This is a genomic window from Mycobacterium sp. 852002-51163_SCH5372311 (assembly GCF_001667115.1).
Lineage (GTDB): Bacteria > Actinomycetota > Actinomycetes > Mycobacteriales > Mycobacteriaceae > Mycobacterium.
In genome coordinates this window covers 1-48,709 of record NZ_LZIJ01000110.1, presented here as the reverse complement: position 1 = coordinate 48,709, position 48,709 = coordinate 1, and the positions used below count along the sequence as shown (strand labels likewise).

50 protein-coding genes and 1 pseudogene are annotated in these 48,709 nt (G+C 67.0%); 23 read left to right on the top strand and 28 right to left on the bottom strand.

Going from position 1 to position 48,709, the window contains the following annotated elements:
* Positions 1-92: 92 nt before the first annotated feature.
* The 10 genes from A5791_RS14700 to A5791_RS14655 are packed head-to-tail and all read right to left on the bottom strand — an operon-like array spanning position 93 to position 7,655.
* A complete protein-coding gene (locus tag A5791_RS14700; RefSeq protein ID WP_067237896.1) occupies positions 93-614 on the bottom strand; it encodes a GNAT family N-acetyltransferase in 522 nt (173 codons plus the stop codon).
* Positions 611-1,228 carry a TetR/AcrR family transcriptional regulator gene (locus tag A5791_RS14695; protein WP_067237893.1) on the bottom strand — a complete coding sequence of 206 codons (618 nt, stop codon included), beginning with the start codon at positions 1,226-1,228 and terminating at the stop codon, positions 611-613. Before A5791_RS14695 ends, A5791_RS14700 begins: the two co-directional genes overlap by 4 nt.
* Entirely contained in the window at positions 1,228-1,590 is a 363-nt protein-coding gene (locus tag A5791_RS14690) for an alcohol dehydrogenase catalytic domain-containing protein (RefSeq protein WP_231995907.1), read from the bottom strand. The genes A5791_RS14695 and A5791_RS14690 overlap by 1 nt, the downstream gene beginning before the upstream one ends.
* Positions 1,591-1,600: 10 nt before the next feature.
* Complete coding sequence (locus A5791_RS14685; RefSeq protein WP_067237886.1) at positions 1,601-2,770, bottom strand: lipid-transfer protein; 1,170 nt, start codon at positions 2,768-2,770, stop codon at positions 1,601-1,603.
* Positions 2,767-3,216, bottom strand: coding sequence for a MaoC family dehydratase (locus A5791_RS14680; RefSeq protein ID WP_067237883.1), 450 nt, complete (start codon positions 3,214-3,216; stop codon positions 2,767-2,769). The genes A5791_RS14685 and A5791_RS14680 overlap by 4 nt, the downstream gene beginning before the upstream one ends.
* Positions 3,213-4,331 (bottom strand): acyl-CoA dehydrogenase family protein, encoded by a 1,119-nt coding sequence (locus tag A5791_RS14675; RefSeq protein WP_067237880.1) that lies wholly within the window; start codon positions 4,329-4,331, stop codon positions 3,213-3,215. Before A5791_RS14675 ends, A5791_RS14680 begins: the two co-directional genes overlap by 4 nt.
* 6 nt (positions 4,332-4,337) lie before the next feature.
* On the bottom strand, positions 4,338-4,739 hold the full coding sequence (locus A5791_RS14670; RefSeq protein ID WP_067237875.1) for a Zn-ribbon domain-containing OB-fold protein: 402 nt from the start codon (positions 4,737-4,739) through the stop codon (positions 4,338-4,340).
* Positions 4,739-5,284 (bottom strand): MaoC family dehydratase N-terminal domain-containing protein, encoded by a 546-nt coding sequence (locus tag A5791_RS14665; protein ID WP_067237872.1) that lies wholly within the window; start codon positions 5,282-5,284, stop codon positions 4,739-4,741. Before A5791_RS14665 ends, A5791_RS14670 begins: the two co-directional genes overlap by 1 nt.
* 22 nt (positions 5,285-5,306) lie before the next feature.
* On the bottom strand, positions 5,307-6,494 hold the full coding sequence (locus A5791_RS14660; RefSeq protein ID WP_067237869.1) for an acyl-CoA dehydrogenase family protein: 1,188 nt from the start codon (positions 6,492-6,494) through the stop codon (positions 5,307-5,309).
* 3 nt (positions 6,495-6,497) lie between these two features.
* The gene (locus A5791_RS14655) at positions 6,498-7,655 is read right to left on the bottom strand and encodes a cytochrome P450 (RefSeq protein ID WP_369828074.1); all 1,158 of its coding nucleotides are present in this window, start codon (positions 7,653-7,655) and stop codon (positions 6,498-6,500) included.
* A 213-nt stretch (positions 7,656-7,868) separates the two neighbouring features.
* On the opposite strand from A5791_RS14655, the gene A5791_RS14650 reads away from it, so the two are divergent.
* Together A5791_RS14650 and A5791_RS14645 are read left to right on the top strand one after the other, a co-directional pair.
* Positions 7,869-9,344: an aldehyde dehydrogenase family protein gene (locus A5791_RS14650; protein ID WP_067237863.1), complete on the top strand. Its 1,476-nt coding sequence runs from the start codon at positions 7,869-7,871 to the stop codon at positions 9,342-9,344.
* On the top strand, positions 9,341-11,632 hold the full coding sequence (locus A5791_RS14645) for a CaiB/BaiF CoA-transferase family protein (protein ID WP_067237859.1): 2,292 nt from the start codon (positions 9,341-9,343) through the stop codon (positions 11,630-11,632). The genes A5791_RS14650 and A5791_RS14645 overlap by 4 nt, the downstream gene beginning before the upstream one ends.
* 48 nt (positions 11,633-11,680) lie before the next feature.
* On the opposite strand, the gene A5791_RS14640 is transcribed toward A5791_RS14645, so the two are convergent.
* Positions 11,681-12,226 carry a carboxymuconolactone decarboxylase family protein gene (locus A5791_RS14640; RefSeq protein WP_067237857.1) on the bottom strand — a complete coding sequence of 182 codons (546 nt, stop codon included), beginning with the start codon at positions 12,224-12,226 and terminating at the stop codon, positions 11,681-11,683.
* Positions 12,227-12,353: 127 nt separating this feature from the next.
* On the opposite strand from A5791_RS14640, the gene sigI reads away from it, so the two are divergent.
* The 7 genes from sigI to A5791_RS14605 all read left to right on the top strand — a co-directional run bounded on the left by sigI (position 12,354) and on the right by A5791_RS14605 (position 19,572).
* On the top strand, positions 12,354-13,244 hold the full coding sequence (gene sigI / locus A5791_RS14635) for an RNA polymerase sigma factor SigI (protein WP_067237855.1): 891 nt from the start codon (positions 12,354-12,356) through the stop codon (positions 13,242-13,244).
* A gap of 16 nt (positions 13,245-13,260) precedes the next feature.
* Positions 13,261-13,728, top strand: coding sequence for a nitroreductase/quinone reductase family protein (locus A5791_RS14630; RefSeq protein ID WP_156661300.1), 468 nt, complete (start codon positions 13,261-13,263; stop codon positions 13,726-13,728).
* Positions 13,729-13,734: 6 nt separating this feature from the next.
* Entirely contained in the window at positions 13,735-14,613 is an 879-nt protein-coding gene (locus A5791_RS14625) for an alpha/beta fold hydrolase (RefSeq protein WP_067237849.1), read from the top strand.
* Between the two features lie 57 nt (positions 14,614-14,670).
* Complete coding sequence (locus A5791_RS14620) at positions 14,671-15,579, top strand: alpha/beta fold hydrolase (RefSeq protein ID WP_067237845.1); 909 nt, start codon at positions 14,671-14,673, stop codon at positions 15,577-15,579.
* Positions 15,580-15,622: 43 nt separating this feature from the next.
* The gene (locus tag A5791_RS14615) at positions 15,623-16,456 is read left to right on the top strand and encodes a triacylglycerol lipase (RefSeq protein ID WP_067237842.1); all 834 of its coding nucleotides are present in this window, start codon (positions 15,623-15,625) and stop codon (positions 16,454-16,456) included.
* A gap of 248 nt (positions 16,457-16,704) precedes the next feature.
* Positions 16,705-18,111: an acyl-CoA synthetase gene (locus A5791_RS14610; RefSeq protein WP_067237838.1), complete on the top strand. Its 1,407-nt coding sequence runs from the start codon at positions 16,705-16,707 to the stop codon at positions 18,109-18,111.
* A 195-nt stretch (positions 18,112-18,306) separates the two neighbouring features.
* Complete coding sequence (locus A5791_RS14605; protein ID WP_067237835.1) at positions 18,307-19,572, top strand: MFS transporter; 1,266 nt, start codon at positions 18,307-18,309, stop codon at positions 19,570-19,572.
* A 109-nt stretch (positions 19,573-19,681) separates the two neighbouring features.
* On the opposite strand, the gene dapD is transcribed toward A5791_RS14605, so the two are convergent.
* Entirely contained in the window at positions 19,682-20,644 is a 963-nt protein-coding gene (gene dapD, locus A5791_RS14600) for a 2,3,4,5-tetrahydropyridine-2,6-dicarboxylate N-succinyltransferase (protein ID WP_156661298.1), read from the bottom strand.
* A 91-nt stretch (positions 20,645-20,735) separates the two neighbouring features.
* Between dapD and dapE the strand changes: the two genes are divergently transcribed.
* Positions 20,736-21,800 carry a succinyl-diaminopimelate desuccinylase gene (gene dapE, locus A5791_RS14595; RefSeq protein WP_067237831.1) on the top strand — a complete coding sequence of 355 codons (1,065 nt, stop codon included), beginning with the start codon at positions 20,736-20,738 and terminating at the stop codon, positions 21,798-21,800.
* On the opposite strand, the gene A5791_RS14590 is transcribed toward dapE, so the two are convergent.
* Positions 21,790-23,952 carry an AAA family ATPase gene (locus A5791_RS14590; protein ID WP_067237827.1) on the bottom strand — a complete coding sequence of 721 codons (2,163 nt, stop codon included), beginning with the start codon at positions 23,950-23,952 and terminating at the stop codon, positions 21,790-21,792. The genes dapE and A5791_RS14590 overlap by 11 nt on opposite strands.
* Before the next feature lie 90 nt (positions 23,953-24,042).
* Between A5791_RS14590 and A5791_RS14585 the strand changes: the two genes are divergently transcribed.
* The 7 genes from A5791_RS14585 (at position 24,043) to A5791_RS14555 (ending at position 29,772) form a co-directional block, all read left to right on the top strand.
* On the top strand, positions 24,043-24,615 hold the full coding sequence (locus A5791_RS14585) for a TIGR00730 family Rossman fold protein (RefSeq protein WP_067237824.1): 573 nt from the start codon (positions 24,043-24,045) through the stop codon (positions 24,613-24,615).
* Positions 24,616-24,649: 34 nt separating this feature from the next.
* Entirely contained in the window at positions 24,650-26,434 is a 1,785-nt protein-coding gene (fadD6, locus tag A5791_RS14580) for a long-chain-acyl-CoA synthetase FadD6 (RefSeq protein ID WP_067237820.1), read from the top strand.
* A 197-nt stretch (positions 26,435-26,631) separates the two neighbouring features.
* On the top strand, positions 26,632-27,456 hold the full coding sequence (gene folP / locus A5791_RS14575; RefSeq protein ID WP_067237915.1) for a dihydropteroate synthase: 825 nt from the start codon (positions 26,632-26,634) through the stop codon (positions 27,454-27,456).
* On the top strand, positions 27,453-28,460 hold the full coding sequence (locus A5791_RS14570; protein WP_067237817.1) for a glucosyl-3-phosphoglycerate synthase: 1,008 nt from the start codon (positions 27,453-27,455) through the stop codon (positions 28,458-28,460). The genes folP and A5791_RS14570 overlap by 4 nt, the downstream gene beginning before the upstream one ends.
* 37 nt (positions 28,461-28,497) lie before the next feature.
* On the top strand, positions 28,498-28,851 hold the full coding sequence (locus tag A5791_RS14565; RefSeq protein ID WP_067237814.1) for a DivIVA domain-containing protein: 354 nt from the start codon (positions 28,498-28,500) through the stop codon (positions 28,849-28,851).
* Positions 28,852-28,856: 5 nt separating this feature from the next.
* Positions 28,857-29,438: a DNA-3-methyladenine glycosylase I gene (locus A5791_RS14560; protein WP_067237912.1), complete on the top strand. Its 582-nt coding sequence runs from the start codon at positions 28,857-28,859 to the stop codon at positions 29,436-29,438.
* 166 nt (positions 29,439-29,604) lie between these two features.
* The gene (locus tag A5791_RS14555; protein WP_008714277.1) at positions 29,605-29,772 is read left to right on the top strand and encodes a DUF3117 domain-containing protein; all 168 of its coding nucleotides are present in this window, start codon (positions 29,605-29,607) and stop codon (positions 29,770-29,772) included.
* A 19-nt stretch (positions 29,773-29,791) separates the two neighbouring features.
* Here the strand turns inward: A5791_RS14555 and glgA are convergent, their stop codons facing one another.
* The gene (gene glgA, locus A5791_RS14550; RefSeq protein WP_067237812.1) at positions 29,792-30,955 is read right to left on the bottom strand and encodes a glycogen synthase; all 1,164 of its coding nucleotides are present in this window, start codon (positions 30,953-30,955) and stop codon (positions 29,792-29,794) included.
* 234 nt (positions 30,956-31,189) lie between these two features.
* On the opposite strand from glgA, the gene glgC reads away from it, so the two are divergent.
* Entirely contained in the window at positions 31,190-32,404 is a 1,215-nt protein-coding gene (gene glgC, locus A5791_RS14545; protein ID WP_067237809.1) for a glucose-1-phosphate adenylyltransferase, read from the top strand.
* Positions 32,405-32,435: 31 nt separating this feature from the next.
* Here glgC and A5791_RS14540 read toward each other — a convergent pair whose 3' ends face one another.
* Genes A5791_RS14540 through A5791_RS14520 form a run of 5 tightly spaced genes read right to left on the bottom strand, consistent with a single transcriptional unit; the run spans position 32,436 to position 37,021 of the window.
* Positions 32,436-33,116, bottom strand: a complete 681-nt coding sequence (locus tag A5791_RS14540) for an isoprenylcysteine carboxylmethyltransferase family protein (protein WP_067237909.1) — start codon at positions 33,114-33,116, stop codon at positions 32,436-32,438.
* Positions 33,117-33,133: 17 nt separating this feature from the next.
* A complete protein-coding gene (locus tag A5791_RS14535; RefSeq protein WP_067237805.1) occupies positions 33,134-33,808 on the bottom strand; it encodes an isoprenylcysteine carboxylmethyltransferase family protein in 675 nt (224 codons plus the stop codon).
* Between the two features lie 9 nt (positions 33,809-33,817).
* Positions 33,818-35,455: an ABC transporter permease gene (locus tag A5791_RS14530; RefSeq protein WP_156661297.1), complete on the bottom strand. Its 1,638-nt coding sequence runs from the start codon at positions 35,453-35,455 to the stop codon at positions 33,818-33,820.
* Positions 35,452-36,393 carry an ABC transporter ATP-binding protein gene (locus A5791_RS14525; RefSeq protein ID WP_067237802.1) on the bottom strand — a complete coding sequence of 314 codons (942 nt, stop codon included), beginning with the start codon at positions 36,391-36,393 and terminating at the stop codon, positions 35,452-35,454. Before A5791_RS14525 ends, A5791_RS14530 begins: the two co-directional genes overlap by 4 nt.
* A complete protein-coding gene (locus tag A5791_RS14520) occupies positions 36,383-37,021 on the bottom strand; it encodes a TetR/AcrR family transcriptional regulator (RefSeq protein WP_067237799.1) in 639 nt (212 codons plus the stop codon). The genes A5791_RS14525 and A5791_RS14520 overlap by 11 nt, the downstream gene beginning before the upstream one ends.
* 178 nt (positions 37,022-37,199) lie before the next feature.
* Here A5791_RS14520 and A5791_RS14515 point away from each other — a divergent pair, with 178 nt between their 5' ends.
* A complete protein-coding gene (locus A5791_RS14515) occupies positions 37,200-37,988 on the top strand; it encodes an alpha/beta hydrolase (protein WP_067237796.1) in 789 nt (262 codons plus the stop codon).
* Between the two features lie 106 nt (positions 37,989-38,094).
* Here A5791_RS14515 and A5791_RS14510 read toward each other — a convergent pair whose 3' ends face one another.
* From A5791_RS14510 to A5791_RS14495, 5 genes and pseudogenes are all read right to left on the bottom strand, one after another.
* A complete protein-coding gene (locus A5791_RS14510; protein ID WP_197504695.1) occupies positions 38,095-38,493 on the bottom strand; it encodes a type II toxin-antitoxin system VapC family toxin in 399 nt (132 codons plus the stop codon).
* Positions 38,490-38,750, bottom strand: a complete 261-nt coding sequence (locus A5791_RS14505; RefSeq protein WP_067237793.1) for a type II toxin-antitoxin system Phd/YefM family antitoxin — start codon at positions 38,748-38,750, stop codon at positions 38,490-38,492. Before A5791_RS14505 ends, A5791_RS14510 begins: the two co-directional genes overlap by 4 nt.
* Positions 38,751-38,789: 39 nt before the next feature.
* Positions 38,790-39,665, bottom strand: coding sequence for an N-acetylmuramic acid 6-phosphate etherase (locus A5791_RS27730; protein ID WP_067237899.1), 876 nt, complete (start codon positions 39,663-39,665; stop codon positions 38,790-38,792).
* 114 nt (positions 39,666-39,779) lie between these two features.
* A pseudogene (locus A5791_RS27725) lies at positions 39,780-40,511 on the bottom strand (BadF/BadG/BcrA/BcrD ATPase family protein); the annotation flags it as partial.
* 97 nt (positions 40,512-40,608) lie between these two features.
* A complete protein-coding gene (locus A5791_RS14495; RefSeq protein WP_067237790.1) occupies positions 40,609-41,274 on the bottom strand; it encodes an O-methyltransferase in 666 nt (221 codons plus the stop codon).
* 215 nt (positions 41,275-41,489) lie between these two features.
* Between A5791_RS14495 and sigE the strand changes: the two genes are divergently transcribed.
* From sigE to tatB, 4 genes are all read left to right on the top strand, one after another.
* Positions 41,490-42,287, top strand: coding sequence for an RNA polymerase sigma factor SigE (gene sigE / locus A5791_RS14490; protein WP_067237787.1), 798 nt, complete (start codon positions 41,490-41,492; stop codon positions 42,285-42,287).
* A 132-nt stretch (positions 42,288-42,419) separates the two neighbouring features.
* Positions 42,420-42,833 (top strand): anti-sigma E factor RseA, encoded by a 414-nt coding sequence (gene rseA, locus A5791_RS14485; RefSeq protein ID WP_067237783.1) that lies wholly within the window; start codon positions 42,420-42,422, stop codon positions 42,831-42,833.
* A gap of 186 nt (positions 42,834-43,019) precedes the next feature.
* Positions 43,020-44,531: a S1C family serine protease gene (locus tag A5791_RS14480; RefSeq protein WP_067237780.1), complete on the top strand. Its 1,512-nt coding sequence runs from the start codon at positions 43,020-43,022 to the stop codon at positions 44,529-44,531.
* Positions 44,532-44,930 (top strand): Sec-independent protein translocase protein TatB, encoded by a 399-nt coding sequence (gene tatB / locus A5791_RS14475; protein WP_067237777.1) that lies wholly within the window; start codon positions 44,532-44,534, stop codon positions 44,928-44,930.
* Between the two features lie 115 nt (positions 44,931-45,045).
* Here tatB and A5791_RS14470 read toward each other — a convergent pair whose 3' ends face one another.
* The 4 genes from A5791_RS14470 to A5791_RS14455 all read right to left on the bottom strand — a co-directional run.
* Positions 45,046-46,203 (bottom strand): Mrp/NBP35 family ATP-binding protein, encoded by a 1,158-nt coding sequence (locus A5791_RS14470; protein WP_156661295.1) that lies wholly within the window; start codon positions 46,201-46,203, stop codon positions 45,046-45,048.
* 56 nt (positions 46,204-46,259) lie between these two features.
* Positions 46,260-47,711: a lytic transglycosylase domain-containing protein gene (locus tag A5791_RS14465; protein ID WP_082966931.1), complete on the bottom strand. Its 1,452-nt coding sequence runs from the start codon at positions 47,709-47,711 to the stop codon at positions 46,260-46,262.
* Between the two features lie 136 nt (positions 47,712-47,847).
* The gene (locus A5791_RS14460) at positions 47,848-48,384 is read right to left on the bottom strand and encodes a DUF1003 domain-containing protein (RefSeq protein ID WP_067237766.1); all 537 of its coding nucleotides are present in this window, start codon (positions 48,382-48,384) and stop codon (positions 47,848-47,850) included.
* On the bottom strand, positions 48,381-48,709 hold a 329-nt coding region (locus A5791_RS14455; protein WP_156661293.1), incomplete at its 5' end, for a CBS domain-containing protein. The genes A5791_RS14460 and A5791_RS14455, both read right to left, overlap by 4 nt.

The window sequence follows — 48,709 nt, the reverse complement described above, 5'->3', positions numbered from 1 at the left end:
ACGACTGCTCGAACCCATGCCCAGAATCTTATGGAGACCCACTGACAAGAATTGCCGCGATGTGACCACTGAAGCTACAGTGACAGAAGGGACTACGCCGACCGATCACCTAACCCGCGTCGGTAGCGCACTTCGTCCATCTGCGCCCCCGCAATGGTTTTCGTCTGCCGACCGCGGTCGCGGCTCCATCCGTCGCGTCCGTAGAACCGTCGCGCACGCGCGTTGCCATCCAGCACCCACAGCGCGGCCTCGGTGAAACCGTGTCGGCGCAACTGCTCTCGGGTGGCGACGATCAACTTCCGCCCCACGCCAGTGTCCCAATGATCAGGGTCGACGTAGATCGCTAGCAGCTCAGCGCTATGCGGCAACTCTACGCCTCGATAGGGCCCGAACATGGCCAGGCCGCAGACAGTTTCGCCGGTCACCGCGACCAAGGTCGTCGGCGACTCTGGTCCGGTGCGGTGAAAAGCGTATTTGGCGGCCCAGACTTCGGGTTTGAGACTGTCCAGGTAGGCCTGTGCGATCAGTCCCCGGTAGGCCACCTGCCAGGCCCGCACGTGCACGCGGGCTACGGCCAGGGCATCCTCTGGAGCGGCCGGGCGGATCTCCGTCACCCTTGGCGCCTGGGCCGCGGGCGTTCGCTCGCGAAGCCGCGGACCACGTGCGCACGGACGAACTCGGCAACCACATCGGGATCGTCCATATCGCGTATCGGCGAAGCCGTACTGAACAGCGAGAACAGTATGCGCGCGAACCATTCTCCCGCAGACTCGACGTCGAGGTCCTTTCGAACTTCGCCGGTGAGTTTGGCGGCCGAAAGATACGGCGCGAAAAAGTCGACGCATTCGCGCAACAGCACCGCGGCGTCCTTGGTCAGCAGCAAGCTGATCGCGTCCTCGTCAAAGTACTCTTCCGAGGCGATCGCCCGTCGGGCCTGGGTCACGAATACCGCTGCATAAGAGAGCTTTTCCTCCAGGGAGCTGCCCCGGTCCATCGCTCTGGACATCTCACGGTAGAACTGCTCGGAAGCCTGCTCGGCACAGGCTTCCAGAATGGCGCCCTTGTCCCGGAAGTACTCGTAGATCGTGCTGCGGGATATGTTGGCTTCCTTGGCAATATCGACGATCGTTGTCTTCAGCAGGCCGTACTTGCGGAAGCAGGCGTACGCCGACTCGAGGATGAGTTCACGGGTCTCGGTCGCTTGGGTGAAGGCAGGCGATTGGGTCATCAGGGCACCAGAGCTCCTCGGGGCACCAAACCCGCATCGGCGGCGGCGAATGCGTCGTTGACCTCGGCCAAGTGGAATGGCTCGGGCATCAGAGTGACAACGCGGTCACCCACAGCGAGGGGCGTTCCGGTGGCGTCGTTGGTCAGTCCCTCGCCGAGTTCGGCTATCTCGCACACCATTTCGTGGCCCATGGCGAACGGACACGGCAGCGGCAGCTCTCCGCGGAAGATGTGCAAGTCGGATCCGCAGATGCCGGCCATGCGAAGTTTGAGCACTGCGGTTCCGGGAGCCGGTGTGGTGAGCGGAAACTCGGCCAGCTCGATCGGGCCGCCAGGTGCGGTCAACACAGCGATTTTGGGCACGTTGGTCTCCTCAGTCGGACCGAGCGAGGATCAGGCCGCTGGTCGGCACACCGGTGCCCGAAGTAACCAGTACGTGTTCGACATCGTCGACCTGGTTGTGCGACGTGCCCCGCACCTGACGCACGCCTTCGGTGATGCCGTTCATGCCGTGAATGTACGCCTCGCCGAGGAGTCCGCCGTTGGTGTTGATCGGCAGTGTGCCGCCCAGCGACAGGTTCTCGACGGTCGCGAAGTACTTGGCCTCTCCGCGCCCGCAGAAGCCGAGTTCCTCGAGTTGGGTGAACACGAACGGCGTGAAATGGTCGTAGATGAATGCGGTTTGAATGTCCTGAGGCTTGAGCCCCGAATCACGCCACAGTTGCCGGGCCACCACGCCCATCTCGGGGAGACCGGTGATGTCCTCGCGGTAATAGCTGGTCATCATCTCGCCGTTGGCGGCCGCGCCCTGAGCCGCCGCAGTGATCACCGCCGGCGGCTGCTTGAGGTCGCGGGCACGCTCGGCACTGGTGACGACGAGGGCGACGCCGCCGTCGCTCTCCTGGCAGCAATCCAGCAGCCGCAGCACGGGTTCGATGATCCAGCGCGAATTCTGATGGTCTTCCAAGGTGATGGGGCGTTGGTAGAACCACGCATCGGGGTTCTTTGCCGCATGCGCACGGTCGACGACGGCGATCCTGCCGAAGTCCTCGTTGGTGACGCCGTATGTCGACATGTAGCGCTGCGCGTGCAGCGCGACCCAGGCTGCGGGAGTGAGCAATCCGAACGGGGCGTAGTGCGCCATGAACAGCGGGGTCTCGGCGCTGGTGCGTCCGCTTCCGCCGAACCGGAAGCCGGAACGCTCGTTGAACGCGCGCCAGCACACCACCACGTCGGCGACACCGGTGGCGACGGCCATCGCCGCGTGCACGACGGTGCCGGCTGCGGCGCCGCCGCCGTGGTGGACGCGGCTGAAGAAACTGAGGTCTCCGATTCCGACGTTGCGGGCGATGTCGATCTCGTCGCTGGAGTCCATGGTGAACGTGACCATGCCGTCGACATCGGCGGGCGCCAGGCCGGCATCGTCCAAGGCTGCGCTGACCGCCTCGCACGCCAATTGCAGTTCGCTGCGGCCGGATTCTTTGGAAAACTCGGTCTGGCCGATGCCCACAATGGCGGTGGCGCCGGGCAGCGTGCTACTCATACGCCGGCTCCGTCAAGCAGGCTGAGGACCGCGGTGCCCGAAACGTGATTCCCCAGGCTGTTAGCGCCCTGGAATGTCACCTCGACGAAATTTTCTCCACCGTTTCCCTCGGTCTTGCTGGTGACGCTGCCGGTAAAACGCAGCGGGTCGTCCGGAAAGCACGGCACGCCAAGGCGAATCGACAAATTCTTGACCATCGCCTCCGGGCCGGCCCAGTCGGTGAGGAAGCGCACGCAATATCCGTTGGTGGTCAGGATGTTCATGAACAAGTTAGGCGAGCCCTGCTTGTTGGCGTAGTCGCGGTCATGGTGCACCGGCATGAAGTCGCGGGAAGCGATCGCTCCGGCGACGATCATCGTTGTGGTGATGGGGATTTCGAGCGCCGTCACGTCGTCGCCCACCGCTATGTCGGCCCACTTCAACGTGTCGTGCCTGGCAGTCGTCATGGGTGTCCTTCCGAATACGTTGCGCCGAGGCGGGCCAGCTGGGCAGTTGCCGGGCCGAGGGTGAGTTCGTTGTGTTTGGCCCACAGGAAGTAGCGGTGCAGGGGATAGCTGGTGTCGATCCCGATGCCGCCGTGCACTTGCTGGGTGGTGGCAGCGACGCGGGCGCCGGCCTCGGCGGCCCAGAATTTCGCAATCCGCGCGGCGCGGTCGGCGGGCCTTCCGTTCGCGATCAGCCAAGCCGCATGCCAGGTTGTCCAGCGGATCGCCTCGACGTCGATGAAAGCGTCGGCCATCCGCTGTTGCACCGCCTGGAAACTGCCGATCGGGCGGCCGAATTGCTCACGCTGCGTGGTGTACGCGGCGGCCATTCGCAAGGCCCGCTCGGCCACGCCGACCTGAATTGCGCACAACCCCACGAGGGCGCGAGTGTGCAGCGACTCGACCAGTTGCTCGCCGGGTGCGCCCAGCCGGTCCTCGTCGGAAACTGGTGCGCCGTCGAGGAATACGCCGGCGTGCGGTTCGCCGTTGGTGGTCTTCACCGGCCGGATCTCCACGCCGCTCGCGTCGGTGGTCACCAGGAACAAGCCGACGTCGCTGTCTTCCAGGCGGGCCGGGATCAGCAGCGTGTCGGCGATCTGGGCGGCGGGCACCAACTCTTTGGTGCCGTCGAGCCGCCATCGCGACCCGTCGCGTCGCGCCGTGGTAGCCGGCGTCAGCGGATCCGAACGTTCAGGCTCGCACAGACCGGCAGTGAGGATGCGGGTTCCGGCAATCACCCCTGGCAAAAACCGCTGCTGTTGCTCGGCATTGCCGAATCGGGCGATGGGATCGGCGCCCAGCAACAGCGTCGGGTAGGCAGGTACCGGCGCCACGCTCCACCCGACCTCGGCCAGCAGCACCCCCAGTTCGACAAAGCCGCCGCCATTCCCGCCCACCGACTGCGGCAACGCGATACCCAGCAGATCAGCGGCCGCCAGCTCTTGCCACAACGCCTTGTCGTAGCGCATGCCGCCGGATTCCAACTCCGTCAACCGTTCCGGGGTGGCGCGGCGCTCAAACAAGTCACGGGCGAGCTTGGCGACCGTCTCCTGCTCTTCGCTGAACGTAAAGTCCATCGGGCGCTACCTCTTTGCCGGCCGGAACTGGTGCAGCACCAGGTCCCCGTCGAAGGATCGGTAGTAAACCTCGACCGGCATTCCGACCGTCACGTCGGACGGGTCGATGTCGGTCAGGTTCGACACCAGCCGCACGCCTTCCTCGAGTTCCACCAGTACGACGATGTAGGGATAGTCGAAAAAAGGGAACCGTGGATGATGCGGCATCACGTAGCTGTACACGGTGCCGCGGCCCGACGACTCAACCGCATCCCAGTCCAGGGAGCGGCAGGTGGGGCACATCGGGCGGGGTGGGTGCCGCAGCTCCCCGCACCCGTCACAGCGCTGGATCAGGACTTTGTTGTCCCGCAACCCATTCCAGAAGAATTCGGTGTCCGCGCTGATGGTCGGCGGCAGTCGGGTAGCCATCAGCGCTCCGGCCTGAATCGCAACACCCGGAATCGCTGCCGGCCCAGCACCTCGCCATCTTGGTCGGTGTAGGTGGTCAGCCAGGTCAGGAAAAAACCAGTACCCAGCGCCGTCTTCTTTTCGTCGGACACCGACTCGTAGACCGTTGTCGCGCTGATGATGTCGCCCAGCCTCGGGTACCGTTCGATATCGAACTCCGAGTTGGTCGCCACTGTGCTGGTATAGCCGGCCTCGTCGAGGAATGCCGTTGGGTTGGATCTGACTTCGACGGGTGCGCCGCCGCGGTCACCGATTCCCTCGAGGATCGGAGACGGCATCGTCCAGGTCTGCAGCATCACCGGGGGCGACACGATACCGCCGAACCGCGAGGCTGCTGCGAACTCCGGGTCGAGGTACACCGGGTTCATGTCAGCCAGCGCGTAGGCCCAGTGCCGGATCATCGGCTGATTGACGGGATCCGGTGCCACCGAGGGCTTTCCGGAGCCACCGGTGGGCTGGCCGACGAGCGCCCGCACCTTGGCGCTGACGGTTTCTGTGTCGGTCATCTGTCACTTTCCTCCTGAAGGATCATGCTTTTGCGGTCCGAAGATCACGAGGTGCTCGCGGCATGAGCAAACCCGCCATCGCGATGATGTCGCGCTGAAGTTCGTTTGCGCCGCCGCCGAAGGTGTTGATCACCGCCATCCGGTAAGCGGATTCGAGCGCGCCGCGTAGGGGAGCTTCGGTGCCGCGGCGTATTCCGTTGCCGTCGAGCACTTCCAGCAGTTCGCGCGCCACCTGCTGGGTCAGCTCGGTGCCGAACACCTTGGCGGCCGACGCCTCCCCCATGTTGAGCATGCCTTTCGTCATCGCCGCGTTCACCCGAACGTTCACCAGCTTGTACGCGGCCACCTGCGCCTCGACCCGGGCCAGCGCCAGCTGCACCCAGGGCTGGTCGATGACGCGCCCGCCATCCAACTCGGTGGTGGTAGCCCACTGCAGTGTCTTCTCGAACAGCGGCTCGAGTGCGCCGAGATTGCCCAGGGCGGCTCGCTCGAAGTTCAGCTGCGTGGTGATCAGCTGCCATCCGAGGTTCTCGCCGGCCACGATCGCACTGGCCGGAACCCGCACGTCGTCGTAGAAGGTGTAGAACGTGGAGATGCCCGGCATGGTGTGCAGCGGCCGCCAGGAGAACCCGGGCGACGTCGTCGGCACGATGAAGATGGAAATCCCCTTGTGCTTCTTGACGTTCGGATCGGTGCGGGCAGCCAGCCAGATGTAGTCGGCATAGGCGGCGCCGCTGGTGAACATCTTCTGGCCATTGATCACGTACTCGTCACCATCTCTAACCGCAGTGGTGCGTAGCGACGCCAAATCGCTGCCCGCCTCCGGCTCGGAGTAACCGATCGCGAACTCCACGCTGCCGTCCAGAATCGCCGGCAGAAACTTCTGCTTCTGCTCTTCGGAACCGTATTGCATGAGGGTCGGCCCGACAGTATTGAGCGTCACCAGCGGTATCGGTGCGTTGACCCGTCGCGCCTCTTCAGCGAAGATGAACTGTTCGATCGCCGAGAATCCGCGTCCGCCATACTCTTTCGGCCACCCGACACCGAGCAGGTCGGCCGCTGCCAGCGCGCGTACGCATTCGCGCACCTCGGGACCACCTTCGATGCGATCGCTGATCGCGGCGATGCGCTCCGGCGTCATCACCTGCTCGAGCGTGGCTCGGATCTCGGCGCGCAACTGCTCCTGTTCGGGCGTGTATTCGAGGTGCATGCCTCAGCTCCCCAGCCGTACCGGCATGCGCTTCACCCCGGGAACCATGGTGGCCCGCATCCGGTCCACCCCACCGACGAGCTCAAGCTTGGGGAAGCGGCGCAGCAATTCCTCGAACAACACCGTCGCCTCCAGACGCGCCAATTGCGCTCCGACGCAGGAATGTTCGCCGCATCCGAACGCGATGTGCGGGTTGGGATGACGGGTCACCTTGAACTCTTCGGCGTCGGGACCGAATATCTCCTCGTCCCGGTTGGCCGAGCCGTACAGCATCACCACCACGTCACCGGCGCGGATCAGCTGCCCGCGGATCTCGACGTCGGCAGTCGCGGTACGGGCCATGTGGACCACCGGGCTGTTCCACCGCAGCATTTCCTCGACGGCGCCGGGGATCAGCGCGGGGTCGTCGACCAGCAGGCGGCACTGGTCGGGATGTGCGATAAGGGCCAGTGTGCCCAGCGCGATCAAGTTGCGGGTGGTCTCGTTGCCGGCCACCAGCAGCAGAAACGCGAAGTTGAGCAGGTCCTCGTCGGTGAGCCTGTGCTCGTCGATCTCAGCCTCGGCCAATACCGATAGCAAGTCGTCGCGTGGCTCGGCACGGCGGGCGGCGATCAGTTTCTGGAAGTACTCGAAGAGCTGGCCGGCCGCCACCAAAGGCTCCAGCTCGATCTCGGGGTCGGCTGTGCCGGTGGCCGCATCCGACCAAGCCCGGAACTGCTCCCAGTCATCGGGTGGCGCGCCGATCAGCTCGGCGATCATGCGGGTCGGCAGCGGAGCCGCGATCTCTTCGGCGAACTCGTGCACCGAATCGGGTTCGACGCCGTCCAGGACGCCCCGCACGATCTCACGGATTTTGGGTTCCAGTACGGCCACCCGGCGCCGGGTGAAGCCCGAGTTGATCAGCTTGCGCATCTGCCGGTGCCGCGGCGGATCGGTGAAGATCAGGGCGCCCTCCTGCACCGGGTTGGGCAGCGCCGGGTCCGGGATGGTGATGCCCTTGGTCGAGGAGAACAGGGCCGGACTGCTCGACACGAAGCGGATGTCCTCGTACTTCAGCAGTGCCCAGAAGTTGGTGACGTCGTTCCAGCACACCGGCTCGGTGGCGCGCAGCTCGCGGTACGCGGGGTAGGGGTCGCCGGCGTAGAAATCGGGGGAGTGCAGCGGAAATGGCGTGCGCACGGGCGGCCCCCTCGCGATGATCCGACAGATTGGGTCAATCTGTCCTGCAAACTGTGTCTACTCTGAGCTGGCCCCAACTGTCAATACAGGCACAACATCTTGATATCGCGGGGAATTCACGTCGTCGGCGATTGACGTCGTCGTCCAGCAGGTGTACACCAAATGTTTAAATGACTGATGTTGGTGAGGTAGCAGATGACCGAGCAAGCAATTGCAGTACCTTCGAAATTTGTCGACACCTACCAGCTCTACATCGACGGGCGCTGGGTCGAGCCGGAGGACGGTCGCTACGACGACATTTCGCCGGCCACTGAACAGGCGATCGCCACCGCGCCGGAAGCGAGTGTCGGCCAGGTCGCTGAGGCGATAGGCGCCGCGCGACGGGCCTTCGACAGCGGTCCGTGGGGCGCCATGAGCCATCAGGAGCGCGCCGCGTGCCTCAACCAGCTCGGTGACGCGTTGATGAAACACGCCGACGAGTTCGCGGCGCTCTCGCAGGTGGAGTGGGGCTGCACCGCGAACGAGCGGATCATGCAAATCGACGGTGCCGCATTCATGTCCATGCATGCAGCCCAGCTCGCCACGCAGCTGACCGACCAGGAGGTCACTGGGATCGGCGCGGGGAGGACCTTGCTGCGCCACGAGCCGCTCGGCGTCGTATCGATCCTGACGCCGTGGAATTTCCCGCACTGCCTGAACGTCATGAAGCTGAATAATGCTCTGGCAGCAGGCAATACGGTCGTCCTGAAACCCTCACCGCTGACGCCGCTGGCCGGACTCGCGCTCGCCAGGCTCATCGACGAGCACACCGACATCCCGCCGGGCGTGGTCAACGTCGTCACGCCGTCCGGCGTCGAGGCCGCCAAGCTGCTCACCACGGATCCGCGCATCGACATGATCAGCTTTACCGGCAGTTCGGCGGTGGGCCGCCAGGTCATGGCTGCGGCGGGCGACAGCCTGAAGCGGATCCTGCTGGAGCTAGGCGGTAAGTCGGCGAGCATCATCCTCGACGACACGGTGGTCACCGACGAGATGTTGCAGCAGATGCTGTTCGACTGTTGTTCCATGCATGCCGGCCAGGCCTGCATCCTGCACAGCCGCTTGCTTGTTCCCGACTCGCTGCACGACGACGTCGTCGACCGGCTCGTCGCGCTGGCCCGCCAAGTGAAGGTAGGCGACCCCACCGATCCCGACGTGCAGATGGGGCCGCTGATCAGCGCGGCGCAGCGGGAGCGAGTTCAGGCGCACGTCGACGGCGCCCTCAGCGAGGGAGCGAACCTGGTGACCGGCGGCGGCCGGCCGGCCGGCCTGGACGTCGGATTCTATTTCGAGCCAACGATTCTCACCGATGTGGACCAGGATTCGACGATAGCCCAGGAAGAAGTGTTCGGACCGGTGTTGACGGTGCTGCGCTACCGCGACGACGACGACGCTGTCGCGATAGCGAACAACTCGCGGTATGGGCTTTCCGGTGCTGTGTGGGGGACCGATACCGACCGCGCCGTCGGGGTGGCCCGACGCATCCGCACCGGCCAGATCGCGGTCAACGGCGTCGGCCCCGGCGACGCGCCCTTCGGCGGATTCAAGCTGAGCGGGCTGGGTCGCGAGGGCGGAGGCATCGGCGGGCTGCACCAGTACATGGAGAAGAAGGCCATCGGGGTTCCCGCGTGACAGGACCCCTCTCCGGGCTCCACGTCGTCGAAATCGCTTCCGAGATCTCGGGTCCCTACGCCGCAAAGCTTTTCGTCGACCTCGGTGCCGAGGTCATCAAGGTAGAGCCCCCCGGGGGAGACCCGCTGCGGCGATGGGGGCCCTTTCCGTTGAGTCCCGCGGGCCCTTCGGATCCGGAACGAGGCGGGTTGTTCGAATACCTCAACGCCGGAAAGCGCAGCGCCACAATCAATCTGTCAGAGCCCGACGGCATCGCGGCCGCTCGTCACCTCATCGCCGGAGCGCACTTACTGATCGAGAATCAACCGCCCGGAACGCTGGAACGCTGGGGACTGGATCGTGACGTGCTGCACGCACTCAACCCAAACCTGGTGCTGCTGCGCATTTCTGCGTTCGGCCAGTGCGGACCCTGGCGTCACCGGCCGGCCACACCGCTGACCCTGCAGGGGGCGGCGGGCTGGATCAGTGACCGAGATCCAGACCGTCCGCCGGTGCAGGCCGGGGCCCGTATCACCGAGTACATCGCGGGTGCCTACGGTGCGCTGGGCGCGCTGACCGCGCTGCGGCTGCCGTCGGCCGAGATGGTAAGAGAGATCGACGTTTCCGAAATGGAGTCGCTGCTGTCGACGCTGCCGTATCCAATGCTGATGGCTGAGCGGATGCGAAGCCTCGGCCTGCCGCCCAACCGTCGTTCGGCGCCCATGCTCGGCGTCGTCCGCGCCGCCGACGGATGGGTGGGCATCAACTGCCTCACCGGACAGCACTGGCTCGACGTGTGCGCGATGCTCGGACTGCCCGAGTTCGGCGAGCATCAGATCGCCATCATGCTGGGCGGACCGGAGCGTGCCGAGTTCTTCGCCAAGGCCGAACCCCTGCTGGCCGAGCGGACCGTCGCAGAAATCGTGGAGCTCAGCCAGGCGATGCGCATTCCCGCGGCGCCGGTCAACGACGGTGCCACGGTGCTGACGTGCCCGCAGTACGCCGAGCGCGGGTTCTTCGTAAAGCAGGCGGGCTTCAAACGCCCCGGAGCACCGTTCCGGTGCTCCAAAACCCCGGTGGCACAGCCTAGTCCGGCGCCCGCCCTCGGAACGCCGCCGGCGTCGTGGACCTGCCCAAGCGAATCACTCCGTCCCACAGCAGGTTCACTGCCGTTCGCGGGACTTCGGGTGTTGGACCTGTCCACATTTTGGGCGGGTGCGTATCTGACCTGCTACCTCGGGGCGTTCGGTGCCGACATCGTCAAGGTCGAGTCCATCCAGCGACCCGACGGGCACCGCTACTCGGGCGCATTTCCTTTCGAGGGTGACGACTGGTACGAACGCAGTGCGCTCTGGCAGGCCACCAACCTGAACAAGCGCGATCTCACGCTCGACCTGACGTCGCAGCGCGGCCGTGAGATCGCCCGCCAGTTGGCCGCGCACGCCGACGTTGTCGTAGAGAACTTTTCGCCGCGGGTGGTCGAGCAGTTCGGGCTGGATTACGACTCGCTGGTATCGCTGAAGCCCGACGTGATTGCCGTGCGGATGCCCGGATTCGGGCTGCACGGCCCGTGGCGCGACTACGTCGGATGGGCGCTGAACATCGAGCAGACGTCGGGCATGTCGGCGGCAACCGGCTACCCCGACGGTCCGCCGTGCAACCTGCAAGGGCCGGCGGATCCCGTCGTCGGCGTGCACGCTGCCATCGCATTGCTCGCCGCGCTCGAGCACCGCAGCCGCACCGGTGAGGGGCAATTGATCGAGATCGCGCAGATCGAGGTCGCTGCCTGCCTGGCCGCCGAACCGGTGATCGAGTACTCGTTGACCGGTGTCGTCCCGCCGCGGGCGGGCAACCGCCGGCGCGGCTGCCTGCAGGGCGTCTATCCGACCAGCGTCGAAGATTGCTGGGTCGCGCTGTCGCTACCCGACGACGAGCTGATTGACCACGATGTGTTCGACCAGCTGGTCGCCGGCTGGACCCGCACGCAGCCTCCCGACGTAATCATCAAAACCCTACGGGCACAAGGTATTCCGGCCGAGCAACTGGTCAAGTCCGATCAGATGTATGACATCGAGCAGCTCGATGCCCGCGGGTTCTACGAGGAATTCGAACACCCGGTCACCGGAGCGCGCCGTTACCCCGGGTGGCCATTCCGCATCAGCCCCGGCCCGCCGCGACACCATCGCACGGCCCCGCCCACCCTCGGCCAGCACAACGACGAGATCCTGCGCGGTCTGGGTCTTTCCGACGACGAGGTCGGCGTCCTGCGTGAGCAGCGGGTCATCGGCGAGCGCGTGCTCAACGCATAGTGGCGATCGCCAGCAGCTTTGTCACGCCGGGCGCCGCGGATCACCACCTTAGCGGGGCTCCACCGGCACATCGAGATCGGTTTGCGCGTAGTTGAGGAAGTACGCGGTGAACACTGCGAGACCGAGATAGGTGAAGGCCTCCGTGAGCTGTTCGTCGTTCCAGCCGGCGTCGATTGCGCTGCTCCAGGTAGCATCGCTCACCTTCCCGGCGTGGGCGGTTGCCTCTCTGACCAGGCCGGCGATCGCGTCGACCTTTGCGTCGGTCGTCGCGGTGCCCGCGCACAGCGCAACAATCTGCTCGTCGTTCCACCCCGCGAGCTGTGCCAGCCGGCTGGTGATCGCGACGACATAGTCGTTGCCGACCGCGCTGGCCGCTGCCAGCATCAGCGCTGCAGACAGCTGCGGTCCGACGGTCCCATGTTCGGCGGCCGCCGTCCGCAGTGACGTGTACGCGACAAGCACCGCGGGGGAGTGGGCCATCTGGCCGTGCAGATTGAGCGGCCGTCCCGTCGGCGAGAACTGGATGACGTTTTCGAGCAGAGGGCGGCAAGCCGGCGGGGCATCGTCGACGGTGTGTGTGGGTATCCGGCTCATTTTTCTCACTTCTCCCGGGTCGGACGGTATGCGTACAAGACTGGAAGGACGGCACAGCGCAACGAAATGTGACTGAATGCGACAACCGCGTGTCACATTCCGCTGGGCTATCGCGTCCTTTAGCTTCATGAATCCTCAGTACGATCAGGTAACTGATGCGTGGCGCGCGCATCGTGCGTATCTGGTGGACCTCGCATTTCGTATGCTCGGCGACATCGGGGCGGCCGAAGATGTGGTGCAGGAGGCGTTCTTTCGCCTGTTGCAGGCGCCAATTGGCGATATCAATGACGAACGTGGCTGGCTGATCGTGGTGACCAGCCGGCTGTGTCTAGATCACATCAAGTCGGCCTCGTCGCGTCGCGAACGCCCGCATGACATGGGCGAGCAGCAATTTGGCCACCGAAGCGCGTCATCAATCGATCCCGCTGACCGGGTGACCCTCGACGACGAGGTCCGGTTGGCTCTGCTCATCATGCTCGAACGCCTCAGCCCCGCAGAGCGGGTGGCATTCGTGCTGCACGACATTTTCCAGGTGCCCTACGACACGATCGCAGCGACAGTTGGCAGCCGGGCGCCTACCTGCCGGCAGTTGGCGCATCGGGCTCGGCGCAAGATCAACGAATCCCGCGTCAGGTCACCCGGAGTGGAACCAGTCCAGCACCAGGTCGTCACGAGAGCATTCATCGATGCGTGTTCAAATGGGGACTTGGACGCGCTGCTCGAGGTGCTGGACGCGGATGTTTCGGGTGAAATCGATGCTCGCAGTGGCATTGTCGTCGTCGGCGCCGAACGCGTCGGCCGAAACATTCTGCACTTCTGGGGTCAACCCGGACATGTTCTGGTGACCCAGCCGGTGTGCGGTGAAACCGCGGTGCTGGCATTCGTCAAGCGCAAACTTGTCGGCGTTCTGGCCTTGGCGATAGACGACTGCCGAATCACGAAAATCCATGTGTTGGTGCAGCCGTCAACGCTCGGACCGCTGCGCGCCGAACTCGGTGGCGCAGGGCGGCGGAGCTGATCGAGGGAGATTCGCAATGAGCACAGCAGCACAACCAAATTCGGACGCGATGGGCTTGTGGTCAGTTCCGGTGGGGCCATCGCTGATCGTCAGGCTGGTCCTTGGGCCGTTGTCGAAATTGCTCAACCCGTTCGTCGGCGTGCTTGCCGGACGACGGTTCGTACCGCTGATCGCCCGGATCCATCATGTCGGCCGCCGGTCCGGCAAGCTGTACATGACCCCAACGGGCGCCGGCGTCGCCGGCAACACGATCGTGATTCCACTGTCGTTCGGCAATCGGTCCGACTGGGCGCGCAATGTCCGGGTCGCCGGACGGTGCGTTGTTCAGCTGAGCGGCAAGAGTTACCCCGCCACACAACCACAGTTCGTCGCTGCTGCGGAAGCGAAACCTGTTGTGAAGCAATCATTCAACGCCATCAACCGGCTCGGATTCAGACTACTGGGTATCAAGCAGTACCTGTTTCTGCGGACAACCAATCAATAACGAGGTATCGCTATGAAAACACTTGCCACACTTGATCGGCCAACCTGGCTGCCGTCGTCGGCCTGGCCCTGGCAGACATCCACGCTGAGTCAAGACCAAGGCCGCATCGCGGTCACCGACACGGGCCGGGGGCCGACGCTGGTATTCGTTCACGTCGGCAGCTGGAGCTTCGTCTGGCGTGACGTCTTGCTGCGTCTGCAGAACGATTTTCGATGTGTCACCGTCGATGCACCCGGTTGCGGGCTCAGCGACCGGCTGCCAACAGCGCCGACGCTTGCCCAGGCGGGCGATGCAGTGACCGCGGTCATCGATGCGCTGCAGCTGCGCGACATCACCCTGGTCGCCCATGACCTGGGCGGTCCGGCCGGGTTCCTGGCCGCAGCCCGCCGCGCCGACCGCATCGCCGCACTGGCGGCGGTGAACTGTTTCGCATGGAGGCCATCGGGTCCGGCGTTTAGAGGCATGCTCGCCTTGATGGGTAGTGGTCCTGTCCGTGAACTGGACGTGGCCACCAACGTGCTTGCTCGGGTGACCTCGACGGCCTTCGGCGTCGGCCGGAACTGGCGCCGCGCGGACCGCGCAGTCTTTCGGGCAGGCATTGACGCGTCGGCGCGGCGCGCCTGGCATGCCTACTTCGCCGATGCGTGCCGCGCCGAGGCCCTCTACGCCGAAGTGGACAGTGCGCTGCGCGGGTCATTGGCCGATCGGCCACTGCTGACCATCTTCGGCCAGTTCAACGATCCGCTGCGGTTTCAGCCGCGGTGGAAGGCGTTGTTTCCGACGGCACGCCAACTGAAGATTCGCCGCGGCAACCACTTTCCCATGTGCGATGACCCTGGCCTGGTGTCTTCAGCGCTTGAGTCTTTTGTGCAGCAGCCGAGTTGATCAGCCGCTTTTACCGCAGCTTTGTCACGAGGCAACCCGCATGCAAAGCTGCTCGGCATGACCGTCGCGATAGCCCGTCCCAAGCTCGAAGGAAACATCGCCGTCGGCGAAGACCGCCAGATAGGCTTCGCCGAGTTCGGCGCGCCGCAGGGGCGTCCCGTGTTCTGGCTGCACGGCACGCCGGGCGCGCGCCGGCAGATTCCGACCGAGGCGCGGGTTTACGCCGACCACCACGGCGTCCGGCTGATCGGCATCGACCGGCCCGGCATCGGCGCGTCCACACCACACCGTTACGAGACCATTTCCGCGTTCGCCGACGACCTGCGGGCCATCGCGGACACGCTCGGAATCGACAAAATGGCCGTCGTCGGACTCTCCGGTGGCGGCCCCTACGCCCTCGCCTGCGCCGCGAGGCTGCCCGATCGGGTGGTGGTGGCCGGAGTGCTCGGTGGGGTGGCGCCGACACGCGGTCCGGACGCGATCAGTGGCGGCGCGATGAACCTCGGTTTGCGGGTCGCGCCGCTGCTGAAGTTCGGGGGCAACCCGCTGCGGATAGGCGCGAGCATGCTGGTCCAGGCGATCCGGCCGGTCGCATCCCCCGCGCTCGAGGTGTATGCCCGGCTCTCGCCCGAAGCCGACCGGCACCTGCTGACCCGACCTGAATTCAAGGCCATGTTCCTCGACGACCTGCTCAACGGGAGCCGCAAGCAACTGGCCGCGCCGTTCAACGACGTCATCCTGTTCGCCAAGGACTGGGGATTCCGGCTCGACGAGGTGAAGGTCCCCGTCCGGTGGTGGCACGGCGACCACGACCACATCATTCCGTTCGCACACGGTGAGCACGTGGTTGCCCGGCTGCCCGATGCCGAACTGTTCCATTTGCCGGAGGAGAGTCATCTCGCCGGGCTCGGGCGCGGCGAAGAGATCTTGGCCACGCTGATGAAGATCTGGGACGAGCGGGCCTGAATTCCTGCCGCTGAAAGCTGTGCGGTATGTCACGCTCGTAGCTATGGCCCAGCCCTTTTCCAAGCCCTCTTTCAACCCCGCTACCCGCGTCGAGGTGCCCTCGCTGGGCCTCTATCTCAGCGATGTACCGCGTGCGATGGCCGAGTACGGGGCGCTGATGACGGCTTTGCCGCTGCACCGGGCGCTGCCCACCGGCGACGGGCATCCGGTGCTGGTACTGCCCGGTTTCCTCGCTTCGGACGGGTCCACCTGGACGCTGCGCCGCATCCTGCGCCGCCTCGGATACCGGGTGCACGGCTGGGGGCTTGGGCGCAACCTCGGCCCGACAGCCAACGCGGTGGCCGGAATGGCCGATCGCTTGCACGAGCTGCATACCCGGTACGACGCTCCGATCAGCCTGATCGGCTGGAGTCTGGGCGGCATCTTCGCGCGCGCGATGGCTCGCCGTGAGCCGTCCTCGGTGCGCCAAGTGATCACCCTCGGCAGCCCGTTCCGGATGGAGGACGCACGCCAGTCCCGAGCCACACGAAGCTTCAACCGCTATGCACACCTGCACGTCGATCGGCCCGCCCTGCCGCTGGAATCGGAAGCCGAGCCGTTGCCGGTGCCGGCCACCTCGATCTACTCGCGCTACGACGGCATCGTCGCTTGGCAGACGTGTTTAGAAACGCCGTCCGCGCGTGCGGAGAACATCGCGGTGCTGGCCAGCCACATCGGCTACGGCCACAATGCGGCCGTGGTCTGGGCCATCGCGGACCGGCTCGCCCAGCCGCTCGGCCAATGGACGCCGTTCCGGCCGCCGCCGGTGCTGCGGCCGCTGTACCCCCGCCCGGACAGGCCTGAGCGACAGGTCGACTCGCGGCTGCGGTTGGCGTAGCCGTAGCAGGGGCTATTCAGAGCGCTGTCTCGAGCTTTCCGTGTGAATCCTCGGCTTTGCGTGTGAATCGTGGGATTTGCGTGTGAGCTCATGGCTTTGTGGGTGAAGGCAGGGCGGCCTTCCGGCCATGTTTCCGCCCTGGCTTCACGGCCAACGCCCAGGCTTCACCCGCAACGCCCAGGCTTCACACCGAAGACTTCGCGGCGCGAAACGCTACTCGGCGGAGCGTCCCAGGTAGCCTCGCTGACGTGCTGCTAGCCTCGCTGAATCCCGCTGCCGCCACCGACCTCGGCGACGCGGTGCGCATCGACGGTGTCGTGTTGAGCCGCAGCGACTTGGTGGGCGCCGCGACGTCGGTGGCTGAGCGGGTTGCCGGTGCCCATCGGGTCGCGGTGCTGGCCACGCCGAGCGCGCCGACCGTGCTTGCGATCACCGGCTGCCTGATCGCCGGCGTGCCGGTCGTCCCAGTTCCCGCCGACATCGGCGTCACCGAACGCCGGCACATGCTCACCGACTCGGGAGCGCAGGCATGGCTGGGCCCGGTACCCGACCAACCGGAAGGCCTGCCGCATATTCCGGTGCGATTGCACGCCCGCTCCTGGCACCGTTACCCCGAGCCGCCACCGGATGCCACCGCGATGGTGATTTACACCTCGGGCACCACCGGGCTGCCGAAGGGTGTGCAACTGAGCAGGCGCGCGATCGCCGCCGACCTGGACGCGTTGGCTGCCGCCTGGCAGTGGACGCCCGACGACGTGCTGGTGCACGGGTTGCCACTGTTTCACGTGCACGGACTGGTGTTGGGGTTGCTGGGATCGCTGCGGGTGGGGAATCGCTTCGTGCACACCGGGAAGCCGACGCCGGCCGGTTACGGATCTGCCGGCGGCACACTATATTTCGGAGTTCCCACCGTGTGGTCTCGCGTCGTTGCCGACCGGGCAGCGGCCGAGGCGCTGCGGCCCGCGCGACTGCTGGTGTCCGGCAGTGCCCCGCTGCCGGTGCCGGTGTTCGACCGGTTGGTCGAGCTCACCGGTCACCAGCCCGTCGAACGCTACGGCAGCACCGAATCGCTGATCACGCTTTCCACCCTGGCCGACGGCGAGCGGCGCGCCGGATGGGTGGGCCTGCCGTTGTCTGGTGTGCAGACCAGGCTGGTCGACGACAACGGCGAGCCGGTGCCGCACGACGGGGAAACCGTTGGAAAGCTTCAGGTTCGCGGCCCGACGATGTTCGACGGCTACCTCAATCGCCCGGAGGCCACCGCCGAGGCGTTCGACGCCGACGGGTGGTACCGCACCGGGGACGTCGCCGTCGTCGACGCCGGCGGAATGCACCGCATTGTGGGACGTGAATCGGTGGACTTGATCAAGTCGGGCGGATACCGCATCGGCGCGGGCGAGATTGAGACGGCGCTGCTGGGACATCCGGAGGTCGAGGAGGCGGCCGTCGTCGGCCTGCCCGACGAGGATCTGGGCCAGCGAATCGTCGCGTTCGTCGTCGGCTCCTCTTCGGGTGTCGACGCCGACGGGCTGATCGACTTTGTCGCAGAGCAACTTTCAGCGCACAAGCGGCCGCGCGAGGTGCGGGTGGTGGACGCACTGCCGCGCAACGCGATGGGCAAGGTGCTCAAGAAGAAGCTGCTGTCCGAAGACTGAGCGGCATATCCACCGCCGTGGCGAGCGTGCGTGTTTGTACACGTTTCACGGCGTGTCGCGGTACAACTACGCACGCTCGCGACCGATTGGTAAGGCCGGCCGACCGTCGCATACCGTCGTGGTGTGACGCAGCCGGCCGGCCCGAGAACAAATGACTCCGCTGTGACGATCGCTGCCGGCGCGGGGGTCACCCCGATGAGACGGGTGGCGGCCGCGTGTCTGGTCGGTTCGGCAATCGAGTTCTACGACTTCCTCATCTATGGAACCGCAGCGGCGCTGGTTTTTCCCGCGGTGTTCTTCCCGGACCTGCGACCCGGAGTCGCCACGATCGCTTCGATGGGCACGTTCGCGACGGCGTTTCTGTCCCGCCCGCTCGGCGCGGCCGTCTTCGGTTACTTCGGAGATCGGCTGGGGCGCAAGAAGACTCTGGTCGCCACGCTGCTGATCATGGCTGTGTCGACGGTCGGCGTCGGTCTGGTACCCAGCACCGGGGCCATCGGTACGGCCGCCCCGCTGATGCTCGTCGCGTTCCGGCTGCTGCAGGGCTTCGCCGTCGGCGGCGAGTGGGCGGGCTCGGCGTTACTGAGCGCCGAATACGCGCCGCCCGACAAACGCGGCAGATACGGCATGTTCACCCTGATAGGCGGCGGTATCGCGGCGGTACTGAGCAGCGCGACGTTCCTCGGCGTGAACCTGACCATCGGCGAGCACAGCCCGGCGTTCCTGCAGTGGGGCTGGCGGGTGCCGTTCCTGCTGAGCGGGGTGCTGATCGTCATCGCCCTCTATGTACGACTCAACATCAACGAGACCCCGGTGTTCGCCGAGGAGAAGGCTCGCAACCTGGTACCCAAAGCACCCATCGCCGAGCTGCTGCGGCTGCAGCGCCGCGAGATCCTGCTGGTCGCGGGCAGCATCGTCGGCGCTTTGGGGTTCATCTACATGGCCAACACCTATCTGGCCATCTACGCCCACTCGCATCTGGGCTACTCGCGCAACTTCATCTGGTCCGTGGGGGCGCTGGGCGGGTTCGCGAGCATGACGTTCATGGCCTTGGCGGCGATTCTGTGCGACCGGCTTGGGCGCCGTCGCGTGATGCTGGCGGGCTGGGCGGCATGTCTGCCGTGGTCGCTGGTGGTGATGCCGCTGCTGGATACCGGCAAACCTGTGTTGTACGCGGTGGCGATCGTCGGCATGTGTACCGCCGCCGCGATCGGCTCCGGGCCTACCGCAGCGTTCATCCCGGAGCTGTTCGCCACCCGCTACCGCTACAGTGGCTCGGCGCTGGCGCAGAACCTGGCCGGACTCGTTGGCAGCGCCTCGCCGCCGCTGATCGCCGGAACGCTGCTGGCGACCTACGGCAGCTGGGCCATCGGGCTGATGCTGGCCATCCTGGTGATGACCAGCCTGGTGTGCACCTATCTGCTCCCGGAAACCTATGGGACCGCGCTCGCAGTGGGCTAGTGGCGATCGCGAGCGCGGCGCAGCCGGGTGATGCGGGTCGCCACCATCGGGGTCTAGTGGCGATCGCGAGCGCGGCGCAGCCGGGTGATGCGGGTCGCCACCATCGGGGCTAGTTGGCGTGCAGATCCTCGTTGAGCGCGATGCCCCGACCGTCGCGGGCCACCACTTCGACCGCCCCGCTCAGCGAATTGCGCCGGAACAGCAGGTTGCTGTTGCCGGACAGCTCCCGAGCTTTGACCGAATTGCCGTCGGGCATGGCGACTTTGGTGCCCGCGGTGAGATACAGGCCGGCTTCGACGACGCAGTCGTCGCCCAGCGAGATGCCCAGCCCGGCATTGGCGCCCAGCAGACACCGCTTGCCGATCGAAATCACCTCCGTGCCACCGCCGGACAGCGTGCCCATGATCGAAGCACCGCCGCCGATATCCGAACCGTCGCCGACCACCACGCCCGCCGAGATGCGGCCCTCCACCATCGACGCGCCCAGTGTGCCCGCGTTGTAGTTGACGAAGCCTTCGTGCATCACGGTGGTGCCCGGCGCCAGGTGGGCACCCAGTCGCACCCGGTCGGCGTCGGCGATGCGGACCCCGGTCGGCATGACGTAGTCGACCATGCGGGGAAACTTGTCGACGCCGTAAACGGTCACCGGTCCGTGACGGCGCAGCCGCGCCCGCACCGCCTCGAAGCCGTCGATCGCGCACGGGCCGCGACTAGTCCACACCACGTTGGTCAATATCCCGAACAAGCCGCCGGCGTTGAGCCCGTGCGGTGCCACCAGCCGGTGTGAGAGCAGATGTAACCGCAGGTAGGCGTCGTAAGCGTCGGCGGCGACGTCGTCCAGCGAGCCGATGACCGTGCGAACGGCGACGATCTCGACGCTGCGGTCGTCGTCGCGGCCGATCAGCGTGGCCAGCTCGGCAGGAACGTCGGAAACGGCCAGTCGGGTGGTGGCAGTGGTCGCTTCGGGGCCCGGTTCGGTGAGCTCGGGTGCGGGAAACCAGGTGTCGAGGATCGATCCGTCGGAGGCGAGCGTCGCCAACCCAATACCTGCAGCGCCAGTCACGTTCGACAACGCTACTTTGCTCGCCGAGCAGACACGGAATCGCATCCCGGAGCCTCCGGTAGTGCGATTCTGTGTCTGCTCGCCGAAGTAGGGTGAGACCGTGCTGGACTTGCGCGGTGACCCGATCGAGCTGACCGCAGCGCTCGTCGACATCCCCAGCGAATCACGCGACGAGGCGCGCATCGCCGACGAGGTGGAAGCGGCGCTGCGCGCCCAGACGTCCGGCTTCGAAATCATCCGCAACGGCAACGCCGTGTTGGCTCGCACTGCGCTGCACAAGCCGACCCGGGTGCTGCTGGCCGGACATCTGGACACCGTGCCCGCGGCCGGGAACCTGCCTAGTCAACTGGCGAACGGCGAGCTGCACGGCTGTGGTACCGCGGACATGAAATCCGGCGACGCGGTCTTCCTGCATCTGGCGGCCAGCGTGACCGAACCCGCCCACGACCTGACACTGGTGTTCTACGACTGCGAGGAAATCGACGCGGCGGCAAACGGTTTGGGCCGAATCGAACGTGAGTTGCGGGACTGGTTGACGGCCGACGTGGCAATTTTGGGCGAACCCACCGCCGGCTATATCGAGGCCGGCTGCCAGGGCACGCTGCGGGTGGTGATCAGTGCCGCCGGAACGCGCGCGCACTCGGCACGGTCTTGGTTGGGCGACAACGCAATTCACAAGCTGGGCGCGGTGCTGGACCGGCTGGCCGGCTACCGGGCCCGCAGTGTCGACATCGATGGATGCACATATCGCGAGGGGCTGTCGGCGGTGCGCGTCGACGGTGGTGTGGCCGGCAACGTCATTCCCGACGCGGCTTCGGTGACGGTGAATTTCCGGTTTGCCCCCGACCGGTCGGTACCCGAGGCGCTGCAGCACGTGCATGACGTCTTCGAGGGGCTCGACGTGCAGATCGAGCAGACCGACGCGGCGGCGGGTGCGCTGCCCGGCCTATCCGAGCCCGCGGCAAAGGCTTTGGTGGAAGCTGCCGGAGGGCAGGTGCGTGCGAAGTACGGCTGGACGGACGTGGCCCGGTTCGCGGCCTTGGGCATACCGGCGGTCAACTACGGACCCGGCGATCCCAATTTGGCGCACCGCCGCGACGAGCGGGTGCAGGTGGACAAGATCACCGGCGCAGTGGAGATGCTGCGCGGCTATCTCATCGGCTGAGAACCCGCTGCGCCTGGGCGGCGGCATCGGCGGCCGCCGCCCGCATCCCAACGGCCGCAAGGCCGTCCGACACCGCTTGCAGCGCCGCGCCGTCACCGGCGCTCAACGCTCGGGCGTGCGCGAGCGCGATCCTGCCTACGACACAGTCGATCTCGTCGGCCAGCCGGCCAAGTGGGTCGGCGGCGCGGATGTCGCCCAGCCGAACGGCGTCGTGCCAGGCGGATAATGCCACCGCAAACTGCCCGGCACGCTCCGCCGTCCGGGCCGCGTCACGTGCGGCGCTGATCGCGCCGGTGGTGTCGCGCGCCGTCGCACGGGTCCACGCGCGCGCCAGTCCGAGTTCGGGCGCGAACAATGCCGACTTGGTTCCGTGCCGAGTTTCGGCGCGCCGCAATGCCTTTGCGGATGCGGGGATGTCGCCCTGCCGGGCCAGGGCCGTCGCCAACAACATCAGTGACAGCGGACCCCACGAGTAGCCGGTGCGCTCCAGGGTGGCGGCTGCCGGCCCCAAAAGCGATGCTGCCGAGGAAAATTCGCCACGAACCAGCAACACGTGTGCCAACAACACCTCGCCGATGGCGCGGCCGGGCTGCTGCAGCTCGGCGAAGTCGGTGAACCGCTGAGCCAGTTGCTGCGCCTGCGGGATCTCGCCGGCCATCAGCAACGCCGTGATCTGCCCGAGGCCGACGGTGAATCGCAGTAGCCCTGGATGCTCGGCGGTCGAGGCCTGCTCGGCAAGCCGTTCGACGTCGTCGAACCGGCCCATCCGAGCGGAGCACAACACACCCGCGCTGGCCGCCCAGGCGACGGCCATGTCGCCGGCGGGCGGGCCCGAGAGGACCTCGGTGGCTAATGCGATGGCGCGCTTGATGTTTCCGGCATTCATCGCAAACGTGGCGGTCAGCGCATCGAGGCTGCTGCGGGCTGCCGGGTCGGTGACCCGGTTGCGGGTGGTCTGCAGGAAGGCCGTCGCCCGCTCGGGCTCGCTGAGCATCCAGAACTGGTTCGCGGCGCGCGGCACCGCCCAGGCCATCAGTTCGGTCTCCGACAATTGGGCAGGATCGACCGCCGCAAGCACCGCGCCCGCTTCGCGACCGCGACCCTGCCAGCTCAGGGCGTATGCCAGTGGCAGGCGCGCCGCCAGTCCGCCCGACCGATCCACCGCCGAACGCCCGAACCGCTCGGCGAGCACCATGTCGCCCAGCCGCAGCGCCTGCTGGGCGGCTTCGACCACCTCGTCCACCGATTGCTGAGCGTCGCTGTCGAGGGCCAGCGACGCCAGCCGCAGCCGGTCGCTGAGATGGTCCGGCGGGTGCTGCGACAGCAGAGTCACCAACTCGGTGCGCCGCCGGCGCGCGCCCTCCGCACCGAGCGCGGCGAGCGCCCGTTCGGCGAAGAGCGGGTGTGCCGTGTAGACCATCGGGTCGACCGCGCGTCCGCCGGGCACCCGGGTTTCCGCCGCGCCCCACTCCTCGGCCTGGGCCACCGCGCCCTCACCCGCCAGGACGGTCAGATCGGCCAGCGACAACGGCTCCTGCACGGCGAGGTAGTCCAGTACCGACCGAGCGGCCGCGGGCAGTTCGGCGATGAACGCGTCGACCTCGGGGGGCCCGGCCGGTCCGGACGGCCCGGACGCCTTGACCGCCCCGCCCGGCGCCTCGATGTCGATCCGGTCCAGCAGCCCGTCGGTCCACAGCGCCGCGATGGCGTCCGGCGCCGCGTCAGCGCGAGCCGTGACGATCATCCGGGCCGCGCCGCCCAGCGCCAACTGGTACACCAGGGTGGCCGACAAGACGTCGAGGTGATGCGCGTCGTCGACGACGAGCAGCAAGTCGCCTTCACGACCATCGCGGGCCAGCGAAGCACGGGCCGCCCGCAGCAGCGCGGCCGGCTTGCCGAGGTCGGCGATCTCCACCAGATGGCTGAAGGCGCCGAACGGGACCACGCGTTCGGTCGGGGTGCCGGTGACCCAGCGGATGACCGTGGTCGGGTGCTCGCCGGTGAAGTGTTCGGCGGCCAGTCGGGCCAGCGTGGATTTGCCGACGCCGTCGGGTCCGAGTACGGCGGCACCACCCGCAGCCCCGGTCGCCAGGCTGCCCTTCAGCTGCTCTAAGGCGGCTTCATGTTCCGGAACGTTCCACCGAATCGGCACCTGCCGAATCTTATGGCGTGTGGTGACCGGACGGCATGGGCGCTGGCCCCGACTGTGGGTGGCGCAGACCTTGGTTTACCTTTGGCGGGTATGCGCCCGAAACGCGAATCCTCCAGCGAGTGGGCGGTTTGTGTGTTCTGCGCTGCCACGCCGACGCATCCAGACTTGCTCGAGCTCGCCGCCGACCTCGGCGAGGCAATCGCCGAGCGGGGCTGGACGTTGGTGTGGGGCGGCGGGCGTGTTTCGGCCATGGGAGCGCTGGCCAGCGGCGCTCGGGCTCGCGGGGGGCGGACCGTCGGCGTGATCCCGCAAACCTTGATGCGGCGCGAGATCGCCGACACCAACGCCGACGAGCTGATCGTCACCGACACGATGAGCGAGCGAAAGCAAGTGATGACCGACCGCGCCGATGCGTTCATCACGCTGCCGGGCGGCATCGGGACCGTCGACGAGCTGTTCGACGCGTGGACGTCGGGCGTGCTCGGCCTGCACGACAAGCCGATCGTGATGCTCGACCCCTGGGGGCATTACGAAGACTTGTGGGTCTGGCTGAACCGACTGCTCGACGACGGATACATCTCGCAGCTAGCGATGGATCGGTTGGTGCTGGTCGATAAGGTGGGTGCCGCAATCAAGGAGTGCCAGCCGGACGGACCCGCCTGAGGTCGATCGGCGAACTGCCCCAAGGAGGGATCACGTGTCCGATCACGACGGCGGAGCGCGCAGCGCGGTCAGGCTGACCGATATCGCCACTCGGGTGCCGGGCGTCCTGGCGGACCTGCCGGTGATCCTGCGCGGGGCGCTGACCGGCCTGTCGGCCCAGCCGAACTCCAAGAAGTCGATCGGCACGGTGTTTCAGGAGCGGGCGGCCCGGTACGCCGACCGGGTCTTCTTGAGATTCGGCGAGCAGCAACTGACCTACGGCGAGGCCAATGCGACCGTCAACCGCTATGCCGCGGTGCTGGCCGCGCGCGGCGTCGGCCACGGCGACGTGGTGGGCGTCATGCTGCGCAATTCGCCCAACGCGGTGCTGACGATGCTGGCCACCGTCAAGTGCGGCGCCATCGCCGGCATGCTGAACTACCACCAGCGCGGCGAGGTGCTGGCGCACAGCCTGGGCCTGCTGGACGCCAAGGCGCTGGTCGCCGAGACCGACCTGGTCAGCGCCGTCACCGAGTCCGGCGGCGCCGGGGCCACCGAGACCCTGACCATCGAGGACCTGGAGCGATTCGCGGTGAGCGCTCCGGCCACCAACCCGGCGTCGGCTTCGGCTGTGCTGGCCAAAGACACCGCGTTCTACATCTTCACGTCAGGCACCACCGGCTTTCCGAAGGCCAGCGTGATGACCCATCGCCGGTGGCTGGCCGCCCTGGCCGGTTTCGGCGGTCTGGGGTTGCGTCTGAAAGGCTCTGACACGTTGTACAGCTGCCTGCCGCTGTACCACAACAACGCGCTGACCGTCGCGGTGTCGTCGGTGATCAACTCGGGATCGACCCTGGCACTTGGCAAGTCGTTTTCGGCGTCGAGGTTCTGGGACGAGGTCATTGCCAACGACGCCACGGCGTTCATCTACATCGGTGAGCTCTGCCGGTATCTGCTCAACCAGCCGCCCAAGCCGACCGACCGCAAGCACAATGTGCGCGTGATCGCCGGGAACGGGCTGCGGCCCGAGATCTGGGACGAGTTCACCGAACGCTTCGGCATCGAGCGGGTGTGCGAGTTCTACGCCGCCAGCGAAGGAAACACCGCGTTCATCAACATCTTCAACGTGCCCAGGACCACGGGCATCTCGCCGACACCGCTGGCCTACGTGGAGTACGACCCGGACACCGGCGCACCGCTGCGCGACGAGAACGGTCGGGTGCGCCGGGTTCCGTCGGGACAGCCGGGACTGGCGCTCAGCCCGGTCAACCGGCTGGCGCCGTTCGACGGCTACACCGACAAGGCGTCGAGCGAAAAGAAGCTGGTGCGCAACGCCTTCAAGGAGGGCGACTGCTGGTTCAACACCGGTGACGTGCTGAGCCCGCAGGGAATGGGTCATGCCGCGTTCGTCGACCGGCTTGGCGACACGTTCCGCTGGAAGGGTGAGAACGTGGCCACCACGCAGGTCGAAGCGGCGCTGGGGTCCGACGCCATCGTCGAGGAGTGCACCGTCTACGGCGTCGAGATCCCGCGCACCGGCGGCCGCGCCGGGATGGCCGCCGTCCAGCTGCGCGACGGTGCCGAATTCGACGGCCAGTCCCTGGCCCGCACCGTTTATGACCAGTTGCCCGCCTATGCGCTGCCGCTGTTCGTGCGGGTGGTCGAGACCATGGAGCACACGTCGACCTTCAAGAGCCGCAAGGTGGAGCTGCGCGACCAGGCCTACGGCTCCGACGTCAACGACCCGTTGTACGTGCTGGCCGGCCGCGACGAGGGCTACGTGCCGTTCTACGGCGAATATCCCGAGGAAGTAGCAGCCGGGCAGCGGCCGAAGGGCTGAAAGCGCGCGTCCAGTCTGCGCTGGTGGCGCCGAAACTGCGCTCAGGGCCTGCCGTGGGCCTTATCGGTAGCCCTGGACGCAGGCTCGATGCATCCCCGAGCGGGGCACTTCGCGTGACCAGGCACTATGGAGGCGTGCAGTCAGCCGCCCCTTCCACGCTGTGCGGCCGTCCGGTCGCGAGTGATCGCGCGCTGATCATGGCGATCGTCAACCGCACCCCGGATTCGTTCTACGACCGTGGTGCGGCCTTCAGCGACGAAGCTGCCAGGGCCGCCGCACACCGGGCCGTCGCCGACGGTGCCGACGTCATCGACGTCGGCGGCGTCAAAGCCGGCCCCGGCCAGGACGTCGACGCGAACACCGAGATTGCCCGGCTGGTGCCGTACATCGAATGGGTCCGCGACACCTATCCGGACCAGTTGATCAGCGTCGACACCTGGCGTGCCGAAGTGGCCCGGGTGGCTTGCGCGGCTGGCGCGGACATCATCAACGACACCTGGGGTGGCATCGACCCGGCCCTGCCCGAGGTGGCCGCCGAATTCGGTGCCGGCCTGGTGTGCTCGCACACCGGCGGGGCGCAGCCACGCACGCGTCCGTTCCGGGTGAGCTACGGTACGACCACCCACGGTGTGGTGGACGACGTGATTCGCCAGGTCACCGAGGCCGCCGAGCGGGCCGTCGCGGCCGGCGTGGCCCGTGACAGCGTGCTGATCGACCCGACGCACGATTTCGGCAAGAACACCTTCCACAGCTTGCTCCTGTTGCGCCACGTGGCCGATCTTGTTATGACCGGTTGGCCCGTGCTCATGGCTTTGAGCAATAAGGACTTCGTCGGGGAGACTCTGGGCGTGGAATTGACCGAACGGCTTGAGGGAACATTGGCAGCCACCGCGTTGGCGGCGGCCGCCGGAGCACGAATGTTCCGCGTGCATCAGGTCGCCGCTACCAGGCGGGTGCTGGAGATGGTGGCCTCGATCCAGGGAACGCGCCCACCGGCGCGCGCGGTGAGGGGACTCGCATGACCGCATCAGAGCTGTTCGCCGACGAGCTGAGCGGCCATGGAGTCCTGGGCCCGGCGGACACCTGGCTGGCCGAGCGCAGCTGGAACCGGCCCAGCTGGACGGTCGGCGAATTGGAAGCGGCAAAGGCCGGGCGGACGATCTCGGTGGTGCTGCCGGCCCTCAACGAGGAACAGACCGTCGAATCCGTGATCGACAGCATCTCACCGCTGGTGGATGGCCTTGTCGACGAGCTGATCGTGCTGGACTCGGGCTCGACGGACGACACCGAGATCCGTGCGATCGCGGCCGGCGCACGTGTCGTGAGCCGCGAACAGGCGTTGCCCGAGGTCCCGCCGCGACCCGGCAAGGGCGAGGCACTGTGGCGTTCACTTGCCGCCACCAGCGGCGACATCGTCGTTTTCGTCGACTCCGACCTGATCAACCCGCATCCGATGTTTGTGCCGTGGCTGGTGGGCCCGCTGCTCACGGGCGACGGCATCCACCTGGTGAAGGGCTTCTACCGACGCCCCCTGAGGGCAAGCGAGGGCGACGGCGAAGCCACTGAGGCCGCTGAGGCTTCCACGGGGGGCGGGCGGGTCACCGAGCTGGTGGCCAGGCCGCTGTTGGCCGCGCTGCGGCCAGAGCTGGGTTGCGTGCTGCAGCCGCTGGGCGGCGAGTACGCCGCCAGCCGGGAACTGTTGACATCGCTGCCCTTCGCGCCGGGCTACGGGGTGGAGATCGGCCTGCTCGTGGATACCTTCGACCGGTTGGGTCTGGATGCGATCGCGCAGGTCAACTTGGGAGTGCGGGCTCACCGAAACCGGCCGCTGACCGAACTGGGCGCCATGAGCCGCCAGGTGATTGCGACCCTGTTCTCGCGCTGCGGGATCCCTGACTCTGGGGCCGGGCTGACGCAGTTCTTCGCCGAGGATCCCGCCGGTTACGGCTACCACCAGTACACCCAGATCACCTCAGAGGTGTCCCTGGTGGACCGGCCCCCGATGAACGTGTTGCGCCCACGCTGAACGAGTTCTGTCGGAGGCGTAGGGCAAGATCGTCCACGTGACGTTGGTGTTGCTGTACCTGGTGGTGCTCGTCCTGGTGGCGGTGGTGCTATTCGGCGCGGCCAGTCTGCTGTTCGGCCGGGGTGAGCAGCTGCCGCCTTTGCCGCGGGGGACGACGGTGACGGTGTTGCCCGCGTTCGGTGTGACCGGTGCCGACGTCGACGCCGTCAAGTTCACCCAGGCGCTGCGCGGCTACAAAACCAGCGAGGTGGACTGGGTGCTGGACCGGCTCGGCCGCGAGCTGGAGGCACTGCGCGGCCAGCTGGCCGCGGCCCAGGATTCCAAGCCGCCGCAAGAGGCCGACGTCCCCGTCGGCGAGACCGTCGTGCCGGACCACGCCGACCCACCGTGAGCGACCTGACCGTTGAGGGGCTGGTTCGCTGCGGCTGGGCGATGGCCCGGCCGGGGCCTGACCTCGAGCTGTATCGCGACTATCACGACCAGGAGTGGGGCCGCCCGCTGCGCGACGGGGTCGCGTTGTTCGAGCGGATGAGCCTGGAGGCGTTTCAGAGCGGCCTGTCCTGGCTGATCATCCTGCGCAAGCGGGACAATTTCCGGCGCGCTTTCTGCGGGTTCGACATCGAGAAGGTCGCGCGCTTCACCGATGCCGATGTGCAGCGGCTGCTGGCCGACGGCGGCATCGTCCGCAACCGGGCAAAGATCGAGGCGACGATCGCCAACGCGCGGGCCGCCGTCGACCTGGGATCTCCCGAGGAGCTGTCGCAGCTGCTGTGGTCATTCGCGCCGCCGAGCCGGCCCAGGCCCGCCGATCTCTCCGAAATTCCCTCGGCCAGTGCGGAATCGAAGGCCATGGCGCGCGAGCTGAAACGGCGCGGTTTCCGGTTCGTCGGGCCCACGACGGCCTATGCGCTGATGCAGGCAACCGGCATGGTCGACGACCATATCCGCAGTTGCTGGGTGCCTCCGCTGAGCTCGTGAGGGCCCGAGAGCCGGGTCTTGTGCACTCGGTCACCCGGATAGGGAACAATAGAGGGGTGATTTGGCAGTTCAATGTCGGGTATGACTGGAAATCCACTGGCGGGGCATGCTCGGCGCCGGCCAGGTTCGCGACGGCGGACCAGCTCGAATCTGGAGGGAGCACTCGATGGCGGCGATGAAGCCCCGGACCGGAGACGGTCCCCTGGAAGCAACAAAAGAGGGGCGTGGCATCGTGATGCGGGTACCACTCGAGGGCGGCGGCCGGCTCGTCGTCGAGTTGACGCCCGACGAGGCCGCCGCGCTGGGTGACGAACTCAAGGGCGTTACCGGCTGAACGGCGGGCCGGCTGACTTCTACGCGCACACCTTCCGGTAAATCTCCAGCGTCTGCTCGGCTACGCGGGTCCAGGAGAATTCCTCGATGCAGCGTTGGCGTCCTGCTTGCCCGTAGCGCTTGGCCCGATCGGGATCGGCGATGAGTTCGTTGACCGCTTCGGCCAATCTGGTCTCGTAGCCCGCGGTGTCGTGGGCGTCGTAGGGCACCAGCAAGCCGGTGATCCCGTCGGCCACCACCTCCGGTATCCCGCCGACGTCGGAGGCCACCACCGGCGTCGCGCACGCCATCGCCTCCAGGTTCACGATGCCCAACGGCTCGTACACCGACGGGCAGACGAAGACGGTTGCGGCCGAAAGTATTTCGCGAAGCTTGCGGGTGGGTAGGATTTCGCGGATCCAGAACACGCCGGTGCGGTTGTGGGCCAGCTTGGCCACCGCCGACCGTACCTCGTTGGCGATCTCGGGGGTGTCGGGAGCGCCGGCGCACAGGATCAACTGCACGTCGGCGTTGAATCGGTGGGCGGCCGCTACCAGGTGCGCAACGCCTTTCTGCCGGGTGATGCGCCCGACGAACGCGACGATGGGCCGGCTGGGATCGACGCCTAGTTCGGCCAGCACCGAGCCGCCGGCCGCCGGCTCGGCCGGGTACCACATGTCGGTGTCGATGCCGTTGCGGATGACGTGCACCAGGCTCGGGTCCAGGGTGGGGTAGACGCGCAGCACGTCCTCGCGCATGCCCGAGCTGACCGCGATGACGGCGTCGGCGGCCAGCACAGCAGTGTGCTCCACCCACGACGACACCCGGTAGCCGCCGCCGAGTTGCTCGGCTTTCCATGGCCGCATCGGCTCGAGCGAATGCGCGGTCATGACGTGCGGAATGTCGTAGAGCAACCCGGCTAGATGCCCGGCCAGGTTGGCATACCAGGTGTGCGAATGCACCACGGTGGCCGCCGACGCCGCATCGGCCATCACCAGGTCAGCGGACACCGTGGACAGGGCCGCGTTGGCGCCGCGCAACCGCGGATCAGGCTGATGGGCGAACGCGGTCGGGCGCGGCGCGCCCATGCAATGCACGTCGACGGCGCACAGCCGGCGCAGATGCGCGACCAGTTCGGTGACATGCACCCCCGCTCCGCCGTAGACCTCGGGAGGGTATTCCCGAGTCATCATCGCCACCCGCATACCGGCACCGTAGTTCGGCGACGATGCAGCCCGCACGGCGGGCTGAGGTGGGGGTCCCCCCAAGCCGCGCAGCGGCGAGGGGGAAAGCCGGACAATCGGGCTAATGCTACCGGCGGGGTGCTTGCGAACTGGGGCGGAACTGAGCCAAATACCTTGACTGCCAGCCCGTCAGATCGGCACCGAATGGGAGGTTCATAGTGGCAGGGGCTAGCAGCTGCCGATAGGTTTGAGGCCATGAGGGAAGCGCCACACGTGCTGGGCATTGTCCTGGCCGGCGGTGAGGGCAAGCGGTTGTATCCGCTTACCGCGGACCGGGCCAAACCCGCGGTTCCCTTCGGCGGCGCCTACCGGCTGATCGATTTCGTACTCTCCAATCTCGTCAATGCCCGCTATCTGAGGATCTGCGTTCTCACCCAATACAAGTCGCATTCGCTGGACCGCCATATTTCGCAGAATTGGCGGTTGTCCGGTCTGGCCGGGGAGTACATCACACCGGTGCCCGCCCAGCAGCGCCTGGGTCCACGCTGGTACACCGGCTCGGCCGATGCGATCTATCAGTCGCTCAACCTGATCTACGACGAAGACCCCGACTACATCGTGGTTTTCGGCGCCGATCACGTGTACCGGATGGACCCCGAGCAGATGGTCCGGTTCCACGTCGACAGCGGGGCCGGCGCGACGGTGGCCGGTATCCGGGTCCCGCGCGCCGATGCCAGTGCGTTCGGCTGCATCGACGCCGACGACTCCGGCCGCATCCGCAGTTTTCTCGAAAAGCCATTGGACCCACCTGGCACTCCGGACGACCCCGGCGCCGCGTTCGTCTCGATGGGCAATTACATCTTCACCACCAAGGTGCTGATCGACGCGATTCGCGCCGACGCCGACGACGACCACTCCGATCACGACATGGGCGGCGACATCATCCCGCGACTGGTGGACGACGGCATAGCCGCGGTGTACGACTTCAACCACAACGACGTGCCCGGCGCCACCGACCGGGACCGGGCCTACTGGCGCGACGTCGGGACGCTCGACGCGTTCTACGACGCGCATATGGATCTGGTGTCGGTGCATCCGGTGTTCAACCTGTACAACAGGCGCTGGCCGATCCTCGGCGCGTCCGAGAACCTGGCGCCCGCGAAGTTCGTCAACGGTGGTTCGGCTCAGGAGTCCGTGGTGGGCGCCGGCAGCATCATCTCGGCGGCCTCGGTGCGTAATTCGGTTTTGTCGTCGAACGTCGTGGTCGACGACGGCGCGATCGTCGAGGGCAGTGTCATCATGCCTGGCGCTCGGGTCGGCCGCGGCGCGGTGGTACGCCACGCGATCCTGGACAAGAACGTCGTTGTCGGGCCAGGCGAAATGGTGGGCGTGGATCTGGAGAAGGATCGGGATCGCTTCGCGATCAGTGCCGGCGGTGTGGTCGCGGTCGGCAAGGGCACCTGGATTTAGCGCGAGCCTTCTAGCGCGTCTGCTCGGCCAACTACCAGACGAACGGCACCAAGCGCGAACGCACCTTCTGCTGGTATTCCCGGTATCCGGCCAGCTCGTCTTCGAGCATCTTCTCCTCGTCCTCGATGCGCAGCGCAAGGGCGAGCAGGCCGACCGCCAATCCCGCCAGCGCCCAATAGGAGCCGAGCGCCAGTGGAATGCCGACCATGACGATCACCAGGGAAAAGTACATCGGGTGCCGAACCACGCCATACAGCCCGGTGGAGATCACGGGCTGGTCCGCCTCGACGGTGATGTTGGCAGCGGCGTAGTTGTTCTGTACGACGGTCAGGGTGCCAACGGCCAAGCCCACCGCCACCAGGACGTCGCCGAATATCGACACTGCTGCCGGCACGGCCGACCAGCCGAACCGATGGTCCAGCGCGCTGACGATGAGAAAAGAGGCAAACGCCGCGAACAAGGCTGTGACGGCAAGCTTTTGCGCCGCGCGGGTCTCGGCCGCCGGGCCGCCGCGCATCCGTCGCTGCGCGACAGCGGGATTCGCGATACCCCCGTAGATGCTGGCAGCCACCGCTGCGACGGCGTAGACCGCGAGAAACGCCCATGCCTGCCAGTAGTGGAAAGTTCCTGCGGGCCAAAACAACAGCACGCCGAACACGACCACAGCGACGAAGCCGTAACCCACGGCTTGAAGGGTGGTCTTGGTCTTCATGATCCGTTTACCTCCGGCTACCACACGTAGGGGACGAGCCGGTATTGAACGCGTTCTGTGTACTCCCGGTACCCGTCCAGTTCTTGTTCGAGCAGTTCTTCTTCATCGCGAATGCGGATGGCCAGCACGACCAACCCGGGGATGACAAAGAGCAGCCCCCAGTACGAGCCCAGCGCCAGGGGGATGCCCGCCATCAGCAGCACGTTCCCGGTGTACATCGGGTGCCGCACAAGCCCGTACAGCCCGGTGGAGATGACCTTCTGCTCCGCTTCGACGGTGATGTTGGCTGCCGCGTAGCTGTTCTGGACCACCACGAACATGGACAGGCCCAATCCGATTGCCACCAGGACATCGCCGGTCAGGCACACCGCCGCCGGCACCGACGACCATCCGAACCGATGGTCAAACGCGCTGAGGACGATCATGGCCGCCAGGGAGACCAACGCGATGGAGATGACGATCCGTTGCACCGTTCTGGCTTCCGCGATGGGACCGGCCCGCATGCGCCGTTCCAGCGCGGCGGGGTTGGTGCGCATCAAGTAGATGCTGGGAATCCAGGTGGCCAAAGTAAATACGACCAAAAAGGCCCAAGCTTGCCAGTAGTGCAGCGTGCCGGCGGGCCAGAACAGCATCAATCCGAACGCCGCAAATCCCAGAACCGCTGAAACAAGGGCCTTGGCAAGAGTTTTCATGTCAGCTCCTCAGTTACGCAGATCGCGACGGCGAAAGGCCATAACGCCCAACGCAATCAACACCACATCGATAGCCAGCAGCCACAGCAGGGGCACCGCGCTGAAATCGCCGCCGCCAATCCGCGGGGTATGCGCGAAGGGCTCGAGGTCGAGCAGCCACTGCGAGAAACCAGCCAACGACCCGATCAGATACAACGCGACGAACCCCACCAGCACGCCCCACGCCACCGGCGTGAACCTCGGCGCCAGACCGAACAACGCGACGGTCACGGCCGACAGCAGCCACACGGCGGGCAGTTGCGCCAGCGCGGTGCCCACCACGATGCCCAGCTTGCCGCCGACGTCGCCGGCCGCCACTCCGTAGATCAACCCGGCCGCCGCCCCGGCAACCAGCATCGCCAATGCCGGCCCGAGCACTGCCGCCGCCAAATGCATTGCCAACCAACGCGTTCGCGAGACAGCACCGGCGAGCGTCGGCTCGGCCCGCTGGCCGGACTCTTCCTGGTGCAGCCGTAGAGTCATCGAGATGGCGAATGCCGAGGCCGCCATGGCCAGCATGGTGAACGCGACCGCGATGAAGGCCTGCTCCAGCGCGCTGGTGCCGCCCATGCGCGCGACAATGTCGCGAGCCATATTGTTCTCGCCCAGTTCGTCGCCGATGCCGTGCACCACGCTGCCCATCAGCGCGCCGTACAGGCACAGGCCGACGGTCCACAGCAGCACCGCACCGCGGTCCAGCCGCCAGGTCAGCCCGGCGACACCGCGCAGCCCCGCCCCGGCCGAACCCGGGCCGGCGCGCTCGGGGATGAGTCCGGCGCCTACGTCGCGGCCGGCCAGCAGCCGGTAGGCCACCAGCGTGAGCACTGCCGTCGTCGCCAAGTGCAGCAACAATATCCACCACCGATCGCCCGCATACGGCCGGACCTGTAGTGACCAGCCGAGCGGCGAGAACCAGGACAGCGCGCCGGAGCCCGCATCACCGATGGCGCGCAACGTGAAAGCGGCTGCCAACACCGTGAATGCGGCACCGCGGGCGAATCGGGCACTCGGCGAGAGCTGCGCGGCAACCGCGGCCACCGCAGTGAACACCAACCCCGAGCAGGCCAGCGCCGCGCAGAAAGCCACCGATCCCGCGGCCGGGACGTCGGTCTTGAGCAACCCGGCTGCGCCGATCACGCCGACGGTGATCGATGCCCCGAACGACAAGATCAGCGCCGCGGTGAGGCTGGCGTACCGTCCCACCGCCGTGGAGTCCAATAGTTCGGTGCGGCCGGTTTCCTCGTCCGCGCGAGTGTGGCGGATCACTGTGAGAATCACCGCTACCGCGATCAGCAGGTGGAACATCCCGGCTTTCCAGATGCCCACGGCGCCGAGGCTGGTGTTGTAGACCTGCCCGTAGAGCGCCCGCTGGGCCGGACTGGCCATGATGGTCGCCGCGAAGCCGGCGCGGGCGGCCTCGGTTGGGTACACCTTCTGGATGCTGCCGATGTAGACGGTGGCCAGCGGCAACGACAGCAGTAATACCCACAGCGGCAACGAGATTCGGTCACGGCGCAGATAGAGCCGCAACATCGACAGCGTCCCGGAGAAATTCGAACCGCCCGGCGGTGCCGGAAGGCGTGGCCGCTCCAAAACCGTCGTGCTCATAGCGTCGCCACCTTCTTCTCGTGTCGGCCGTCGGCGGTGTCGTAATGCCGCAGGAACAGCTCTTCGAGCGTGGGCGGTTGGCTGACCAGGCTGCGTACACCGGCATCGCCGAGTATCCGGATGAGTTCCCCGAGGCTTTCACTGTCGACCTGGGCACGCAGCGTGTTGCCGTCGATGCTCACGTCCTCGACACCGTTGATCCGCGTGATATCGCCTGGGTCGCCGATCATTTCGGCCTTGATCGAGGTGCGGCTCAGATGACGCATCGATTCCAGCGTGCCGCTCTCGACCGTCCTCCCGGCCCGGATGATGGTCACCCTGTCGCACAGCGCTTCGGTCTCGGCCAGGATGTGACTGGACAGCAGCACCGTCACACCACGGTCGCGGGCTTCGCCGACGCACTGCTGAAACACGTTCTCCATCAACGGGTCCAGGCCGCTGCTCGGCTCGTCGAGCAGCAGCAGCCTGGCGCGTGACGAGAAGGCTGAGATCAGGGAGACCTTCTGGCGGTTACCCTTCGAGTAGGTGCGTGCCTTCTTGTGTGGATCCAGGTCGAAGCGCTCGATCAGCTCCGCGCGGCGCTTTTCGTCGATGCCGCCGCGCATACGGGCCAGCAGGTCGATGGTCTCGCCACCGGTCAGCGACGGCCACAGGGTGACATCGCCTGGCACATAGGCGATGTCGCGGTGCAGGTGGACCGCGTCGGCCCAGGGATCGCCGCCGAGTAACCGCACGCTGCCGCCGTCTGCCTTCGCCAGGCCCAGCAGGATGCGGATGGTGGTCGATTTTCCGGCCCCGTTCGGTCCGAGAAAGCCGTGAACCTCTCCTTCGCGTACGGTCAGATCCAGGCCATCGAGTGCCCGCACTGCGCCGAAGTGCTTTGTCAGACCTCGGATTTCGATCGGCGCGGGTTTACCTACTGCGTTGTCAACTGACATGCGATTCTCCTTCATCCGCTGCGGCCAGGAACGCGTCGTACATGGTGCGGTCGGCCAGCAGTCCTTCGGTGTACACCTCCATGGCGGGAAGCACCATCTCGCGTGCGTAGTCGCGCAGCACGGCGCGGAGATCCGTTGGCGTTTGGTGCATCTGCAGGTACAGGAGAAACGCGCCGCCACCGGAGAGGGCCAGATACTTGGCCCTGGCCTGCGGGTCGCGGCTGGGCTTTACCGTCCCGGCCCGCACGCCTTCTTCCATGTACTCTCCGGTGTTGTCGATCATCCTGTGCCACAGCATCATTGCCAGTTCGCCGCCGGACTGCATGCTGCGCACCAGGTAAGCCATCACGGGCGCAAAGGACTCGATCTCGGCCATCGCGGCAAACCAGGTGGCGGGATCGTTGGACCGAATCGCCTCCGACTTTTCGGTGCGGATCTCCTCGGCGACGAACTCGTCACATGCTCGGCGCAGGCCGTCCTTGGAACCGAAGTGGTGGATAACCAGCGCGGCGCTCACGCCGGCGGCCTCGGCGATGGCGCGCAACCCCACGTCGAAGCCGTGCTGCCCCCACTGCTCGATGGCCGCATCACGGATTCGAGCGGTGGCGGTCAGGTCGGCTGAACGCATGTTCAGGACACTAAACGCGCGTTCAGCCCGGTGTCAAGGAGACGCCCGTCAAGAAACCGTAAAGGTTTTGGGCTCTCGAGGGTCGCCAGCCAGAGTTGCAAACGAGAGAAAACCAGATTTTGCGGTTCGCCCGCTGAGATACTTCAGGCGCCACTAAACAGACTGGCGGGTTCTGACGATGTCCGATGCCAAGCACGTTGTTCTTATTCATGGCGCGTGGAGCCGCGGGGAGCAGTGGGTTGCCGCGCGGGCTGCATTTGAACAGCGTGGTTACACGGTCCACACCCCGACACTGCGCCATCACGAATTGCCTTTGGATGAGGGTGCGATGAAGGTCGCGCCGCTGAGCCTCGGCGACTACACGTACGACCTGGTTGGCTACGTGAACGCGCTGGAGTCTCCGCCGCTTCTGGTGGGCCACTCCATGGGCGGGTTGCTGGCGCAACTAGTAGCTGCACGCACGCACCACGTTGGCTTGGTGGCGGCATGTCCCGCTCCGGCGGCGGGGATATTTGGTACGACCGCCACAAACCTGCGCATGTCCCTCCCCTACTTCCTACGGCCACGCCCCTGGGCCAAGCCGGTGTATCCCCCGACGCCGGAGCGATTTCGGCGGTGGATTGCCAATACCCAGACCGAGAAGATCGCCCGCGCACTGTATTCCGACTTGGTCTGCGAATCCGGGCAGGCATACTGCGAAATGGCACTCGCGGTGGCAAAGCTTGCCAAGACCACCGTTGTCGACTTCGCGGCCGTCAGGACTCCTGTGCTGGCCATTGGAGGTGAATGCGACCGCATCGTTCCGGCGGGAGTCGTGCGCCGGACGGCAGCCCGATATGAAAACGGCACCTCGGTCGAGATTCCCCGGGCCGACCACATGGTGTTTTTGGGGGAGTCGCAACCGGTCACCATGGGCCACATCGACGCCTGGATTGCTACAAGTCCAGTAGTTTTCGCCGCCCACTAGGCGACTCGCATCCGATGGGCAGCCCGGAGGCGCGCTTAAGAAAAATGCCATATCAGATTGTGCAGCAACGTAATTCGCGCAAGGCGCTCGCCTCGTTGGGCAAAAGCTAGACGCGAATAATGATCAAGCCGGCGACGCCGTCGAGCGGATCGAAGTCGCCGTCTTGCGTCACCACCGGTAGCCCCCGGGAAGCTGCAACGGCCGCGATCCAAAGGTCGTTGATACGGACCCGACGACCGTTCTCTGCCAGGTGAATTCGAAGTCGCGCCCACATGCGCGCGGCGTCGTCATCGATCGGTAGGGCGACTAAGTCGGCGATCGCATCAAGTGTTGCCAATCGTTGCGCCCGAACGTCGCTCGAGACAGCCGCGAGAACGCCGAGGTTGAGCTCGGCCACTGTGACCACGGTGGTCGCCACTTCGTTCGGGACTAGCGATACATCAAGTGGGCGACCACTTTCCCGTGCAATAAATATTGAGGTGTCGAGCACGCCGGCGGAGGTCACAGCAGCGGACCGAGGTCGTCGGTCGTATCACCTGCCAATTCGGCGAGTTGCTGACGTAGGGCCGGATCGGCTTGGGCGCGGGCAAGCCTGCGCAGCAATTCGTCTCGACTCAACCATCTGGTCCGGGTAGGCCGCAGGGCGGTCAGAAGTGCCACCGGCTTGCCTTTGACGGTAACCGTGACATCTTCACCCGCCTGAACGCGCCGTAGCAGCCCCGCAGTGTCATTGCGGAGTTCTCGGGAGGCTACTTCGGACATGCTACGATCGTAGCACAATTGTAGCCCAGTGGGCCGTCTTCATTTCCCACCAAGCGCGTCCCGGACACGTCCCTGCGCCCGTTCCAGCCGTCTGGCGGCCTCGTCCGCGTCGACGCCCGCCAGCAGCGCGACGATCGCGGTCTTGGCGTGACCGCCCGCGGCGGCGAGCGCAGCGGTCGCGGCCTGCTCGTCGACGCCGGCCGCGTCGCGAACGATCCGCACCGCGCGGCGGCGCACCTTGGCGTTGGTCGTGCGGACGTCGACCATGCGCGGCCCGTAGGCCTTGCCGAGCCCGATCATCACGCTCGTCGAGAGTGCGTTGAGCGCGATCTTCTGGGCGGTCGCCGCGGTCAGCCGGGTGGAGCCGGCGAGCACTTCGGGCCCGGTCAGCAGCTCGATTACCACGTCGGCCCGCGCCTCGCTGCCCGCGTTGTTGACCACCGCGACGCTCAGCGCGCCCGCCGCACGTGCGTACTCGAGCGCGCCCAGCACGTAAGGCGTGCGGCCCGACGCGGTGATTCCGACGAGCGCGTCAGCGGCGGTCAGATCGGCGAGATCGGCGGGGTCGAACCGGTCTTCGGCACCCTCGATCGCCTGGGTCAAAGCCGCCGGGCCGCCGGCGATCACGCCGTGCACCAGGTCGGTGCCGAACGTCGGGCCACATTCGGCCGCATCGAGCACCCCAAGCCGGCCGGCCGTCCCGGCACCGGCGTAGAACAGGCGGCCGCCGATCTCCAGCCGCGCGGCGACCGCCTCGGCCGCCGCGGAAATCTCTGGAACCGCCGCGCCGACCGCGGCAGGCGTCTCGCCCTCGGCCGCGACCAGCAGCGCTACCACCTCGCCGATAGGCCACGTGTCGAGATCGTCCAGGCCTGGCCGGACCGCTTCGGTGGCGAGCGCGTCGAGGCCATGCACGGCAAGGGATTTGGAGGCCGACTGCACGCGGATCACATGTGGCTCGTGGATCTCTCGCAGCCGCAGCGCGCCGTCGAGAGCGTCGCCGGCCGCCGCTACGAGATCGAGGTTTTTTCGCAGCACGTCGAATCGGGCCAGACCGCCGACCATCGCCACCGGACCATCCCCGGCCGCGCGGGCAGTCGCGGCGAGCGCCTCGGCGGCGGCGCCGACGATCTGCGCCGCCACGACGTCATGCTGGGCGGCAAGGACGTCGGGCGCGAAGGACGCGACCGCGGCGGAACCGGTGAGCTGCGCGGGCCAGGCTTGCGGTGCGCCGAACCGGGCGCGGGCGGCGTCGAGCAGCGTGGTGGACGGGCCGCGGCCGTCGTGAGCGCGCAGCGCCGCTCGTAGTCCGGCGGCGCCGATCCACGCGCCGCCGCCCTCGTCGCCCAGCCACGGGCCCCAGCCGTCGACGGTCCGCAGCCCGCCGTCCGCCCCGATCGCGAGCGCCACTACACCGGTACCCGCGATCAGCACCACACCCGGCTCGCCGTTCAGCGCGCCGGCGTGCGCAATCACGGCGTCGCTGGTCACAGCGACACGCTGGGCCCGCAGCGAGAGCAGCAACGCATCGCCCAGTGCGCGAGCGGCTTTCGGAGCCGTCAGTGCGCCGGCGGCGCCCACGATCACCTCGTCGGCCGGACCGAGCTCACGCGCCAACTCGTTGACCAAGGCCAGGATCGACCTCTCCGCGGCGCGCACACCGCCCGGCTCGCTGAGGCCCGGCGCTCCCGCCCCCTCGGCCCTGCGGCCGCAGAGCGCGGCCCGGCAGGACGTCTTGCCGAGATCGACCGCGAGGATCACCGCACCATCGTTTCACGGCAGCCCGGCTCGCGAGCAGACGCAGAATCGCCTCAAATTGCTTGATTTTGGGCGATTCTGCGTCTGTTCGCCGGAAGAACTAGTCGCGGACGGCGGCCAGGATGCCGTCGCCGAGTGGTATCAGCGCAGGGGTGAGCCGCACGTCCTCGGCGATCAGCCGCGCCGCCTCGCGGACCGCCACGACTTCGGCGTCGTTCGCCGCAGGATCACCGGCACGCCCGCCCAGCGCCGCCCGGTGCACCACGATGACCCCGCCGGACCGCAGCAGTCGCACCCCCTCGACGACGTAATCCGGCTGGTCGACGGGGTCGGCGTCGATGAACACCAGGTCATAGGAGTCGTCGGCGAGGCGGGTTAGCACATCCTGGGCCCGGCCGCTGATCAGCCTGGTGCGCGACGGGCCGATCTCCGCCTCGGAGAATGCCTGCTTGGCCAGGCGCAGATATTCGGGCTCGATGTCGATCGTGGTCAAAACGCCGTCGTCGCTCATGCCGGACAGCAACCACAGTCCGCTGACTCCCGCGCCGGTGCCGACCTCGGCGACGGCCTTGCCGCCGCTGAGCTTGGTCAGCAGGCTCAGCATCGCGCCGACCGCCGGTGTCACCGCCCCGGCGCCGATGTCCATCGCGCGCTCGCGGGCGGTCACCAGGATCGCGTCTTCGGATATCGACCCCTCGGCGTGTGCACAGAGTGACTCGGCTCGGCCGGGGGCCGCCTGGGTGGGGCTCTCGAGGGTGACGTCCATGTCCGCAGCGTAGGTCCAACTGCCGTCGGGATCGGGCAGGCGCGCCTGAAATCGGGGCCGTGGTGTCGCGCGCTGGACACGCCCGAATCCCGAAACGCGACGAACGTCACTTCGTGAGTGAAATTCCCTGGTTGGCGCCGGTTACGATATGGTTTCTCAGCTAAACCTCAGGGTGTTCCTATATCGCCCACACCCCGGTACGCGACCGTATCCGTATGGAACGCGGCGGTCGCTGGTCCCGGGATAGAGGCGGGATTACGCCTGGGAATTCCGGGAATACGCAGTGGCAGCAGCGCGTTCCCGCTGTCGAACTGCCGAGCCCGGATGGCGAGGCAAACTCGGAGGACTTGATTATCACCACCTTGAACCCCACCACCATGTCTCACCCCCAGGTGATCCGTGACGACGAGTGGGCGGAAGTGCTCGACCAGCCACACGGCACCGCCGTCTTCGACGCCACCGGAGACAAGGCCACCATGCCTTCCTGGGACGAGCTGGTGCGCCAGCATGCCGACCGGGTGTACCGGCTGGCCTACCGGCTTTCCGGCAACCAGCAGGACGCCGAGGACCTGACCCAGGAGACCTTCATCCGGGTTTTCCGGTCGGTCCAGAACTACCAGCCCGGAACCTTCGAAGGCTGGCTGCACCGCATCACGACGAATCTGTTCCTGGACATGGTCCGCCGGCGCGCGCGCATCCGGATGGAAGCGTTGCCCGAGGACTACGACCGGGTCCCAGCCGACGAGCCCAACCCCGAGCAGATCTACCACGACTCGCGACTGGGCGCTGACCTGCAGGCCGCACTGGACTCGCTGCCGCCGGAGTTTCGCGCCGCGGTCGTGCTGTGCGACATCGAAGGTCTTTCCTACGAGGAGATCGGCGCGACCCTCGGGGTGAAGCTGGGCACGGTGCGCAGCCGCATCCACCGCGGTCGTCAGGCCCTGCGTGACTATCTGGCCGCACACCCCGAACGCGACATGCCCGCCGACCCGGTGCTGCCTAAGTCCGCGTAGTCGATCCGAGACCGGCTGGCGACGCGGTCGGTAGCCCGGGCCGCTGATGCTGGGGATTTACCGCTTCGTGCTGGGGCTGAGCCGTGCGCCGCGCTACATTCGACATAGGCGTGGCAGCGAAAGGAGCCGGTAATGGCCTACCCGGGCAACGTGGGACACGTGTTCCGCCGGGCCTTCTCCTGGCTGCCCGCGCAGTTCGCCTCGCAGAGCGACGCGCCGGTTGGCGCACCGCGCCAGTTCGGCTCCACCGAGCATCTGTCCACCGAGGCGATTGCCGCGTTTGTCGACGGTGAGCTGCGGATGAATGCACACTTGCGCGCCGCCCACCACCTGTCCTTGTGTCCCGACTGCGCAGCCGAAGTGGACGACCAGAGCAGGGCGCGCGCCGCGCTGCGCGACTCGAACCCGATCCGGATCCCCAGCACGCTGCTGGGACTGCTCTCGGAGATTCCGCACTGCGCGCCGGAGGACACCCCATCGCTACCCGGCCCGGTATCCGACAGTTTCGCCGACAGAGATCCGCGCAACCACCGTAAGCGCCGGTAGCTTGGCGGCTTTTCCTGAGCGTTCCGGGGCGCACCTGGACCGGCTGGCGCGCACTCATGCCGACCCATCCCGGACCATGGATACTAGGGTGGACACGGACAACGCGGGTGCCTGCATATGGCCGCTTCGACGGCGTGTCTCGAGCGTTGAAAGAACCATCCGGAAGAGGGCTGAGAAGAGGGCAGAGTGACCTCCGACCAAGGCAACAACAGCGGTCAAGACGGCGGTAGCCGCCTGGCGCCGCGCCCGGTATCCCGGCCTCCGGTGGATCCCGCATCGCGTCAGGCGTTCGGTCGTCCCCAGGGGATCCAGGGGTCCTTCGTGGCCGAGCGCGTGCGTCCACAGAAGTACCGCGAACAAACTGAATTCCGGCCCCACGATCCGGAGGCCGACCCGGTATTGGAGGAAGCGTTCAGCCGGCCCTTTCCGGGCGCCGAGTCGCTGCAGCGCCACCCGATCGACGCCGGTGCGCTGGCCGCCGAGAAAGACGGTGCCGACGAGGACGGCGAAGACCCGTGGCGGGACCCGGGCGCGCCGGCCGCGCTGGGCACACCGGCGGTAAAGCCGCCGGTATCTCGGACCGCGCTCGGGCAGGCCGGCAAGCTTGGCGTGCGAGACGTGCTGTTCGGCGGCAAGGTGTCCTACCTGGCCCTGGTAGTCCTGTTGCTGATCGCGCTGGTGATCGGTGCGATCGGCGGCGTGATCGGTCGCAAGACGGCCGAAGTCGTCGGCGCGTTCACCACCTCGAAGGTGACGTTGTCGACCAGCGGCAACAAGGAAGGACCGGCCGGCCGTTTCACCAAAGTGGCCGCGGCGGTTGCCGACTCGGTGGTCACCATCGAGTCCAAGAGCGACCAGGAGGGCATGCAGGGCTCGGGCGTCGTCATCGACGGTCGCGGCTACATCGTCACCAACAACCACGTGATCTCCGAAGCGGCAAACAACCCCAGCCAGTTCAAGACCAAAGTGGTGTTCAACGACGGCAAAGAGGTGCCTGCCACCCTGGTGGGGCGCGACCCCAAGACGGACCTGGCCGTGCTCAAGGTCGACAACGTCGACAATCTGTCGGTGGCCCGCCTCGGTGATTCCGACAAGGTTCGGGTCGGCGACGAGGTCCTCGCGGCCGGAGCGCCGCTGGGGCTGCGCAGCACCGTCACCCACGGCATCATCAGCGCCCTGCACCGTCCCGTGCCGTTGTCCGGCGAGGGCTCGGACACCGACACCGTGATCGACGCCCTGCAGACCGACGCGTCGATCAACCACGGCAACTCCGGCGGCCCGCTGATCGACATGGATTCGCAGGTCATCGGCATCAACACCGCCGGAAAGTCGTTGTCGGACAGCGCGAGCGGGCTGGGCTTCGCAATCCCGGTCAACGAGATGAAGCTGGTCGCGCAGACGCTGATCAAAGACGGCAAGATCGTGCACCCGACGCTGGGGATCAGCACCCGGTCGGTGAGCAACGCGATAGCCTCCGGCGCGCAGGTCGCCAACGTGAAGGCCGGAAGTCCCGCGCAGAAGGGCGGCATCCTGGAGAACGACGTGATCGTCAAGGTCGGCAACCGCAAGGTCGCCGACGCCGACGAGTTCGTCGTCGCCGTCCGGCAGCTGACCATCGGGCAGGACGCCCCGGTAGAAGTTGTCCGCGAAGGCCGGCACGTCACCCTGACCGTCAAACCAGACGCCGATACCAGCTAGATGTTCGCCAACGTCGGCTGGGGGGAAATGCTGGTGCTCCTGGTGGTCGGATTATTGGTCCTCGGCCCCGAGCGCCTTCCCGGTGCCATCCGGTGGACGGCGGGTGCGTTGCGGCAGGCCCGCGATTACCTCAGCGGTGTGACGAACCAGCTGCGCGAGGACATCGGGCCGGAGTTCGACGACCTACGCGGGCAGCTCGGCGAGCTGCAGAAGCTGCGCGGCATCACACCGCGCGCCGCGCTCACCAAGCACCTGCTGGACGGCGACGACTCCCTGTTCACCGGAAACTTCGATACGCCCGCCGGTCCGGTTAACGGCGCTCCGCCCGTACAGCCGGTGCAACCTGCGCAGCCGCCTGCACCGCCTGACCGCACCCCGTTCGACACCGACGCCACCTAGCCGCCCGAGCCATCGAGACTGCGTCGAGGGCTACGTCCTGGCGCTGCGACGGGCGCTCACCGCAGTTTCGACGCCGTCAGCGCAGACTCGCCGGGCTGGCGCACGCCTGCGCTACCTAACGTCGGGTGGGGTCGAGGCCCAGAGACACGCCTGCCAGCCCCCGCCGTCGCGACGACAAGCTGTCGGCGATGCTGCGCAGTTCCTTGCCCACCGGTGAATCCGGCGCACTCAGCACCATCGGGACACCGGCATCGCCGGCCGCCACCAGTGCCGGATCCAGCGGAATCTGGCCCAGCAGCGGAACCTCGGCGCCGACCGCGCGCGACAGCCGCTCGGCCACCTGCTGTCCGCCGCCCTCGCCGAAAACCTGCAGCGTCGAGCCGTCCGGCAACCGCAGCCCGGACATGTTCTCGACGACGCCGACGATGCGCTGGCGGGTCTGTATCGCAATGCTGCCGGCCCGTTCGGCAACCTCCGCCGCGGCCAGCTGTGGCGTGGTCACCACCAGGATCTCCGCATTCGGGATCAACTGAGCCACCGAGATGGCAATGTCGCCGGTTCCGGGTGGCAGATCGAGCAGCAGCACGTCCAGATCGCCCCAATACACGTCGGCAAGGAACTGCTGTAAGGCGCGGTGCAGCATCGGGCCACGCCACACCACCGGGGTGTTGCCCTCGGTGAACTGGGCGATCGAGATCACCTTCACCTCGTGGGCGATGGGCGGCAAAATCATCGACTCGACCTGTGTGGGCCGGTCGCTGGTGCCCATCATCCGCGGGATGGAATGGCCGTGGATATCGGCGTCTAGCACGCCGACCGACAGGCCGCGGGCGGCCATCGCGGCCGCCAGGTTGACCGTGACGCTGGACTTTCCCACCCCGCCCTTGCCGGACGCGACTGCGTATACCCGGGTCAGTGAATTGGGCTGGGCGAAGGGAATTACGGGCTCGCGGGCATCACCGCGCAACTGCTTGCGCAGCTCGGTGCGCTGCTCGTCGCTCATCACGTCCAGGGTGACCCGCACGGCGCCTGTGCCGGGGACGTCGGCGACCGCTTGGCCGACGCGCTCGCTGATCTCGCTCTTCTTAGGGCAGCTGGCGGTGGTCAGGTAGATCGCCACATGCACGCCGCCGTCGCGCTCGACGTCGATGCTTTTGACCATCCCGAGTTCGGTGATGGGACGGCGTAGTTCGGGGTCGATCACCTTGCCCAGGGCGGCGCGGATGGCCGCGTTCAGGTCGGCGTTGGGGTGGGAAGCATCATGGCGGGACATCACCGCCGAGTGTAGGCGGCCCGGCTTTCGGCGGCTTGGCCAGCCGACCCGCCGTCTCAGGCGGGTGGAACCGGTGGCGGCTCGTTGGGGACGGCCGGGGCGGGCGCGCTGGGCACACCGGGCTGGCCGGCCGGCTTCTTCGGCGCCGGTGAGCCGTTGGGCGTGCCGGCGGCCGGGCTGACAGGCGGTGCGCCTGCCGGCATGTCGGCCGGGGGAGCGCCGGGCGGCGGCCCCAGCGGATCCACGGGCGCGGCACCGGCGGGTGGCGGTGCCTGGCGGACCGGCGGCGCACCGGCGACTGGTGGCTGCCCCATCGGTGGTGCGACGACCTCCGACGGCTGCGGGCTGGTGCCGGCGGGAAGAGGACCCGGCCCCGGCCCTGGGCTCTGCGAGCCGATGCAGATCAGCGTGCATCCCGGCGCAAGCGTCAGCGGTGCCGGCCCCTGCGTTGCCGGAGGTGCCATCCACGGGAACATCGGCTGCGTGCTGACGAGTTGAGTCTGGCCGCCGAGGTCGATCAGCTGCGTCCGCCCGGCAAACGGGTCGGTGTACGGCAGGCCGGTGTGGTTCAGCGGCAGGTTGGGCCCGAGGCCTTCCGGGTGCTCCAGGAATCCGTCGCCGATCGGCGGCGGCGGGCCGGTGATCGGCGGCAGGTCGACCGGGACCACGCCGGTGGCGTATGCAGCAGCCCACCCCAGCACGTTCTGCGCGTAGGCGACCGAGTTGTTGTACCGGAGGATGGCCGCCATGACCTGCCCGGGGTCGCGCAGGTTCAGCCCGCCGCTGCACAGGTAACGCGCCGCCGCGAGCGTCGAATCGAACAGGTTCTGCGGATCGGCTATGCCGTCGCCGTCGCCGTCGGTGGCATAGCGCGCCCAGGTGCCGGGCAGGAACTGCATGGGCCCCATCGCACGTGCGTAGGTGACGCGGTTGCCGGCGCTCTGCTGGACGATGACTTCATTGCCGGGCAGCGTGCCATCCAGCGCGGGACCGTAGATCGGGTTGAGTGCGGTGCCGCGCGAGTCGACGGCACCGCCGCCGGCGTGGCCCGACTCGATGCGGCCGATGCCGGCCAGCAAGTTCCAGCTGACGCCACATCCCGGGACGGCAGCGGCCATCTTCAGTTCGGCGTTGCGGTAGGCGGCCAGCGCCGTTTTCGGAATGCCCAGTGTCCCAGGCGCATTCACGACCGTCGGGGGCGGCGGCGCCGATATGGTGGCCGCCGCGACGTGGAAGCGGGCGGGCGCACGCGGGATCGCGACCACACCCGGGCCGGCCGGATTGGCGCGCAGATCACGGTGCGACGCCGTTACCGCGGCTACCGGGGTGACGGCGCGCACGGCCGGAGTTCTTCCAGGCAGCGGAGCCGGGGCGCCCCCGACCGCTGCGGCGAAAACCAATGGTGTGATGGCGGCGATACCGAATGCGGGTGTTCGCGTTGCTTGACGCGGCCACTGCCGCACGGCCGCGACGGCCGGGTGTGCAGCCCAGCGTCCCCCTATGCGCACTCGACCGTCCTTCAGTTGTGTTGAGCCGTCGGAAAACCGTGTCCGGTTAGTTACGGTTTCTTCTTAGCTTCGTGAACTAGATCACCATACATAACTCTTGTTACGGGAGTGGCGCAATGGGGGATTTGGTTCTCCCCTATTTCTTCACTCGCCGCTCCACATTGTCAGCTGCCCGCGCCGGGTGTTTGTCGGGCTCCGGCGGGTGCAGCTCGGCCAGCGCGGCACGCAGGTTTTCCAGCTCATGACGCAGGTAGTCGCGGGTCGCGACCTCACCGACGGCCAGCCGCAGGGCAGCCAGTTCGCGGGCCAGATACTCGGTGTCGGCCTTGGTCTGCGCGGCGCGGCGGCGATCCTCTTCCAGCGCCACCCGGTCCCGGTTCTCCTGCCTGTTCTGGGCCAGCAGGATCAGCGGCGCCGCGTAGGCGGCCTGGGTGGAGAAGGCCAGGTTGAGCAGGATGAACGGGTAAGGGTCCCACCGCCAGCGAACGGCGAACAGGTTCACCAATATCCAGGCCAGCACCATGATCGTCTGCAGCAGCAGGTAGCGGCCGGTGCCGAAGAAGCGCGCGATGGACTCGGTGATCTGACCGACGGCTTCGGGGTCCACCTGCAGCGAGAACCCGCGCGAAGCGCGCGGGGTGTAGAGCCGGCGTGGTGCGGTCGTTTTGCTCACTTGCCTGCTCCGGCTCTTCCGGTGGCGACGGTGCCGTTGACGTCGAGCTGCTGGGCATCCTCTCGCCAGTCGTGTGGCAGCAGGTGATCGAGCAGGTCGTCCACGGTGACCGCGCCCAACAAATGGTTCTGGTCGTCGACCACCGGCCCGCACACCAGGTTGTAGGCGGCGAAGTAGCGGGTGACCGAGGCCAACGGGGTCTCCGGCGTCAAGGTGAGCAGGTCGGTGTCGACGATTCCGCCGATCAGCTCGGCCGGCGCTTCACGCAGTAGCCGCTGTAGCGGCACGCAGCCCAGGTAGCGGCCGGTGGGGGTGGCGGTGGGCG

Bases quoted from the DNA above. Each gene is read 5' to 3' on its own strand.
- glgA (WP_067237812.1), bottom strand. From the start codon at position 30,955: ATGCGGGTGGCGATGATGACTCGGGAATACCCTCCCGAGGTCTACGGC.
- A5791_RS14555 (WP_008714277.1), top strand. From the start codon at position 29,605: ATGGCGGCGATGAAGCCCCGGACCGGAGACGGTCCCCTGGAAGCAACA.
- A5791_RS14620 (WP_067237845.1), top strand. From the start codon at position 14,671: ATGACCGTCGCGATAGCCCGTCCCAAGCTCGAAGGAAACATCGCCGTC.
- glgC (WP_067237809.1), top strand. From the start codon at position 31,190: ATGAGGGAAGCGCCACACGTGCTGGGCATTGTCCTGGCCGGCGGTGAG.
- A5791_RS14570 (WP_067237817.1), top strand. From the start codon at position 27,453: ATGACCGCATCAGAGCTGTTCGCCGACGAGCTGAGCGGCCATGGAGTC.
- A5791_RS14640 (WP_067237857.1), bottom strand. From the start codon at position 12,226: ATGAGCCGGATACCCACACACACCGTCGACGATGCCCCGCCGGCTTGC.
- A5791_RS14520 (WP_067237799.1), bottom strand. From the start codon at position 37,021: ATGCGTTCAGCCGACCTGACCGCCACCGCTCGAATCCGTGATGCGGCC.
- A5791_RS14470 (WP_156661295.1), bottom strand. From the start codon at position 46,203: ATGTCCCGCCATGATGCTTCCCACCCCAACGCCGACCTGAACGCGGCC.
- A5791_RS14615 (WP_067237842.1), top strand. From the start codon at position 15,623: ATGGCCCAGCCCTTTTCCAAGCCCTCTTTCAACCCCGCTACCCGCGTC.
- A5791_RS14630 (WP_156661300.1), top strand. From the start codon at position 13,261: ATGAGCACAGCAGCACAACCAAATTCGGACGCGATGGGCTTGTGGTCA.
- A5791_RS14585 (WP_067237824.1), top strand. From the start codon at position 24,043: ATGCGCCCGAAACGCGAATCCTCCAGCGAGTGGGCGGTTTGTGTGTTC.
- folP (WP_067237915.1), top strand. From the start codon at position 26,632: ATGGCGATCGTCAACCGCACCCCGGATTCGTTCTACGACCGTGGTGCG.
- A5791_RS14660 (WP_067237869.1), bottom strand. From the start codon at position 6,494: ATGCACCTCGAATACACGCCCGAACAGGAGCAGTTGCGCGCCGAGATC.
- A5791_RS14530 (WP_156661297.1), bottom strand. From the start codon at position 35,455: ATGAGCACGACGGTTTTGGAGCGGCCACGCCTTCCGGCACCGCCGGGC.
- A5791_RS14515 (WP_067237796.1), top strand. From the start codon at position 37,200: ATGTCCGATGCCAAGCACGTTGTTCTTATTCATGGCGCGTGGAGCCGC.
- A5791_RS14540 (WP_067237909.1), bottom strand. From the start codon at position 33,116: ATGAAGACCAAGACCACCCTTCAAGCCGTGGGTTACGGCTTCGTCGCT.
- A5791_RS14495 (WP_067237790.1), bottom strand. From the start codon at position 41,274: ATGGACGTCACCCTCGAGAGCCCCACCCAGGCGGCCCCCGGCCGAGCC.
- A5791_RS14525 (WP_067237802.1), bottom strand. From the start codon at position 36,393: ATGTCAGTTGACAACGCAGTAGGTAAACCCGCGCCGATCGAAATCCGA.
- sigE (WP_067237787.1), top strand. From the start codon at position 41,490: ATGGAACGCGGCGGTCGCTGGTCCCGGGATAGAGGCGGGATTACGCCT.
- A5791_RS14605 (WP_067237835.1), top strand. From the start codon at position 18,307: ATGAGACGGGTGGCGGCCGCGTGTCTGGTCGGTTCGGCAATCGAGTTC.
- tatB (WP_067237777.1), top strand. From the start codon at position 44,532: ATGTTCGCCAACGTCGGCTGGGGGGAAATGCTGGTGCTCCTGGTGGTC.
- A5791_RS14685 (WP_067237886.1), bottom strand. From the start codon at position 2,770: ATGAGTAGCACGCTGCCCGGCGCCACCGCCATTGTGGGCATCGGCCAG.
- A5791_RS14650 (WP_067237863.1), top strand. From the start codon at position 7,869: ATGACCGAGCAAGCAATTGCAGTACCTTCGAAATTTGTCGACACCTAC.
- A5791_RS14680 (WP_067237883.1), bottom strand. From the start codon at position 3,216: ATGACGACTGCCAGGCACGACACGTTGAAGTGGGCCGACATAGCGGTG.
- A5791_RS14505 (WP_067237793.1), bottom strand. From the start codon at position 38,750: ATGTCCGAAGTAGCCTCCCGAGAACTCCGCAATGACACTGCGGGGCTG.
- A5791_RS14695 (WP_067237893.1), bottom strand. From the start codon at position 1,228: ATGACCCAATCGCCTGCCTTCACCCAAGCGACCGAGACCCGTGAACTC.
- sigI (WP_067237855.1), top strand. From the start codon at position 12,354: ATGAATCCTCAGTACGATCAGGTAACTGATGCGTGGCGCGCGCATCGT.
- A5791_RS14535 (WP_067237805.1), bottom strand. From the start codon at position 33,808: ATGAAAACTCTTGCCAAGGCCCTTGTTTCAGCGGTTCTGGGATTTGCG.
- rseA (WP_067237783.1), top strand. From the start codon at position 42,420: ATGGCCTACCCGGGCAACGTGGGACACGTGTTCCGCCGGGCCTTCTCC.
- A5791_RS14670 (WP_067237875.1), bottom strand. From the start codon at position 4,739: ATGGCTACCCGACTGCCGCCGACCATCAGCGCGGACACCGAATTCTTC.
- A5791_RS14675 (WP_067237880.1), bottom strand. From the start codon at position 4,331: ATGGACTTTACGTTCAGCGAAGAGCAGGAGACGGTCGCCAAGCTCGCC.
- A5791_RS14665 (WP_067237872.1), bottom strand. From the start codon at position 5,284: ATGACCGACACAGAAACCGTCAGCGCCAAGGTGCGGGCGCTCGTCGGC.